Source organism: Stenotrophomonas hibiscicola ATCC 19867, from assembly GCF_000382065.1.
Classification (GTDB): domain Bacteria; phylum Pseudomonadota; class Gammaproteobacteria; order Xanthomonadales; family Xanthomonadaceae; genus Stenotrophomonas; species Stenotrophomonas hibiscicola.
Map to the genome: position 1 here is coordinate 455,107 of NZ_KB907500.1, position 57,671 is coordinate 512,777.

Below are 57,671 nucleotides of genomic sequence, written 5' to 3' on the forward strand. Positions count from 1 at the left end.
GATGACGGCGGCGAACTCGAACGGAAGCAGGTACTCGGTGAACAACGTGCGCGCCAGCCAGGTGATGTTGGACGTGTCGGCGGCGACCGCAGCGGCGTTGTCGGCCGGGAACGGCGTGGCCGAACGCGCCTTGACGCCGATCAGGATCAGCATCTGCACCAGCATCGCGACGGCGACGATGAGGCCGACCGGCAGGTAGCGCACCCAGCCCTCACGCAGCTTGGTGGGATCGATGTCCAGCATCATCACCACGAACAGGAACAGCACCATCACCGCGCCGACGTAGACCAGCACCAGCGCCACACCGAGGAACTCGGCGCCCACCAGCAGCCACACGCAGGCAATGGAGAAGAAGGTCAGCACCAGGCAGAGCACGGCGTGAACCGGGTTGCGCACGCTGATCACCGCACCGGCCGAAACCGTTGCCGCGATGGCGAACACCCAGAAAGCGATATTTACCCAATCCATCTCTCGACCTCAGCGGTAAGCGGCATCGGCGGCACGACGCTCGGCGATCTCGTTTTCGAGACGGTCGCCCAGGGCCAGCAGCTGCGGCTTGGTAACGATGTTTTCGCCACGATTCTCGAAGTGGTACTCGAGGATGTGGGTTTCGACGATCGAGTCCACCGGGCAGCTTTCCTCGCAGAAGCCGCAGAAGATGCACTTGAACAGGTCGATGTCGTAGCGCGTGGTGCGGCGGGTTCCGTCCTCGCGCTTGGCCGAGTCGATGGTGATGGCCAGCGCCGGGCACACCGCTTCGCACAGCTTGCAGGCAATGCAGCGCTCTTCGCCGTTGGGGTAACGGCGCAGCGCGTGCAGGCCACGGAAGCGCGGCGACTGCGGGAACTTCTCCATCGGGTACATCATCGTGTACTTCGGCTTGAAGCTGTACTTCAGCGTCAGCCAGAGGCCCGCCAGCAGTTCGAGCAGCAGCAGGCTCTTGAAGTAATGGGTAATCCTGTTCATCACTTTAGACGCCCTTTTGAATCACGCCGAAGAACACCATGACGGCGGTAACCGCGATCCACAGAATGGCCAGCGGGATGAAGACCTTCCAGCCCAGGCGCATGATCTGGTCGTAGCGGAAGCGCGGGAAGCTGGCACGGAACCAGATGTAGGCACTGGCGAAGAAGAACACCTTGACGAACAGCCACGGCGCGCCGCCCTTCCAGACCCAGTCGACCAGCGGCGAGACATCGCCGAAGTTGACCCAGCCCTGGACCGGGCTCAGCCAGCCGCCGAGGAAGAAGATCGAGATCAGGAAGCTGATCAGGATCATGTTCGCGTATTCGGCCAGGAAGAACAGGGCGAACGCGCCGCCGGAGTACTCGACCATGTGGCCGGCGACGATTTCCGATTCGCCTTCCACCACGTCGAACGGCGCGCGGTTGGTTTCAGCCACGCCCGACACCCAGTAGATGACGAACAGCGGGAACAAAGGCAGCAGGAACCAGTCGAAGAAGCCGGAACTGCCGGCCTGCGCCATCACGATGTTGCTCAGGTTCAGGCTGCCCGAGGCGATCATCACGCCGACCAGGGCAAAGCCCATGGCGATTTCGTAGCTGATCATCTGTGCCGAGGCGCGCATCGCACCCAGGAACGCGTACTTCGAGTTGGACGCCCAGCCGGCCAGGATGATGCCGTAGATGCCCAGCGAGGTCATCGCCAGCAGGTACAGCAGGCCGGCGTTGGCGTTGGACAGCACGATCTGCGAATCGAAGGGGACCACCGACCAGGCCGCGAAGGCCGGGGCCAGGGTGATCAGCGGGGCCAGCAGGTAGATCGCCTTGTTGGCGCTGCTCGGCTGGACCACTTCCTTGAACAGCAGCTTGAAGACGTCGGCGAAGGCCTGGAAGATGCCCATGCCCACATACATCGGGCCGTGGCGGACGTGCATCCAGCCGATCAGCTTGCGTTCCCAGACCACGTAGAAGGCCACCGAGATGATCACCGGAACGGCGATCACCAGGATCTTCAGGATGATCCAGACCAGCGCGCCGATGTCACCGAGGCCCAGCAGCCACTGGTGCAGCGGGTCGACCGCGTTCAACAGCAATTCGTTCATGCAGCCACCACCGATACGCGAGCGGCACCCAGCGGCGCGGTCGCGCCGTGGCCCGATTCAATCCAGACCGAACCCGCTGCGACGCGGGCGTCGACCACCACCGGCAGGGTGGCCTTGCCGGCATCGGTGCCGACCTTGGCCATCTGCCCTTCCTGCAGCTGCAGGCGAGCGGCATCTTCAGCGTTCAGCACGATGCGCGGGGCGTTGCTGAGCGGATGCGACTGCAGCGCCGGCGCGCGACGGACCACCGCATCGGTGCGGTAGATCGCGGCGGTCGAAGCCACTTCCAGGCCTTCACCGGCAACCGCCGGCTGTGCCGAAGCGGCAATACTGACCGACACAGGGGCCAGGCTGGCACGCAGTCCGGCCAGGTCGGTGAAGTCGAAACCGGCCAGCGCCATGTCGCCGCCCAGGGCGCGCAGCACGCGCCAGCCTTCACGGGCCTCGCCCGGCAGCTTGCCGCCGGCACGGGCCGACTGCTCGCGACCATCGAGGTTGGTAAGGGTGGCATCGATTTCCGGCAGCGCACCGATCGGCAGGATCACGTCTGCAACGTCGCGGGTCGAGGCGCAGGCGAAGTGGCTGAACGCCACCACCTGGGCACCCACCAGCGCCTTGCGCGCGGCCGGTGCATCGGCGAAGTCCAGGCCCGGCTCCAGCCCGTACACCACGTAGGCCTGGCGCGGCTGCGCCAGCATCGTGGCGACGTCCTTGCCGGCCGGCAGCACGCCGGCGCGGGTCAGGCCCACGGCGTTGGCGCCCTGCGGGATGCGGCACAGCTTGGCACCGGTCGCTGCGGCGAAGTCACGCGCCGCGGCGCGGATCGCGGCAGCCTGCGGGTGATTCTCGGCGATGCCACCGACGATCAGCACGGTGTTGTTGCCGCCCTGCACTGCCGAACGCAGCTCGCTGCTGGCCAGCGCATCGACGAACTTGGACGGTGCGACGATCTGCTTGCCGGCAATGCTGAAGGCAAAGTCGAAGTCCACCGGATTGATGACGTGGATCTTCGCGCCCTTGGTGGTCTGCGCCTTGCGCAGGCGGGCGTGCAGCAGCGGCAGTTCGTGGCGGATGTTGCTGCCCAGGACGACGATGCGGTCGGCGCCTTCGATCTCGGCCAGCGGCAGGCCGAACACTTCGGCGGTTGCGGCGTCGGAGAAATCGCGGTTGTTGATGCGGTGGTCGATGTTGCCCGAGCCCAGGCCCTTGGCCAGGCGGGCCAGCAGCGCACCCTCCTCGTTCGAGGTCGACGGATGCACCAGCACGCCCAGGTTGTCGCCCTGGTTCGCCTTGAGGATCTCGGCGGCTGCGGCCAGGCCTTCGGCCCAGCTCACTTCCTTCCACTCGCCATTGACCTTGCGCAGCGGCTTGACCGCGCGGTCTTCGCTGTACAGGCCCTGGTGCGAGTAGCGGTCGCGGTCGGACAGCCAGCACTCGTTCACCGCTTCGTTGTCGCGCGGCACGGTGCGCAGCACTTCGCCGCGACGCACGTGCAGGAACAGGTTCGAACCCATCGCGTCGTGGTAGCCCAGCGACTCGCGCGCGGTCAGCTCCCACGGGCGGGCGCGGAACTGGAACACCTTGTTGGTCAGCGCGCCGACCGGGCAGACGTCGACGACGTTGCCCGACAGCTCTGTGGTCAGCGGCTTGCCGTCGAAGGTGCCGATCTGCAGGTTCTCACCGCGGTACATGCCACCCAGTTCGTAGGTACCGGCAACGTCGGCGGTGAAGCGGACGCAGCGGGTGCACTGGATGCAACGGGTCATCTCGGTGGCCACCAGCGGCCCCATGTCCTCGTCCGGCACCACGCGCTTGCGCTCGTTGAAACGGCTGACCGAACGGCCATAGCCCAGCGATACGTCCTGCAGCTCGCACTCGCCGCCCTGATCGCAGATCGGGCAGTCCAGCGGATGGTTGATGAGCAGGAACTCCATCACCGAGCGCTGGAACTTCAGTGCCTTCTCACTGCGGGTGGCGACCTTCATGCCGTCCATCACCGGGGTAGCGCAGGCAGGCGCCGGCTTCGGCGACTTCTCCACGTCCACCAGGCACATGCGGCAGTTGGCGGCGATCGGCAGCTTCTCGTGGTAGCAGAAGCGCGGAATCGGAATGCCGGCCTTGTCGGCCGCCTGGATGATCATCGAACCCTTGGGCACGACCAGCGACTTGCCATCGATCTCGATGGTCACGTGGTCTGGTGGCACGTTCGGGTTTACGGGTTGCGCGCTCATGCGGCGGCTGCCTCCACCTTCTTGCCGTCAACCATCGAATGACCGTTGACGATGTAGTACTCGAATTCGTCCCAGAACTGGCGCAGGAAGCCCTGGATGGGCCATGCAGCCGCTTCACCGAACGCACAGATGGTGTGGCCTTCGATCTGGCCGGCCACCGCCTTCAGCTGGTGCAGGTCTTCCATCGTGGCCTTGCCGGCGACGATGCGCTCCAGCACGCGGTGCATCCAGCCGGTACCTTCACGGCACGGCGTGCACTGGCCGCACGATTCCTTGTGGAAGAACTGGCTGATGCGGCAGGCGAACTTGACGCAGCAGACGCTGTCGTCGAGCACCACGATGGCCCCCGAACCCAGGCCGGAGCCCAGCGCACGGATGGTGTCGTAGTCCATCGGCAGGCCCTTCAGCTCGGCCGCGGTCAGCACCGGCATCGACACGCCGCCCGGAATCGCGCCCTTGAGCTTGCGGCCCGGACGCAGGCCACCGGCCATTTCCAGCAGGTCGTCGAAGGTGGTGCCCAGCGGTACTTCAAAGTTGCCGCCGTTCTGCACGCAGCCGGACACCGAGAAGCACTTCGGGCCGCCGTTGGCGGTCAGGCTCAGGCCCTTGAACCACTCCGGGCCGTTGCGGATGATCGCCGGCACCGAACCGTAGGTTTCGGTGTTGTTGATCGTCGACGGCTTGCCGTAGAGGCCGAAGTTTGCCGGGAACGGCGGCTTGTAGCGCGGCTGGCCCTTCTTGCCTTCCAGCGATTCCATCAGCGCGGTTTCTTCACCGCAGATGTAGGCGCCGGCGCCCAGCGCACCGTAGATGTCGATGTCCACGCCGCTGCCGAGGATGTTCTTGCCCAGCCAGCCGTTCGCATAGGCGTCGGCCAGGGCCTGCTCGAAGTGCTCGAACGGCTCGTGGTGGAATTCACCGCGCAGGTAGTTGTAGCCCACGGTCGAACCGGTGGCGTAGCAGGCGATCGCCATGCCCTCCACCACCGAGTGCGGGTTGTAGCGCAGGATGTCGCGGTCCTTGCAGGTGCCCGGCTCGGATTCGTCCGAGTTGCAGAGGATGTACTTCTGCATGTTGCCCTTGGGCATGAAGGACCACTTCAGGCCGGTCGGGAAGCCGGCGCCACCGCGGCCGCGCAGGCCCGAGGCCTTGACCATCTCGATGACCTGCTCCGGCGGGATCTTCTCTTCGAGGATCTTGCGCAGGGCAGCGTAACCACCGGTCTTCAGGTAGCTTTCGTACGACCACGGGGTGTCGTAATGCAGGGTGGTGTAGACCACCTGGTGCGGCAGCGGCGCGGGGCCGACCGGACCCTTGGATTCGTGGTGATGTGCCATGCCCTTACTCCAGCCCGTCCAGCAGCTCGTCGACCTTTTCCAGGGTCAGACGCTCATGGTAGTGACCGTTGATGACCATCATCGGTGCGCCGCCGCAGCCGGCCAGGCATTCTTCCTCGCGCTTGAGGTAGACGCGGCCGTCCGGGGTCGATTCACCGTGCTTGATGCCCAGCTTCTTCTCGCAGTGGCGCACGATGTCTTCGGCGCCATTGAGCCAGCAGCTGATGTTGGTGCAGATGGCCACGTTGTTGCGGCCCACCTTCTCGGTCTCGAACATCGAGTAGAAGCTGGCGACCTCGTAGGCCCAGACCGGCGGCAGGTCCAGGTACTTGGCCACGGCGGCGATCAGCTCGTCGGTCAGCCAGCCCTGGTTCTGCTCCTGGGCCGCATGCAGGCCCTGCAGCACGGCAGAGCGCTTGCGATCCGGCGGGAACTTGGACAGCCAGTGATCGATGTGAGCGCGGGTCTTGTCGCTCAGCACCACCATCGGGTCGACGTCGCGCGCCGCCTCGAAATTACCTGTCGCCTTCATCGGCCGACCTCAGCGAAATGCATAACGTGAAATTCCAGAAACTGCGGCGCCGGCTTGCGCCGGCTGCCTGCAGCGGGCGTTGGCGTAGCGGACGGCATTACCGGTCAACCTCGCCGAACACCAGGTCGTAGGTACCGATCATCGCCACCACGTCGGCCAGCATGTGGCCGCGCACGACCGAATCGATCGAGGACAGGTGGGCGAAGCCCGGCGCGCGCAGGTGCACGCGGAACGGCTTGTTGGCGCCATCGGAGACCAGGTAGCAGCCGAACTCGCCCTTCGGGGCCTCCACCGCCGAGTAGGTCTCGCCGGCCGGTACGCAGTAGCCTTCGCTGAACAGCTTGAAGTGGTGGATCAGCGCTTCCATGTCGTCCTTCATGTCCTCGCGCCTGGGCGGAGCGACCTTGAAGTTCTTCACCATCACCGGGCCCGGGTTGGCCTTCAGCCACGCCACGCACTGCTTGATGATGCGGTTGGATTCGCGCATTTCGGCAACGCGGACCAGGTAGCGGTCGTAGCAGTCACCTTCCTTGCCCAGCGGGATGTCGAAATCGACGGCATCGTACTTGGCGTACGGACGCTTCTTGCGCAGGTCCCAGGCAATGCCCGAGCCGCGCAGCATCACGCCGGTCATGCCCCACTGATGGGCCAGCTCGGGAGTGACCACGCCGATGCCGACGGTACGCTGCTTCCAGATACGGTTGTCGGTCAGCAGGGTTTCGTATTCGTCGATGCGCTTGGGGAACTCGACGGTGAAGTTCTCCAGGAAGTCCAGCAGCGAGCCTTCGCGCGAAGCATTGAGCTGCTTCAGCGCCTTGCCCTTGTGCCAGCGCGATTCCTTGTACTTCGGCATGTGGTCCGGCAGGTCGCGGTAGACACCGCCCGGACGGTAGTACGCTGCGTGCATGCGCGCGCCGGAAACCGCTTCGTAGCAGTCCATCAGCTCTTCGCGTTCGCGGAAGGCGTACAGCATCACCGCCATCGCGCCCAGGTCGAGCGCGTTGGAGCCCAGCCACATCAGGTGGTTGAGGATGCGGGTGATTTCATCGTACATGGTGCGGATGTACTGGGCACGCTCCGGCGCCTCGATGCCCATCAGGGTCTCGATCGCGCGCACGTAGGCGTGCTCGTTGCACATCATCGACACGTAATCCAGGCGATCCATGTAGCCGATCGACTGGTTGAACGGCTTGGACTCGGCCAGCTTTTCGGTACCACGGTGCAGCAGACCCACGTGCGGGTCGGCGCGCATGATGGTTTCACCGTCCATTTCCAGGATCAGGCGCAGCACACCGTGAGCGGCCGGATGCTGCGGGCCGAAGTTCATGGTGTAGTTGCGGATTTCCTGCCGGCTTTCGGCGGCGTTGCTGGCGAACGCTTCGCCAGCCTGGTGTACGTGGCTCACTTCACTGCCTCCTGCGCGCGCTCACCTTCTGCGGTCTGCAGACGGGCGTCGTCGCGGATCACGCGCGGCACGCCGACACGCGGCTCCACCGAGGTGACCGGTTCGTAGATCACGCGCTTCTTTTCTTCGTCGTAGCGGACTTCGACATTGCCGATCAGCGGGAAATCCTTGCGGAACGGATGGCCGACGAAACCGTAGTCGGTCAGGATCCGGCGCAGGTCCGGGTGGCCTTCGAAGATCACGCCGTACAGATCGAACGCTTCGCGCTCGAACCAGTTCAGGCCCGGCCAGACGCCGGTCAGCGAGGACACCACCGGCAGCGCTTCGTCAGGGGCGAAGCAGCGCAGGTGCATCATCAGGTTGTGCTGGTACGAACGCAGCTGGGCGACCACGGCGAAGCGCTGGGTCGGCATGTGCTGCGGGCGGGCACCGTCGGCACCGTTTTCCTCGGTGGGGAACTCGCCCCACGCGAAGCGGCCCTGGGCCTTGCCTTCGACGCCACGGCTGAAGCCCTGCGAGGACACATCGGCGGTGTCCCACTCGTCGGAGCCGTAGCCGAGGTAGTCGACGCCGCACAGATCCACGGCCTGCTCGAAACCAAACTCGTCACGCAGCGCCAGGGCGGTGGCGTGCCACTCGGCGGCAGGCACTTCCAGCGTCACTTCGCCGCGGGGTTCGACCACGATGACCTTCGCACCAGCGAAACGTGCGGACAGTCGGTCGATGAAGGATGCTTGCTCTGCCATGGGGGCTTGGCGCGCTCTTGTCAGGTGAAGGGGTCAGCGGGCGATGGTCTGTGTACGCCAGATCTTCTTCTGCAGCTGCAGGATCCCGTACACCAGCGCCTCGGCGGTCGGCGGGCAGCCCGGGACGTAGACGTCCACCGGCACCACGCGATCACAGCCGCGCACCACAGAATAGGAGTAGTGGTAGTAGCCGCCACCGTTGGCGCAGCTACCCATCGAGATGACCCACTTCGGGTCCGGCATCTGGTCGTAGACCTTGCGCAGCGCCGGGGCCATCTTGTTGACCAGGGTGCCGGCCACGATCATCACGTCGGACTGACGCGGCGACGGGCGGAACACCACGCCGTAGCGGTCGAGGTCCAGGCGCGCGGCACCGGCGTGCATCATCTCGACGGCGCAGCAGGCCAGGCCGAAGGTCATCGGCCACATCGAGCCGGTGCGCGCCCAGTTCAGCAGTGCATCGACGCTGGTAGTGACGAAGCCCTTCTCCAGCAGCGGGTTGTCGCCTTCCGGCCGCAGGATGTCATCAACCCGGCCTTCCGGCGTGGGGTTGTTCATGAGGCCATCGAGAGTCTGAATCACTCCCATTCCAGCGCTCCCTTCTTCCAGACGTAAATGAAACCGAGGAACAGCATGCCGACGAACAGGCCCATGGTGATGAGCGAGCGGGCGCCCAGTTCCATGAAGACCTGGGTCCACGGCACGATGAAGATGATTTCCAGGTCGAAGACGATGAACTGGATCGCGATCAGGTAGTAGCGCACATCGAACTTCATGCGCGCGTCTTCGAAGGCCTCGAAGCCGCACTCGTACGGCGAGAGCTTTTCCAGATCAGGGCGGCGGGGACCGAGGAATCGACCAACCAGCATCAGCGTAACGCCGATACCGGTGGCAACGATCAGAAACAGCAGAGACGGCAAATATTCGGCCAGCACAGCGATTCTCTCTTGCCTCTGCCGCCGCGCCTGCAGGCGCTTTGGCATGGGGGAGTGGACGGGAATCTGCCTGGCGCCTTGCGCGCCAGACGAACCCGCTTTACTTACAAATGGTGCCCAAGAGGGGACTCGAACCCCTACGACTTGCGTCGCTACCACCTCAAGGTAGTGCGTCTACCAATTCCGCCACCTGGGCAAACGATCACATCAGACTATCTTCCCGATGCGCCGCGTATTGTAACCGGCTTCAGTGTTTCTGGGAGCCTTCCGAAGGCTTTTCTTCACCAGAAACCGAAGATTCCGCCTGAGCCGGCACATTCGCCGCCGGAACCGGGGCGGCCGGGACCGCATCAGCCTTCGGAACGGCCGGCAGTTCGCCCGCCGGAGCCGCCGGCGCGCTGGCCGCCGGGGCGGACATCAGGCCCAGATCCTGGTCGGCCGCCGGGCGGCTGCCGTGACCGGCATACCAGGCCATGAAGAGACTGATGCCGAAGAACACCACGGCCAGCCACTTGGTCGACTTGGACAGGAAGTTCGAGGCGCCGCGCGCACCGAACACCGTGCCCGAGGCACCAGCACCAAAGCCCGAACCTGCCGCCGCACCCGAGCCACGCTGCATCAGGATCAGCGCGATCATGGCCACAGCGACCAGCACGTAGACGACATTGAGGATCAACATCAGCATTGGAAACCGCCCTCGGACAATACTTCTAGGATTAGTTCGCGGCCGCCGCCCGTGCGATGGCCAGGAAGTCCGCGGCCACCAGGGAGGCGCCGCCGACCAGCCCACCATCGACATCCGGCTGCGCGAACAGTTCCCCGGCATTGTCGGGCTTCACGCTACCGCCGTAAACAATGGGCAGTGAATCAGCGATTCTAGCATCGATGCGCGCGACTTCGCCACGGATGAACGCGTGCACCTGCTGTGCCTGTTCCTTGCTGGCGGTACGGCCGGTACCGATGGCCCAGACCGGCTCGTAGGCGACCACAGCATTGGCGAAACCTGCCGCGCCCACCAGCTCCAGCACCGGCGCCAGCTGGCTGGCGATGACCGCTTCGGTCTGCCCGGCCTCGCGCTGTTCCAGGGTCTCGCCCACGCACAGCACCGGCACCAGGCCGGCGTGCTGGGCGGCGGCGAACTTGCGCGCGACCAGCTCGCTGCTCTCATGGTGGTACTGGCGGCGCTCGGAATGGCCGACCAGGCCATAGCGGGCCCCAACCTCGACCAGCATGGCCGCGCAGACCTCGCCGGTGTAGGCGCCCTTCTCGTTGCTGCTGACGTCCTGTGCGCCAAAGGCCAGGCCAGTCGCGCCGAAGTCCTCGACCAGCTCACCCAGGTACGGCAGCGGGGGCAGGATCACCACGTCCACGCCCTCCAGCGGAAGCCCGGCGGCCACCTGCCCCAGCAGTTCATTGGCGAATTGACGGCTGCCATGCAGCTTCCAGTTTCCGGCGACGATCTTGCGGCGCATGAGCGGGTGGCTCCTGTGTGAAGTCAGCCGGTCATGATACCCGTTACGGCAAAAATCCGTTTCCGTGTAAGCGGTTACATGGATTTTCAGCCAACGGCGCAGCCCGTCGTGGCGGGAGTTTGGTTGGGTTGGTCGCGGAAAGCCCGGTTGGATTTGGCGGGCTTGGCCGGGCGGGTGGGGATGGCGGGGGACGCCGTAAACCCGTCCCTGGGGGCTTGGCCGCGGCATCCATGCCGCGGACACCCCCGCCATCCCCACCCGCCCGGCCTCTGACACATTCCAGCGGTTCCGCCCGCCACGGAAAGAAAAAAGAAGAGCAAGAGCAAAAGCGGCATACAACGTGTCCTGCCCCACTTCGATCTGACAGATCTCATCCACGCATGGCGTGGGTCTACTGTGTCGACCAAGGTCGACACCTACCGGGAATCGCGATTTACCCACCGTCACCGGGAAGCTGTCGGGGGCGGGGCGGTGTGGGTTGGCAGGACCGTTGGCGCCATGGATGGCGCCATCGAGCCCCCAGGGACGGGTTCACGGCGTGTCCTGCCAACCCACACCGCCCCGCCCAACACGCAGAAACCCAGAGCCGATTTGGCTTTGGGCCTTGGCTTTGGCTTCGGCCTCTGCGGGTGCAGGGTGCAACCCTGCAAAGAAGAAGGCCGCCTTTCGGCGGCCTCACTTCTCTTTACTTCAGCTTGATCTCGCGCAGGCGTTCTTCGAGGAAGCCGTGGGCGGTGATCGGCTCCGGGTACCGGCTCGGGTTCTCCGGGGTGATGCACGAGGGCAGCACGTCGATCAGGAAGTCCGGGTTCGGGTGCAGGAAGAACGGCACCGAGTAGCGCGGCTGGCGCGCCAGCTCGCCCGGGGGATTGACCACGCGGTGGATGGTCGACGGATACACGTGGTTGGTCAGGCGCTGCAGCATGTCGCCGATGTTGACCACAATGGTGTCCGCGTCTGACGTGAACGGCACCCACTCGCCATCATGAGACTGCACTTCCAGGCCTGCGGCACTGGCACCGACCAGCAGGGTGATGAAGTTGATGTCGCCATGGGCACCAGCACGCACGTTCGGGATGTCGTCGGTGGTGATCGGCGGGTAGTGGATCGGGCGCAGGATCGAGTTGCCGAAGTTGGTCTTGTCGGCGAAGAAGTCTGCCGGCAGGCCGATATGCAGGGCCAGCGCCGACAGGACGCGCGACCCCAGGTTGTCCAGTGCCTGGTACAGGCCGTAGCCGCGCTCACGGAAGCCCTCGACCTCGGTCGGCCACAGGTTCGGCGCCATCACATCGCGGTACTTGGAGTCGTCGGCGATCTCGCGGCCGATGTGCCAGAACTCCTTCAGGTCGAAGTGCTTGGAGCCCTTGGCGGTCTCCACCCCGAACGGGGTGTAGCCGCGGGCGCCGCCGCTGCCGGCCACGTGGTACTTGCGCTTGACCTCTTCGGGCAGGGCGAAGAAGGCCTTGAAGGCATCGTAGGCCGCATCGATGTCGGCCTGCGGAATGCCGTGGTTGCGGATGCCCGCGAATCCCCATTGGCGGTAGGCCGCGCCCAGCTCGGCCACGAAGGCCTCGCGGTCGCTGTCGAAACGGGTGATGTCGAGGGTGGGGATCTGGCTCACAGCGGTTCCTGGCTTGTCATTGGGTCTGGGGGGCCAGCGCATTCATGGCCCACCTGAACATTGTGACAGATCGCCCGGGGGACGCCACCCGATACGAAGAAACAAACAGATACAATGCGCGACCCGCGCGCGGCCCCACGATTCCGTCACCCCGGGGATCCCGCCGCCTGCATCACCCGCCGCCCCAGTCCCTCATGCGCCCTGCTGCTCCCTCTGCCGACACCGCCCTGCCCTCCGGCCCCGCACGCCACTGGCGCCGCCTGGCCTGGTGGTCGCTGTTCGTGGCCGGCAACGCGCTGCTGGCCATGGCGATCACGCTCGGCAACGTACCGCTGGCAGACAACCCGGGGGGCAGCGTGGGCCTGGCCTATCTGGCCGTTGCCCTGCCCGGTCACCTGCTGGCATTCGGCGCCCTCGCCGGCCTGCTGCCGCTGCTGATGGGCCTTTGGCCGCGCAGCGCACGCCCCCTGAGCCTCAGCGCCGTGCTGCTGCAGGGCCTGTGGCTGTGCCTGTTGCTGGTTGATGCAAAGGTTTTCACTCTGTATCGGTTTCACCTCAATGCCATGGTGGTGAACATGGTGTTCGGCGGTGCGCTGCAGGACCAGGTCGCGTTGTCGTGGAAGACCTGGCTGCAGGCCGGACTGCTGGTGGCCGCCATCTTCACGGCTGAAGGACTGTTGGCCTGGGCATGCTGGAAGCTGCTGCCCGCCCGGCCGCGCCGCCGCCGGGTCCTGCAGGGGTGGGCCATCGTTGCGCTGCTGATGGCCGGCGGCCAAGCCGCCACGGCCTATTACGATGCCCGCGGCGACCGTGCCGTCATCGCGCAGTGGAACTACCTGCCCTGGGCACAGCCGATCACCGCCAAGAGCTTCATGCGCAGGCTCGGGGTCATAAGCGAACAGCAGGCGGGCCTGCCCGACCCGCGCCATGCGCAGCTGCTGTATCCGCTCCAGCCCCTGCGTTGCCAGAACCCACACCGCCCCAATGTGCTGATGGTGGTGCTGGAATCGCTGCGCCAGGACGTGCTGACGCCGCAGCTGATGCCCAACACGTCGGCGCTGGCGCAGGACGCGCGCGTGTTCGATCGCCATTTCAGCACCGGCAATGCCACCCGCTACGGCCTGTTCGGCCTGCTCTACGGCCTGCCCGGCGGCTACTGGCAGAGCATGCTGGACGAACAGCGCGGCTCGCAGCTGTTCCAGGTGCTGGGCCAGCAGGGCTACGACCTGCACCTGTACGGCAGCGCGCCGTTGTACAGCCCGGAATTCGATCGCACGGCATTTGCCGATGTGCGCGACCGGCTGCACCAGGGCCCTTCCGCCCTGACCCCCGACAAGCGCGACGCAGCCATCGTCGCCGCGCTGCGGAATGACATCCGCAGCAGCCAGGCGGCGCAGCACCCATGGTTCGGCTTCGTGTTCCTCGACTCCACCCACGCCGGCTACCACCTGCCCGCCAGCTACCCACCGGTAGCCACGCCGATGGCCAAGGAGATCGACTTCCTGTCCTTCGGCCCGGACCACGACCCGACGCCGGAACTCAACCGCTACCGCACTGCCGTGCACTATGCCGACAGCCTGATCGGTTCGCTGCTGGACGACCTGCGCGCGCAGGGCCTGGCCGAGGACACCATCGTGCTGGTCACCGGTGACCATGCCGAAGAGTTCAACGACCTCAAGCTGAACTACTGGGGCCACAACGGCAACTTCTCCGATTACCAGCTGCAGGTCCCGTTCGTGCTGCATTGGCCAGGCAGGGCCGCTGGCCGCGACGTCCGCACCAGCTCGCACGAAGACTGGGTACCGACGCTGATGCGCCATGCGCTGGGCTGCGAGAACGCATTGACGGACTTCAGTACCGGCCAGGACCTGCTGGCCACGCCCGCCGCCAGCGAACGTGCACTGGTGGTGGAGAGCTGGTCGCAACGCGCTGTACGCCATGGCGATGCCATCTACGTATTCGACAAGTTCGGCAACGCCACCGCGCTCGACCGGCACTACCGCCCGCTGCCGCAGCAGGCTCCGGACGCCGCAGCCATCCGCTCTGCATGGGAAGCGCTGACCCGCTTCCGCAACCGCTGATCTTCAAGGACCGATCCTGCATGAACCGTCCTCTGCGCATCCTGCATACCGAAGCCGCCAAGGGAATGGGCGGGCAGGAGATCTACATCTTCCGGCACATGCAGGTGATGCGCGCGCGTGGCCATGAGGTGTCATTGCTGTGCCAGCCCGATGCACGCCTGGCCACACTGGCACGCGAGGACGGATTCACCGTGCATACGCTGCGCATGGGCGGCCTGGCACGCCTGCTGCGCGGCATGTGGTCGGTATCGCGGCTGGTGCACCGCGAACGCTTCGACGTGGTCAATACCACCAGCCGCCGCGATGCGCTGATCGCCGCCGCCGGTGCACGCCTGGGCGGCACGCCGCTGGTGGTGCGCTCGCGCCATCTGATGAGCCCGGTCAACTCGTTGCTGACCTATACCAAGCTTCCACACCGGGTGCTGACCGTCAGCAGCTTCGTCAAGCAACTGCTGGTCGACCGCGGCATTCCAGCCGAGCGCATTGGTATCGTGCCGCCGATCGCGGTGCCTCCGCGCTGGAGTGATATCCGCAAGGCCGATCCTTGGCAGTGCCTGCAGGACGTACGCGCGGAAGTGCGTGCCGAGCTTGGCTTCGGCGAGCAGGACATCGTGGTCGGCTGCGTGGCCGTGCTGCGTGAGCCCAAAGGCCATGCCGACCTGCTGCAGGCGATGGTGCCGCTGTGCAAAGCCAACCCGGACCTGCACCTGGTGATTGTCGGTGATGGCCAGGCCGTGACGGAACGACTGCAGGCGATGTGCGCCGAGCACGGGCTGCAGCGCCAGGTCCACCTGCTCGGCTACCGCGATGGAGCCTGCAGGCTGATGGCCGGCTTCGACATCTTCGCACTGGCTTCGCACAAGGAAGCGGCCGGCACCGTATTCCTGGAAGCGGCCTACGTGGGCGTACCGATCGTCGCCACGCGGGTGGGCGGCGTGCCGGAAATGGTGATCGATGGCAGCAATGCGATTCTCACCCGTTTGGGTGACAATGCCGCCCTGACAGGTGCATTGCGCCTGCTGGTGGACGACCCGGAACGGCGACGGCAGATGGGGCGCGCTGGCTGGGAGTGGATGCACGGCGCACATCGCTTCACGCCGGACGGCCACGGTGAAGCGACCGAACACTACTACCACCAGTGGCTGAAGGAGCTGGGACATGGCTGATGCACGAACCGTTCCGGTGCTGATGCACCACCACGTCAGCCCTTCGCCGGGCATGATCACCGTGTCGCCGGAGAACTTCGAAAGCCAGATTGCGTGGCTGGCAGCCAATGGCTGGACCTCACTGACGCTGGAGCAGTACGCCGGCTTCCTGGCCGGCAAGCCGGTGCCGCGCAAGTCGATCGTCATCACCTTCGACGATGGCTATCTCGACAACTGGGTGTATGCGCACCCGATCCTGCAGAAGTACGGCATGCACGCGGTGGTGTTCGTGGTCACCGGCTGGATGGGCGAAGGCCCGGAACGTCCGCACGCCGGCATTGCCGGCGCGGCACTGCCGTCGACGCCGGACCATCGTGGCTGCGAAGCGGCGATCTACGAGCAGGACCGCAGCGACGACGTGATGATGCGCTGGAGCGAAGCACGCGCAGCCATTGCCGCCGGCACCTTCGAAGTGCATTGCCATACCCACACCCACACCCGCTGGCTGCGCCGCGACGATCTGGACCGTGCGCAGCGCCGTGCGGGCCTCAGCCGGGATCTGGCGATCTCGCGCAACGTCCTGCAGGACAAGCTCGGCGAGGTGTCCGATACGCTGTGCTGGCCCTACGGCGATTTCGACCAGGACCACATCGAGGTGGCACGCGAGCAGGGCTTCCGCTACCTGCACACCACCCACCCGTTCGGCCGCAACGTGGTCGGCGGTGATCCGGAGCGGATCTACCGCTTCGCGATCCGCAACCGCCCGGCCAGCTGGCTGCGCAAGCGCATCGCGCAGAGCTACAACCCGCTGATCGCGCCACTGTTCAATGGCTTCAAAGCGCGCCAGAAGAAGATGGTGCCGGGGCCATAAGCACCACGCTCCTGCCGGTTGAATGAAAAACGCCCCGGCTTTGCGGGGCGTTTTTCGTTGGTGCGAATGTGCACGCGCTTCAGGCAGCGGCTTCACGCACCGCTGCGGACAGGCGGTCCAGCGTGTCCTGCATCAGCGTGGCGTCATCGGCCTCGACCGTGACCCGCACCACCGGCTCGGTACCGGACGGGCGCAGGAACGCGCGGCCACGGCCGGCGACAGCCTGCTGCGCCACAGCCAGCGCGGACTGCACGCTTTCAGACTGCACCGCGGTCTTGGCCGGGACATTGCCCAGGCGCACGTTGACGGTCTTCTGCGGTACCCGCACAAGGCCCTTCAGTGCCTGGCGCAGGGTCTGCCCACTGCTGCGCAGCGCGACCAGCACCTGCAGGGCGCTGACGATGCCGTCCCCCGTGGTGGCGCGGTCCAGGCACAGCAGGTGGCCGGAGGCTTCACCGCCGAGCACACCACCGCCTTCGATCAGCGCCTGGTGCACGTAGCGATCGCCGACATTGCTGCGAACGAATGGAATCTGCAGGTCGGCGAGGGCCTTCTCGATGCCATAGTTGCTCATCAGCGTGCCGACCACCGGGCCGCGCAGGCGGCCTTCGGCCTTCCAGGCACGGGCCAGGATGTACAGCAGGTCATCGCCATCGACCGGGTTGCCCTGGTCGTCGGCCATCAGCACGCGGTCGCCATCACCATCGAAGGCGATACCGAGATCGGCGCCGGTCTCGCGGACCTTGGCCGCAAGGTTGTCGATATGGGTGGAGCCCACGCCGGCGTTGATGTTGATGCCATTGGGCTCGGCGCCGATGCCGATCACCTCGGCACCCAGTTCGCGGAACAGCAGCGGCGCGATCTGGTAGGTGGCACCATGCGCGCAATCCAGCACCAGGCGCAGGCCACGCAGATCGAATGTGCGCGGCACGCTGGCCTTGCAGAATTCGATGTAGCGGCCGACCGCTTCGCGTGCACGGAATGCCTTGCCCAGCTTTTCCGATTCGGCGGTGGTGAACGGAACGTCCAGCGCCGCCTCCAGGGCCAGCTCGGTGGCATCGTCGAGCTTCTCGCCCTGGGCCGAGAAGAACTTGATGCCGTTGTCGTAATGCGGGTTGTGCGAGGCGCTGATGACGATGCCGGCGTCCACGCCCAGCGTGCGGGTCAGGAACGCCACCGCCGGGGTCGGCATCGGACCCAGCAGCTGCACGTCGGCACCGGCGGCGACCAGGCCGGCCTCCAGCGCCGCCTCGAACATGTAGCCGGAAATGCGGGTGTCCTTGCCGATCACCACGATCGGCCGGCGTCCGTCCTGGCCACGCTGGGCGAGCAGGACGCGGCCCAGCGCATTGCCCAGGCGCAGCACGAAGTCGGCCGAGATCACGCCCTGCCCGACCCGGCCACGGATGCCGTCCGTGCCGAAGTACTTGCGGGCACCCATCAGGCTACCTGCGGCGCGGGCTGCCGACCCAGCATGGCGAGCAGATCGGACAGGCGGTCGCGCAGTTCGCGGCGATCGCAGATCTGGTCGATGGCACCGTGCTCCAGCAGGAACTCCGAACGCTGGAAACCTTCCGGCAGCTTCTCGCGCACGGTCTGCTCGATCACGCGCGGGCCGGCGAAGCCGATCAGTGCCTGCGGTTCGGCGATGTTGATGTCGCCCAGCATCGCGAACGACGCCGAAACGCCGCCGGTGGTCGGATGGGTCAGCACCGAGATGTACGGCAGCCCGGCTTCACGCAGCTTGCCCAGCGCAGCGGAGGTCTTGGCCATCTGCATCAGCGAGAACAGGCCTTCCTGCATGCGCGCGCCGCCACTCTGCGAGAAGCAAACGTAAGGCGCACCGATCTCGACCGCGGTTTCTGCGGCCAGCGCGAAACGCTCGCCCACCACCGAGCCCATCGAGCCCCCCATGAAGGCGAAGTCGAACGACGAGGCGACCAGCGCACGGCCCTTGAGCAGGCCGCGCATGGCGATCAGCGCGTCGTATTCGCCGGTGTTCTTCTGCGCGATCTTGATGCGCTCGCTGTACTTCTTCTGATCCTTGAACTTGAGCAGGTCGGTCGGTCCCAGGCGCGCACCGATCTCGGTGGTGCTGTCGGCGTCGAACAGGGCCGCCAGGCGCGCACGCGCGCGGATCGCCATGTGGTGGCCGCACTTCGGGCAGACCTCCAGGTTCTCTTCCAGTTCCGGACGGTACAACGCGCTGCCGCAGTTGCTGCACTTTTCCCACAGGCCCTCGGGGACACTGCGCTTCTTGCTGGGGGTGTTGTCGGTGCGGATGCCGGACGGCATCAACTTGCTGAGCCAACTCATGCGGGAGGACACTTCCGTTCAGGGCGGCCCATGGGCCGCAAAGGCGGACAGTCTAGCTCCGCTTTCCCCGGCCGTGCACCCCCTTGCCAGCTACGGGGCAGCCGGAAAAACCATGCTGGGACGTACGTTTAGGTGCTGCGCGGTGCCGGCCGCTGGCCGGCGGCCCTGCACGCGGGTGGGTACGGACGATGCCGGCCAGCGGCCAGCATTACCGCTACGCGTCCAGCGCCTGCCGCAGCGGGGCGAGGAACGCCCGCGCACGCTGGGCCGCGTCTTCAGCCGAGCCCGCTTCGGCCAGCGCCGCCACCAGCGCACTTCCGACCACCACGCCATCCGCCTGGCGGGCCATGGCTGCGGCACTGCCGGCGTCCTTGATGCCGAAGCCCGCCACCACCGGCACCGAGGCGCGCGCGCGCAACGCCTGCAGGCGGGCGCTGGCGGCGTCGCTGTCCAGGCGCTCGGAGGCGCCGGTCACGCCGGCAAAGCTGACGTAATAAAGGTAGCCACGGGCCAGGGCCAGCAGCTTGTCGGCACGCGCCTGGCTGGTGGTCGGCGACGCCAGCAGGACCAGCGCCAGGCCCGCTGCATCGAAGGCCTGCTGCGCTTCAACGGCTTCTTCCGGCGGAAGGTCGACCAGCAGCACCCCGTCCACGCCGGCCTGCACGGCCGCCCCGGCGAAGGCAGCGTAGCCGTGGATCTCCACCGGGTTCAGGTAGCCCATCAGCACCACCGGGGTGTGCGCATCACGCTCCCGGAACTGCGCCACCGCCTGCAGCACATAGCGGCTGCCGGCTCCCCGCGCCAGCGCGCGTTCGGAACTACGCTGGATGGTCGGGCCATCGGCCATCGGATCGGAGAACGGCACGCCCAGTTCAATCACGTCGGCACCAGCATCGACCAGCGCGTGCATGACCGGCACGGTGGCTTCCAGCGAGGGATCACCTGCGGTGATGAAGGGAATCAGCGCCTTGCGCTGCTGTTCGCGCAGGCGCTGGAAGCAGGCATCGAGTCGGGATACGGACATGTCAGGTACATCCTTCGATCAGGTCAACGGCGCCGTTGGCGCCCCAGTACATTCGGGAGATGGTGCCGTCGACGATCTCCACACGGATCGCCAGGTCGGAACCGGGGTCCTGCCAGAGCAGGCTCTCGCCGGCCTCCGCATCATCACCATAGGGTTGCGTGGAAACGCCCTTGGGCAACTGCTGGAGTGCCTGCGCGCGTGGCATGCCCAGATGAAGGCCGAACGGCCCCGGCTGCAGCACCACCTGGCCGGAATCGTCGATGGGGGCCAGGTCGAAGCGCACCACGTCGCCGTCCTGCACCATCATCGCCACGCCCTCGGGCAGCGTGCCGCGCTCGTAGTACTCGCAACGCCCAGCGGTCGACTCGCCCAGCCCGGCCGAGTGCCACTGCGCCTCGCCCTGCAGTTCGCTGAAGGGCTGGCCGATCAGCACCTCACCGGCATGGTCCAGGGCCACCGACACCACCGCCCGGGCCGCCTGGTCCTCGCCGCCGTCGCCTGCCGTGGACATCGCCGCGCCCTCGATCGGGCGATGTGCGGCCTCATCGTCGTTGCTGGCCGGTTCGCGTGCCAGGGCGATCGCCGCGGGGGCGGCCGGGGCCGGGGCAAGCACCGGTGGATCGGGCGGCGTGCAGCCGCCCATGCCGATCACCAGCACCAGCGCCCCGCCGTGGCGCAGCACGTGATTCACAGCACAAGCCCTTCGCGCGCGGCGATGGTGTGCACGTCCTTGTCGCCGCGGCCGGACAGGTTGCACAGCACGATCTGGTCACGCGGACGCTCACGCGCCAGCTTGATTGCCTGTGCCAGCGCATGGCTGGATTCCAGCGCGGGCAGGATGCCCTCGGTATGCGCCAGCAGATGGAAGGCCTGCAGCGCTTCCTCGTCGGTGATGCCGAGGTAGCGCGCGCGGCCGGTATCGGCCAGGAACGCGTGCTCCGGGCCGACGCCCGGATAGTCCAGGCCGGCCGACACCGAATGGGTCTCGATGATCTGGCCGTCATCGTCGCACAGCACGTACGTGCGGTTGCCGTGCAGCACGCCGGGGCGGCCTGCCGCGATGGAGGCGGCATGGCGACCGGTACTGATGCCATCACCGGCGGCTTCGGCGCCGACGATCTCGACCTGGCGATCGTTGAGGAAGGCGTGGAACAGGCCGATGGCATTGCTGCCGCCGCCGACGCAGGCGGTGATCGCATCGGGCAGGCGGCCGTACTCGGCCAGCATCTGCTCACGCGCTTCGCGGCCGACGATGGCATTGAAGTCGCGCACCATGCGCGGGTACGGGTCCGGTCCAGCCACGGTGCCGATGATGTAGAAGGTGTCCTGCACGTTGGTCACCCAGTCGCGCATCGCTTCGTTGAGCGCGTCCTTCAGGGTGGCCGAGCCGGAGGTGACCGGCACCACCGTCGCACCGAGCAGCTTCATGCGGTAGACGTTGATCTTCTGCCGCTCGATGTCGGTGGCGCCCATGTAGACCACGCATTCCAGGCCCAGACGCGCGGCAACGGTGGCACTGGCCACGCCATGCTGGCCGGCACCGGTCTCAGCGATGATGCGCTTCTTTCCCATGCGTGCGGCCAGCAGTGCCTGGCCGATGGTGTTGTTGATCTTGTGCGCACCGGTGTGGTTCAGGTCCTCGCGCTTGAGCAGGATCTGCGCGCCGCCGACGTGATCGCTCAGGCGCTGGGCGTGATAGATCGGGCTCGGCCGGCCCACGTAGTGCGCCAGGTCGCGGTCATAGGCCGCCTGGAACGCGGGGTCCTGGCGGGCCTGGTCATAGGCCTGGGCCAGTTCCTGCAGCGGGCCGACCAGGGTTTCGGCAACGAAGCTGCCACCGTAGCGGCCGAAGTGGCCCTGGGCATCCGGGAAGGCGTGGTAGTCGGCAATGGGGGAGGCAGACATGGATACGACCGGTGGTTCAGACAGGTGGATACTCTAGCGCACGGGTCAAGACCGGAAAATGGATATTATCTGGCACATATCGTCAGGAAATCTCACGTGAGCCGCTCCCTGCTGCCTCCCCTCAATGCGCTGCGCGCGTTCGAAGCCACTGCCCGCCTTGGCGGCGTCGGGCGCGCCGCACAGGACCTGCACGTCACCCACGGCGCGGTCAGCCGGCAACTGAAGCTGCTGGAGGATCACCTCGGCCTGGCGCTGTTCCAGCGTGCCGGTCGCGGCCTGCGCCTGACCGCTGCGGGTACGCGCCTGCAGGCAGCGTGCAGCGAGGCCTTCGCCGGGATCGAAGGCTGCGTGCGCGAGCTGCGGCGGCCCGCGGCCTCCCCAGCACTGGTACTGGGCTGCAGCGGCAGCGTACTGGCACGCTGGATGATTCCGCGCCTGCCCGTGCTGCAGGCCGCCCTGCCCGGCGTGCGCCTGCAGTGGTCGGCGCTGGACGGCAGTTTCACCGAAGCGCAGGCGGCGCTGGACGCCGTGCTGTTGCTGGCGCAGGGACCGTGGCCACGCGGCTGGCAGGTCCGCGAGCTGGCACCGGAACGGGTCGGTGTGGTGGTGGCCCCGTCACATGCGGCGGCGCAGCGCCTGCGGCAGGCACCGCCCTCGGCACTGCTGCAGGAAACCGTGCTGCACACCACGTCACGTCCACAGGCTTGGCCCGCCTGGGCGCAGGCACACCGCCTGGACCCGTCAAAGCTGCAGCTGGGCACCGCTTTCGAACATCTCTATTACCTGCTGGAAGCAGCCGTGGCCGGGCTGGGCCCGGCAATCGCGCCCGAGCCGCTGGTGGCCGAAGATCTGGCAGCAGGCCGGCTGGTCGCACCGTGGGGGTTTGCGGCCACCGGCGGCTTCTGGGTGCTGGCGCGGCCGGATGGCCCGGCCGATGCACGGGTAGACGCCCTGGCCGACTGGGCAGCAGCGCAACTGCGATGAGACGAGGCCCCGGGCGGCATTCACCTCCCGGAGCCGGCAACGCATGCCTCAGCGACCGCCCATCGCGACCCGCTGCTGCTCCTCATGCACCTGCTGCTGGTGCGACGGATCTGCCAGCAGCTTGGCACTGGTCTGCTCCAGCGACGGCGGCGCCTGGGCCAGATCGACAGCGGTGCGGAAGCCAGGCGTCGTGCCCATCACGAACGGCTTGCCATCCTGCACCTTGATGCTCTGCAGCTTGTCGGCCGCGTCGATACCGTTCTGCTTTGCATGCAGGGTGATATTGGCCGCAGCCTCTTCGGAAAACACGCTGGGAAGCTTGCTGCGGCCAGCGTTGTGCAGTGCGTGGTCCGGATGCGATGCATCGTTGAGCGACGGCCCTTTGGGCACAGCCGCTGCGGGTTCATGACCCTGCACACGCCCCGCCGCAGGGCGGCAGCGGTGTGGCGACCGACGATGCCGTCGGCGGACAGTCCCTGGTTGAGGGTCTGCTGCAAGGCTCACCGTCGACGATGACATCCCGGCGCCCCTCAGGTGACGCGGATCACTCCAGGACGGTGCAATCGGCGCGCCGCACTTCCTCGACGAAGGTGCGCATCTTGTAACCGTCCTTGATGCCCGGCTCCAGTTCGATACCGCTGGAGACGTCCACGCCCCACGGCAGCGTCGCCAGCACGGCGTCGTAGACGTTTTCCGGGTTCAGGCCACCGGCCAGCAGGAACGGCCGATGCAATCCGGTCGGGACGCGGCCCCAGTCGAACGCCACGCCGGTGCCGCCACCGCCACCCGGCGCGTGGCTGTCGAACAGGAAGCCGGCAGCGCTGGGATAACGCAGTTGCAGGGTGCGGGCATTGACCTCTTCGCGCCCCCCCATGGCAATCGCCTTCAGGTACGGCATGTTGAAGCTGCGGCAGAAGCTCTCGTCCTCCTCGCCATGGAACTGCAGCAGCGTCGGTCGTACCGTGCGCAGCACCTCGCGCACTTCTTCCTTGCTGTTGTTGCGGAACAGCGCAACCACGTCGACCATCGGCGCGATTGCCTGGCGCATCGCGCGCGCCTCGGCAGGCGCGACCCGGCGGCTGCTCTCGCGGGCAAAGATGAAACCCACTGCGTCCACGCCCAGCTCACCGGCCAGACGGACATCGCCGGCGCGGGTCATTCCACAGAATTTGATGCGTGTACGGTAGTAGGAACGGCTCATAGCGTGACCTCGGCGGGCAGATGCCAGTTGTCGGGGTACAGGGGCCCAAGGAACACCAGGCCCTGCGGCGGTGCGGTGGGACCAGCTACGGTGCGGTCGCGCCCAGCCAGCAGTTCGGCGATCCATTCCACCGGTTTTTCGCCGCTGCCCACCAGGATCAACGATCCGACGATATTGCGGACCATGTGATGAAGAAATGCATTGCCACGCACTGCGACTTCGATCACTTCGCCCTGGCGGCTGACCTGCAATGACTGCAGCTCACGCCGGGCATGCAGCGCCTGGCACTGCACCGAACGGAACGCGCTGAAATCGTTCTCGCCGAGCAGGGCCTGGCCGGCGGCGTGCATCAGGGTCTCGTCCAGCGCGCGGCGCTCCCAGCTCAGGGTCTGCCGGTCCAGCGCGGGCCGCACCTCGCGGTTGAGCAGCCGATAGCGGTAGCGGCGCGCACGTGCCGAGAAGCGCGCATGAAAATCATCGGCCACCGGCACGCACCAGCGCACCGCGATCGAACGCGGCAGGCGGGTGGTGGTGCCGAGCATCCAGGCGCGCGGGTCACGCACCACGTCAGTGTCGAAATGCACGACCTGGCACTGGCCGTGCACACCGGCATCGGTGCGGCCGGCGCAGACCACCTGCAGCGGCGCATCCGCCACCGACGACAAGGCCTGCTCGAGGCTGGCCTGCACGCTGGGACCACCCTCGCCCAGGTTCTGCCAGCCCCTGAAATCGCTGCCGTCGTACTCGACGCCAAGCGCATAACGCATGTGCTACCTCGATGTTGCGGGTGGGGCGGCGCTCAGGCCGGATCGCGTTCGGACCAGACCGCCAGTTCGTTGCCACCGGGCTCGACGAACTGGAAGCGGCTGCCACCGGGGAAGGAAAACACCGGGCGTACGATCTGGCCGCCGGCGTCGCGCACGGCGGCCTCGACCGGAGCCAGATCGTCGGCATACAGCACCAGCAGCGGTGCACCGCTGTCGCCGGCCCGCTGCGGCTGGCCACGGAAGAAGCCGCCCTGCAGGCGGCCATCGTCGAAAGCCGTGTAGTCGCTGCCGTAGTCGACGAATGACCAGCCGAACGCCGTTTCGAAAAAGGCACGGCTGGCGGCCGGGTCGCTGGAGGCGAATTCAACGTAGTCGATACGGCGCTCGCGGCTCATGGCAGGGTCCTTGTCGGCGGGTTCGGTCACGGCAGGCGGGCGAGCAGTTCGCGGGCCTGCGCCTGGCTGTGCAGGTCACCGCCCTCGGCCACTTCCAGCAACAAGGTGCGCGCCGTCTGCGCGTCACCCAGATCGAGGTAGGCAATGGCCAGTTCCAGGCGCTCCTGGCCGGCACGTGGCGACCAGCCCGCGTCATCGGCAGGCGCGGGTGCGCTCGACGCGGTGTCGTCGGAATGAGCAGCCTCGGTGCTGACACGGTCGATGCCGTCGATGGCTTCGGGACCTGCGGCATCCGCCGGAGACGGGTTCTCATGCGCGTCGGCCGGCAGATCGAACACACCGCGGAACTGCGGCTGCCGTTCGGCATGCAGTGCGTAGTCGGGCACCACCACTTCGGCCGGCACCTGCGGTACAACGCGATCGTCCTGCAGCGGCTCGGCCGGGACCACCTCGTCGCCGGTGGTTGCGGGATCGTCCCAGCGCGGCAGATCGGTCACCGCTTCGGGCAATGCCACCGCGTCCTGGTCGCGCAGCGTGTCGGACTCCTGGTCGGCCCGCACCGCGTGCTCAGCGGTGGGTTCGGCGACCACCACGTCGTGCACTTCGGTTCCGGCCGCCCACGCAGGCATCGCCGGTTCCTGGCGGCCGTTGCCTGCATCAGGCGACGACCACGAGGACTGCTCGGCCAGCGCATCCAGCGCGGCACCTGCCGGCACCGCTGCGGCCAGGCCAGCGGCATCGTCTTCCTCACGCAGCGGCGGCAACGGCGACGGCTTGCGACGACGCAGCAGCCAGGCCGCCCCCGCCACCAGCAGCAGTACCGGCAGCCCCAGCCAGTACCACGGTGTCGCCGCATCACGGGCACCCGGCGCCTGCGCCAGGCGCTGCTGCGCAGCGGCCAGGTCGTTGTCCTTCATCGCGATCAGCGACTGCTGCTGTTCCCTGAGTTTCTCCAGGTCGGCCACGCGCTGCTTCAGCTCGCCGATCTCGGCATCACGGGTGGCGATGTCCTCACGCGCCTGGCGCAGTTGTTCGTTGCCCAGCATGTCACCCTCGCTGCCGGCAGCGGTGCCGGTGGTTGTGCCCGCGTGCGCGGCGTCTGACGCCAGCGCCGGAGCGATCTCAAGCCGTGGCCCGTTGGCCGCAGCCGGGGAAGAAGCGTTCGTGGCTGCCGCCCTGGCAACCGGTGCGAGCATGCCCGCCGGTTGCGGCACGGTACGCGCCTGACGCCATTGCGCGGCGTGCTCGCGCACCAGCGTCGCCGCTTCGGCGGCGTCGACCGCCGCAAGCGCATCGCTGCCCGGCATGCGCAGCACCGCGCCCTGCTTGAGCAGGTTGACGTTGCCACGGATGAAGGCTTCGGGATTGGCACGCAGCAGGGCGATCATCGCGCGGTCGCGACTGACCTGGTTGCCACGCGCCACCACCCTGGCGATCTGCGACAGGGTCTGACCGCGCTGTACGGTGACGCTGCCATCGGCCGCCGGTGCAGCGACCGGCGCGGAGGCCGCACGCGGGCGTGCCGCTGCAGCCGCCACCGCAGGTGGCGGCGCAGCGGGCGCCTCTGCGGCTGGCACCGTTGCCAAAGCCGGTGCAGGTTCGCGCACGATCGTATTGGAGAGCGTGCCTGCCGGCGCGACGATTTCCGGCTCGGCCACGGCCAGCGCACTGGGCGGCGCATCGACCAGCGCCGAGTACTCGCGCACCAGGCGGCCCTGGCCCCAGTCGGCTTCGATCAGGAAGCTCAGCGACGGCGTCTCCACCGGTGCCTGCGAGGTCACCCGCACCACCGCTCTGCCCTGCGTGTCGCGGGTCAGCTCGAACTGCAGTTCGCTGACCAGTCCGGTCGGCCGCTGCAGGCCGACACGCTCGAAAGTGACCGGCGAGGCCAAGGCCACCCGCAGGTTTTCCAGCTCGGACGGATCGGCCGAAACGACCGGGATTTCTGCCAGCAGGGGCTGGCCCGGCCTGGACAGGACGCGGATGTCGCCCAACCCCAGGGCGAGCGCCGAACTGCTGGCCAAGGCGAGCAGCGCTGCGGACAGATAGGTGAGCGGGCGCTTTGCGCCCCTGGCCCGTTTATTCATGGGCGACACTATAAAGCGTGCGGACCGGGGTCCGCACCCATGTAGAGCCGAGCCCACGCTCGGCTGCATGGCCTGAGCCGAGCGTAGGCTCGGCTCTACAGAAAAGGCCGGGCATTGCCCGGCCTCTCCATCAGCGCTGCTCGGCGGCAACCAGCTCGGCCAGCTGTACGGCATTCAGGGCTGCGCCCTTGCGCACGTTGTCCGACACGATCCACAGGTTCAGGCCACGCGGGTGCGAGAGGTCCTCGCGGATGCGGCCGACGTACACCGCGTCGGTGCCTGAGGCGTGGGTGACCGGGGTCGGGTAACCACCGGCCTCGTGGCGATCCACCACTTCGATGCCCGGCGACTGCTCCAGCAGCGCGCGCGCTTCGGCGACCGTGACCTTGTCTCGGGTCTCGATCGCCACCGACTCGGAGTGGCCGTAGAACACCGGCACGCGCACCGCGGTCGGGTTCACCAGGATGCTGTCATCGCCGAGGATCTTGCGGGTCTCCCAGATCAGCTTCATTTCTTCCTTGGTGAAGCCGTTGTCCTGGAAGTCATCGATGTGCGGGATCAGGTTGAAGGCGATCTGCACCGGGAAACGCTGCGGATCGATCTCCTGGAAGCTGAGCAGCTGGCCGGTCTGCTTGCCCAGTTCCTCCATCGCCGAGCGGCCGCCGCCGGACACCGACTGGTAGGTGGACACATTGATGCGCTCGATGCCGTACTTGCGGTGCAGCGGTGCCAGCGCCACCAGCATCTGCATGGTCGAGCAGTTCGGGTTGGCGATGATGCCGCGCGGACGGTTGGCGACCTGTTCCGGGTTGACCTCGGACACCACCAGCGGCACGTCATCGTCGTAACGGAAGGCCGAGGAGTTGTCGATCACCACCGCGCCTGCTGCGGCGAACTTCGGTGCGTATTCCTTGGACACGCTGCCACCGGCCGAGAACAGGGCGATCTCGACGCCGGTGGGATCGAAGGTGGCCAGGTCCTGGACCTTGACCTTCTGGCCGTTGAACTCGATCTCGCCGCCGGCCGAACGCTCGGAGGCGAGAACGCTCAGGGTGCCGACCGGGAAATCACGCTCGGCCAGGATCGACAACATGGTCTCGCCGACGGCGCCGGTGGCACCGACGACGGCGACGTGGAAACTGCGCTGTGCATTGCTCATGGGGGAACTCTCACGAAAACGGGAATGGGGAAGAAACACGCACGACAGCTGGATTCGGGGAACCTCCTCAAGCGGGGCGCGCGGAGGTTCCCTATCGTTTCCCGGTTTTTTTGCCCAGCGTCACGCGCGCGGCCATCGCCGCGTCAGCGTTGATCGCGCTCGGCATCCACGACGGGCCGCCGTCCAGGCCGAGCCCGGCAAGCAGATTATCCACGGCCAGCTGTACCATCGCCGTGCGCGTGGCCAGCGAGGCGCTGCCGATGTGCGGAGTGAGCACGACGTTGCGCAGCGCCAGCAGTTCCGGGCGTACCGTTGGCTCGCCCTCGTACACATCCAGACCCGCCGCAGCCAGGCGACCATTGGCCAGCGCGTCGGCCAGCGCGATCTCATCGACCAGGCCACCGCGGGCGATATTTACCAGCGTCGCCGACGGCTTCATCTTCGCCAGTGCGGCGGCATCGATCAGATGATGCGAGGCCGGCGTGTACGGCAGCACCAGCAGCAGGTGGTCGGACTGTGCCAGCAGCGTATCCAGATCCACATAGGTCGCACCCAATTCCGCCTCGGTCGCCGCCGGCAGCTGCGAACGGTTGTGGTACAGCACCTTCATGCCGAAACCGTGCGCGCCGCGACGGGCGATGCCCTGGCCGATGCGGCCCATGCCAAGGATGCCCAACGTGCTGCCGTGGATATCGGCACCGAGCATGGTCTGGAACGACCACTGCTGCCACTGCCCTTCGCGCAGCCAGCGCTCGGACTCGGTAATGCGGCGCGCGGTGGCCATCAGCAGGGCGAAACCGAGATCGGCGGTGGTTTCGGTCAGGACGTCCGGCGTGTTGCTGGCCAGGATGCCGGCCGCGCTGAGCGCGTCCACATCCAGGTTGTTGTAGCCCACCCCGACATTGGCGATCACCTGCAGCTGCGCGGCGCCGGCCACCTGGGCCGCGCCGATGCGCTCGTTGAGCGTGATGATCGCGCCGTCGGCGCTGGCCAGTTGTTCGGCGATCTGGTCCGGCGCCCAGGCGGTGACGGTGTCGGTGCTGCGCAGCTGCACGCGATCGCGCAGCGGCGCGATGGCCGCGTCGATCAGCGGCTGGCTCACCCACACGGTCGGCCGCGTGTCAGCCATCGATCTGCCCGGGAATGCGCGGGGTGACCGTGCCGACATCGCCGCACTGCGCGCGGTGGCGCAGCGCCTGGTCCATCAGCACCATCGCTACCATCGCCTCGGCGATCGGGGTGGCGCGGATGCCGACGCAGGGGTCGTGGCGGCCGGTGGTGACCACCTCGACCACGTTGCCGGACGTATCCAGCGACGGGCCCGGCAGGCGCAGGCTGGAGGTCGGCTTCAACGCGATCGAGGCGACCACCGGCTGGCCGGTGGAAATGCCACCGAGGATGCCACCCGCGTGATTGCTGGCGAAGCCCTGCGGGGTCAGCAGGTCGCGGTGTTCGGTGCCCTTCTGCGCGGCGCTGGCGAAACCGTCGCCGATCTCCACGCCCTTCACCGCGTTGATGCTCATCAGCGCGGCAGCCAGTTCACCGTCGAGTTTGCCGTAGATCGGCTCACCCCAGCCCGGCGGCACGTTGTCGGCGACCACGTCCACGCGCGCACCGACCGAATCTCCGGACTTGCGCAGCGCGTCCATGTACGCCTCCAGTTCGGGCACCTGTGCAGCGTGCGGCCAGAAGAACGGGTTGTCTTCCACCGCCGACCAGTCGAAACCGGCCGGGGTGATGTCGCCCAGCTGCGACAGGTAGCCGCGCACGGTCACGCCGAAGCGCTCGGCCAGCCACTTCTTGGCGACCACCCCGGCGGCTACGCGCATGGTGGTTTCGCGCGCCGAGGAACGGCCGCCACCGCGCGGGTCACGGATGCCGTACTTGTGCCAGTAGCTGTAGTCGGCATGGCCCGGCCGGAACTGCTGGCCGATGTTGGCGTAGTCCTTGCTGCGCTGGTCGGTGTTGCGGATCAGCAGCGCGATCGGGGTGCCGGTGGTCAGGCCCTCGTACACGCCAGAGAGGATCTCGACCTCGTCGGCCTCGCGCCGCGCGGAAGTGTGCCGGCTCTTGCCGGTGGCACGGCGCTGCAGGTCGTGGGCGAATTCGGCCGCGTCCAGCGCCAGCCCCGGAGGGCAGCCATCGATCACGCAGCCAATGGCCGGCCCGTGCGACTCGCCGAACGTGGTGACGGTGAACAGCTTGCCGAACGAATTGGAGCTCACGGGCGCTGCGCCGCCAGTTCGGTGATGCGTGCGCTGTGGGCGATCAGCTCGCGGCATTCGACCGCGAAGATACCCATCTGGCCGACCTTGAACTCGATCCAGGAAAAATCGACTTCTGGCAGCAGCTTGATCAGGTGCTGCTCGGATTCGCCCACTTCGCAGATCAGCAGGCCGTCCTCGCTCAGGTGCAGCGGCGCGTCACGCAGGATCTTCAGCACCAGGTCCAGGCCGTCGTCGCCGGCACGCAGGCCCATCTCCGGCTCGTAGGAGTATTCCTGCGGCAGGGCGTCGGTCTCGTCGTTGGTGACGTACGGGGGGTTGGTGACGATCAGGTCGTAGTGGCGGCCGGTCAGGCCTTTGAACAAGTCCGACTTGATCAGGGTGACGTTGTGCGCCTGCAGGCGTTCCTTGTTTTCCTCGGCCAGCGACAGTGCTTCGTCACTGAGGTCGACGCCATCCACTTCCCAGTTCGGGTAGTAGTGGCCCATGGCGATGGCGATGCAGCCCGAACCGGTGCACAGGTCCAGCGCACGGCTGACATCGCGGCCGGCGAGCCACGGCTCGAAGCCGCATTCGATCAGTTCGGCGATCGGCGAACGCGGCACCAGCGCGCGCTTGTCGCTCTTGAAGCTCAGGCCGGCGAACCAGGCCTCACCGGTCAGGTAGGCGGCCGGGATGCGTTCATCGATGCGGCGCTGGAACAGTTCCAGCACGCGCAGCTTTTCGGCCTGCAGCAGGCGCGCCTGGCCATAGGCCGGGCCCAGATCGTGCGGCAGGTGCAGGCTGTGCAGCACCAGCTGGGTGGCCTCGTCCAGCGCATTGTCGTAGCTGTGACCGAAGGTCAGCCCGGCTTCGTTGAAACGGCTGGTGCCGTAGCGGATCAGATCGATGATCGTGTGGAGTTCGGCGGCCGTTTCAGCGGTCATGGCGGTACTGCGGGCAAAGTGGGCCCCGATTATAGGGGCTGGCGCCCGCGGCAGCATCCGTTGCGGCGGAAACGATCGGGCCGCAGCCGGTATGATGGAGCCCACTTCGCGCGGGGGCACCCATGTTCAATCGCAATGCCGGCATCATCCTGCTGATCGCCCTGGCGGCGGGCCTGGGCCTGCTGGCCGCCCAGCAGGTGTTTGCGCCGAAGCCGCCGGCCAATGCCCCGGCCACCGAAGCGATCACGCTGTACCCGCAGCCGCGCGAACTGCCCGACTTCAACCTGGCCCAGTCCGACGGCACCCGCCTGATACCGGGCGAGCTGAAGGGCCACTGGACGCTGGTGTTCCTGGGCTTCACCTTCTGCCCGGACGTCTGCCCGACCACCCTGGCCGAGCTGGCTGGCGCGCAGAACCAGTGGGAGGCCCTGCCCGACAGCCTGCGCCCGCGCGTGCTGTTCATCTCGGTCGACCCGGATCGTGACAGCGCCACCCGGCTCGGCGAATACGCGCACGGCTTCCACAAGGACACCCTGGCCGCCACCGCCGATATCCCGTCGCTGGAGCGCTTCTCCACCTCGCTCGGTTTCGTGTTCCAGAAGGTGCCGGGCAAGCACTTCGACGAGAACCCCGAGGATTACACCGTCGAGCATTCGGCCAGCCTGGCCGTGCTCGACCCGCAGGGCCGCCTTGCCGGCCTGGTACGCCCCCCGTTCAACGCGCCGGCGATCGCCCGCGACCTGCAGAAGCTGACCGAGAAAACCGCCCCATGAGCCTCACCACCGCCCTGACGTACGCCCTGCCCCACCGCCTGCTGTCTTCGATGGCGCGTTCGCTGGCGTACTCGGACGATCCGCGCGTGTCGCGCTGGCTGATCGACACGGTCACCCGCAAGTTCAACGTGAACCTGGACGAAGCGGCCAACCCGGACCCGCGCAGCTATGCGACCTTCAACCAGTTCTTCACCCGCGCGCTGAAGCCGGGCGCGCGCGTGGCCGACGCCGATCCGCGCAGCCTGGTGATGCCGGCCGACGGCCGCATCAGCCAGCTCGGCAGGATCGAGGCCGGCCGCATCTTCCAGGCCAAGGGCCAATCGTTCACCGCCGCCGAACTACTGGGCAGTGACGAGGATGCCAAACCGTACAACGACGGCCTGTACGCGACCGTGTACCTGTCGCCGCGCGACTATCACCGCGTGCACATGCCGTGGACCGGCACCCTGCGCGAGACCGTGCACGTGCCGGGCCGCCTGTTCAGCGTCGGCCCGGCCGCAGTGAACGGCGTGCCGCGCCTGTTCGCCCGCAACGAGCGCCTGGTCTGCCACTTCGACACCAGCTTCGGCCCGATGGTCAGCGTGATGGTGGGTGCGTTGCTGGTATCGGGCGTCGAAACCGTGTGGAGCGGCGAGGAAATTCCGCGTTATGGCGACCGCATCACGCGCAAGGACTACCGCGGCCGGGGCATCAGGCTGGAGCGCTTCGCCGAGATGGCGCGCTTCAACTACGGTTCGACCGTGATCGTGCTGCTGCCGCCGGGCGTGGCTGAGTTCGCCCCGCAGCTGGCCGCTGAAAGCCCGGTGCAGCTGGGCCAGGCGCTGGCGAAGCTGCGCTGAGGTACATGTAGAGCCGAGCCCATGCTCGGCTACTGGCTGCAACCGGCCATGCATTTCTGTGGGCAAAGGAAGCCGAGCATGGGCTCGGCTCTACAGCCAGAAGCGCGTTACTGCAGGACCGGGGCCGGACCGACGTCCATGCCGTCGTAGTCTTCCACGCCCTTCTCCGCGGCCAGCGCTGCGAATTCCTGGTTGCGGCGGTCCAGCGAGGCTTCGTCGTGGATCTCCACGCGCTCTACATGCAGCACGTGGAACGGCGCGTCGCCCTCTTCCGGCTCCTGCTCGAACAATTCCACGAAGGTATAGCCCTCCGCCTGCAGGTGCTCTGCCAGCGCCTGCAGCGGCTCAGCGGTGGAGTGCACGAAGAAGTACCCCCACAGCAACGGGCCCTTGATGTCCCAGTCGGTGTTTTCGCGGAGGTTGGCGAACAGGTTGCGGGTGTCTTCGAGGTCCATTGCAGATTCCAGCGGTCGTGGGAATTACTTGTCGCAGCCCTGCAGCTTCAGCGTCTGGCCCTGGCGCAGGCTGTAGGCCGGGGCCTTCAGGCCGTTGGCGCGGGCCAGGGTCGGCACATCGCACTGGAACTTCGCGGCAATGGCGCCCAGGGTTTCACCCCGGCCCACCTTGTGGCTGCGCGGCGGCTTTGGCCGTGCGGCCGGGCGCGGCGCGGCCACCGGAGCGACCGGGGTGGTCGGCACGCTGGTGGAGGCTGCGGCGTCGGCCACCGGCACCACGCCGCCCACGGCCACGCTGCCGGTGTAGCCGGCGGCGGCCGGGCGCTTGATCGCCGCGTTCAGGTCGGCGGTGATCAGGGTACGGGCCAGGTCGGCACGCGGGCCGCTGACGCAGTTGCGCTGGTACAGGCCGGCGATGCGGGTGGTAGCGTTGATCAGCGTGCCGGCCGGAATCCAGCCGTCGGCTTCATAGCGCGGGTTGAGGTTGCGCAGCGCGCGCATGTAGCCATCGCGGGTGCCGTGGCTGCCCAGGCAGATGGTCAGTTCGTAGATGGTGGTGGACTTGGCCAGGCGCAGCGTGGCCGGCTGCGCGCTGATCTTCGGGAATTCCACGCCGTACTGCTGCGGGTGCAGGAAGATCCAGGCCGCCGCGATCACCATCGGCACATAGTCCTTGGTCTCGCCGGGGAACTGGTTGTAGACACTGTCGGTCCAGAAGCTCTGGCCCGCACTCTGCTTGAACACGCGCGCGGCACGGCCTTCACCACCGTTGTAGGCGGCCACCGACATTTCCACGTTGTTGTTCAGTTCGCGCAGGCGCTCGTTGAGATAGCTGGCGCTGGCCTCGGCGGCGCTGCGCGCGTCAAAGCGGGTGTCGAAGCCGGTGCCATCCGGGCCAAGGCCGAAGCGGCGGCCGGTAGCCGGCATGAACTGCATCAGGCCGGCGGCGCCGGCGCGCGAGGAGGCATGCACGCGGCCGTTGGACTCCTTGGCCATGATGCCGAACAGCAGCGCCTCGGGCAGGCCGCGCTTTTCCCACTCCGGCCACATCACCGCACGCAGGTTCTGGTAGTTCTCGTAGCTGGTCAGCAGCGCCGGGCGCATGTCGGTCAGCCAGCGGCGGATGCCCGCCTGCACGGCCGGGTTGTATTCGACCATGCTGTCGAAGGCGTGCCGCTTGTCGTTGAGCAGCGCAGCGGCGCGGGCCGCCTCCGGCACGTCGGCGGTAAGCGGGCCGATATGGTCGGGGTCGGCTTCCAGCCGGTCACCGCCCTCGTCGGCCACCTCATCGCTGCCCGCCGCATCGGCGTCGTGCTTGAGCAGGCGCTTGTAGCTGGCCAGCAGCGTGCCCATCTGGCAGCCCTTCTGCTTCACGCAGTCGTTGAGAACGTCTTCCATGTCCTCCAGCGCGGCGTCGGCCTCGTTGCTGCCCTTGGGGTCGGCATTGGCGACCAGCAGCAGCGCATCGCTGTAGCGCTTCTCGGCGACGGTCATGCGCTGCTGCAGCGCATCCACCTTCGCCTTGTCCCGGGCCGAGACCCGCTGCGCATGGGCGTCGGGCGCCAGGAAAACCAGGCCGGCCAGGGCCAGCAGCGGCCAACCGCGGGAAATCAGGACAGAAACGGGCATTGATGGCACTGTGTGCGAAACAGGCAGGCAGAGTAGCGGCGCCGCCAAGGTCGGGGCAAGCCGACCTTCGGACCGTCACCGCCGGCGGTTAACATTGGGCTATTCACCACAAGGGCTGGACCATGGATCCGATTCTGCTCGGCAAAGGCATCACCGACGATGTGGCCGTCACCCTGCTGCCGAAACTCGGCAACCGCCACGGCCTGGTGGCCGGCGCCACCGGCACCGGCAAGACCGTGACCCTGATGACCCTGGCCGAAGGCTTTTCGCGACTGGGCGTACCCGTATTCCTCGCCGACGTGAAGGGCGACGTGTCCGGCCTGGCTGTGCCGGGCACCGGCGCGGAGAACCTGCTCAAGCGCGCCGCCGAGATCGGCGTGGCCGACTACGCACCGGCCGCCAGCCCGACCATTTTCTGGGACCTGTACGGCAAGCTCGGGCATCCGGTGCGCACCACGGTCAGCGAGATGGGCCCGACCCTGCTGGCGCGCATCCTCGAGTTGAACGACACCCAGTCCGGCGTGCTCGACATCGTGTTCAAGCTGGCCGACGATCGTGGCCTGCTGCTGCTGGACATGGACGATCTGCGCGCCCTGCTTGGCCTGGTGGCCGAGGAGCGCAAGGACATTTCCACCGAATACGGCCTGGTCAGCGCGCAGTCCATCGCTGCGATCCAGCGGTCGGTGCTGCGCCTGGCGCAGGATGGCGGCGAGAACTTCTTCGGTGAGCCGGCCCTGGAACTGGCCGACATCATGCGGGTCAATCACGACGGCCGCGGCATGATCGGCATCCTCGCCGCCGACCAGCTCGTGCTCAAGCCCAAGCTCTATTCCACCTTCCTGCTGTGGCTGCTGTCGGAGCTGTTCGAACAACTGCCGGAGGTGGGCGACCTGGACAAACCGAAGCTGGTCTTCATCTTCGACGAGGCCCACCTGCTGTTCGACGACGCACCGCCGTCGCTGGTGCAGCGCATCGAGCAGGTGGTGCGCCTGATCCGCTCCAAGGGCGTCGGCGTGTACTTCTGCTCGCAGTTCCCCGACGACGTGCCGGGCAACATCCTCGGCCAGCTCGGCAACCGCGTGCAGCACGCGCTGCGGGCGTTCACCCCGCGCGACCAGAAAGCGGTGAAGACCGCGGCCGAGACGTTCGTGCCGAACCCGAAGCTGGACGTGGCCAAGGTACTGAGCCAGCTCGGCACCGGTGAGGCCTTGGTTTCCACGCTGCAGGACAAGGGCGTGCCGATGCCGGTGCAGCAGACGATGATCGCGCCGCCACGCTGCCGGATGGGGCCGATCACCGAAGCCGAGCGCGCCCAGGTGCGTGCCGGCAGCCCGGTCGGCAGTCGCTACGACACCGCGATCAACCGCGAATCGGCTGCCGAACTGCTGGCCCAGCGCGCACAGAAGAGCGTCGAGCAGGCGCAGGCGCCAGCCGCGCGCAGCCGCGAACAGGACGATGCGCAGGAAGGCGGTTTCGGCCAGGCGATCAAGGATGCGATTTTCGGCACCAAGCGCCGCCAGGGCATGATCGAGACCATGGCCAAGCAGACCACGCGCACGGTCGGCACCAAGCTGGGCAACCAGATCGTGCGCGGCCTGCTGGGCGGCATCTTCGGTGGCAAGCGCTGATCTGATCCGCCGCTGCTGGGGTCAGAGCCCTTCCCGCGGAAGCGGAGTCTGACCCCACCCTCCGTTCGTCCTCCGGAAAAGAAGTCGTATTGCATGTCGCGCTGGCGTCCCCCTGCAGAAAAGAGCACCGCCCTGATCACCGCCTCCGGCCACGCTCGGCTGAAGGCCGAACTGGATGACCTGTGGCGGGTACGGCGACCCGAAGTGGTGAAAGCACTGGCCGCAGCCGCCGCAGAAGGCGACCGTTCGGAAAATGCCGAGTACACCTACCGCAAGAAGCAGCTGGGCGAGATCGACCGCCGCGTGCGCTACCTGACCAAGCGGCTGGAATCACTGCGCGTGGTCGACACTACGCCAACCGATCCGCTGGCGGTGTTCTTCGGCGCGTGGGTGGAGCTGGAGAACGTGGACAGTGGCGACACCAGCCGCTACCGCATTGTCGGCCCGGACGAGACCGACGCAGGCCTGGGCTGGATCAGCATCGATTCGCCGCTGGCGCGTGCGCTGCTGAAGAAGCGGCTGGATGACGAGTTTTCGGTGGAGCTGCCCGGCGGGCGGTTCACCTTTGCGGTGATCGGCGTGGAATACGAGACGGTGTAGAGTCGCCTGTCAGTCGACTACCGCGCGAAGCGCGGCACTAAACCTCCACAGCGGGACGGCAAACGCACCGCGATCTTCATCGCGGTTGATGACTCGCCAAAGCCATCTGTCAGGCGCTCACGGCCTCGGAACGAAGAGCAGTCGACTGACAGTTGACTCTACATGGCCCCGTGCAATGGCGGCGGGTACGCGCGGCCGGCACGCAGCGGGCGGAAGTAGTCGGCATTGCGATAGAAGGCGGCATCCTGTCCCTCGTGCCACCCCGGGATTCCAGCCAACGGCAGCGGACGCAGCTGCAAGGGATCGGTCACCGCCCTGCCCTCGGCGATGGCCACGGCCACCGCGTCAACGCAGGCCGCATCGGCATCGCTGTACACCACCACGCACTTGCCCACCAGCAATCGCCCTGGCAGCAGTGCCTGTTCCATCAGCGCATGCCCGAATACCGCGGTGATGGCGATGTCATCGCTCTGCCAGTTCACCGGGTCAAACAACGCGGGCCAGTCGTGTGCATCCCAGGCAGCCCGCAGTGAGTCATCGCGCACGCGCACGATCACACCGGTTTCGTCGAACTGGGTCAACGCGGCCTGCGCGCGGTTGCGCTGGCCAGGCGGCATGGCCTCGATATGCCGGCACTGCTGCACATTGAGCGCACGCTTCAGCTGTGGGCATGAGGCCCAGACCAGCGCATTGAACAGGTCGTGCCAGTTGTCGGCGCGGGTGGCGATGCGCCCCTGCGCGATGCGGGCTTCGTAGTGCAGGCCATCGGCCAGCAGCGCGGCGTCCTGCTCGACCAAGTGCTTGCCGGGCAGCGTGAGGCGTGCATCGAGCGCTGCAATGGACGGCCACTCAGGGCTGGCCAGCAGGTCATGGACGTCGCGCAACCCGGCAAACACCGGGTGCGCGAACACCTGCGGATCGACCGCCGCACGCGGCGGCGGCACGAAGCGGCGGACACCGCTGCCGTCACCGGCGGCGGTCGTCGCTGCGGTCACAGCATCTTGAGATCGAATGCCGGGCGGGTAGCGGCCGGCAGCGCATCACCGTACAGGTCGTGTTCGTCGCTCTCGGTGATTTCCACGTCGACGAACTCACCCACGCGCAGCGGCACCTGGTCGGCATTCTGGATGTGCACCAGGCCGTCGATCTCCGGCGCATCGGCCTTGGAACGGGCCACGGCGATGTCACCTTCGATGGCATCAACCAGGCACTGCTGCACGGTGCCGATCTTGGCTTCCAGGCGCGCGGCGGAAATCTGCGCCTGCTTCTCCATGAAACGGGCCAGGCGCTCCTGCTTCACTTCTTCCGGCACGGCATCGGGCAGGTCGTTGGCGGTGGCACCTTCGACCGGTGAGTAGGCAAACGCACCGACGCGATCCAGCTGTGCCTCGTCCAGGAACGACAGCAGTTCTTCGAACTCGGCCTCGGTCTCGCCCGGGAAGCCGACGATGAAAGTCGAACGCACGGTGATGTCCGGCGCGATGCGGCGCCAGTTCTGCACGCGCTCCAGGGTCTTTTCGACTGCGCCGGGGCGCTTCATCAGGCGCAGGATGCGCGGGCTGGCATGCTGGAACGGGATGTCCAGGTACGGCAGGATGCGGTTCTCGGCCATCAGCGGCACCACCTCGTCCACGTGCGGATACGGGTAGACGTAGTGCATGCGCACCCACGCATCCAGCTCCGACAGGCCTTCGCACAGCGCCTTCAAGCGGGTCTGGTAGGCCTTGTTGCGCCACATCTTTTCGGCGTACCTCACGTCCACGCCGTAGGCCGAGGTGTCCTGCGAAACCACCAGCAGCTCGCGCACGCCGCCACGCACCAGGCGCTCGGCCTCACGCAGCACCTCGTCGACCGGGCGCGAGACCAGCTTGCCGCGCATCGACGGGATGATGCAGAAGCTGCACGTGTGGTTGCAGCCTTCGGAAATCTTCAGGTAAGCGTAGTGGCGCGGGGTCAGCTTGATGCCGTAGTCCGGCACCAGGTCCACGAACGGATCGTGCTTGGGCGGCAGTGCTTCATGCACCGCTTCCATCACGCTCTGGTAGTCCTGCGGGCCGGACACCGCCAGCACGTTCGGGTAGGCCTCGCGGATCTGCTCCGGGCGCTTGCCCAGGCAGCCGGTGACGATGACCTTGCCGTTCTGGTTCATCGCCTCGCCGATCGCGTCCAGCGACTCGGTCACCGCCGAATCGATGAAGCCGCAGGTGTTGACCACCACCACGTCGGCCGAATCGTAGGACGGGACGATGTCGTAGCCTTCCGAGCGGAGCTGGGTGAGGATGCGCTCGGAATCGACAAGGGCCTTCGGGCAGCCAAGGCTGACGAAGCCGACTTTGGGGTTCAGCTGGGACATGGAATCGCGGGACTCTGGGGGCCTGGGCCCCTGCCGGCATGGCAGGGGTTCCTTGGGGGCCGGGGCCTGAAAGGGCGCCAGTATACCGGGGTTGGCGACCTCGCTCTGAACGGCCAGCCGCCCGATCGCGCACAGCCGCTGACACCGCGCTAACCGGCGCAGCACCGACAATGCGCTCCTGTCCCTGCAACGAGAGTAGATGACGATGGCCGAGTGGATCACCCTGGATACGCACCACGGCGCGGTACGGGCCTGGCAGGCACTCCCCGAGGGCACCGCGCGAGGCGGGCTGGTGGTGGTGCAGGAAATTTTTGGTGCCAACCCGCACATCCGCGGCGTGGCCGAGCGCTTCGCCGCCGAGGGCTATGCGGTGCTGGCTCCTTCGTTCTTCGACCTGGTCGATGGACCCGATGCCGACCCGGATGCCCTGCCCTACGACGCCGACGGCGTGAAGCAGGGCCTGGAAAGGGTCAGCGCGCTGGGCATGGAGAAGGCGCTGGAAGTGGTCCGCGCGGCGGCCACCCGGCTGGCCCCCTACGGCAAGGTCGGCACCGTCGGCTACTGCTGGGGCGGCACGGTGGCGATGCTGTCGGCGCTGCGGCTCGGGCTGCCGTCGGTCAGCTACTACGGCGCACGCAACGTCCAGTTCCTCGATGAGACACCCAAGGCGCCGGTGATCTTCCACTTCGGCACCCAGGACAGGAGCATCCCGCCGGAGGCCGTCCAGGCCCACCGCGACAAGCTGCCGCAGATGGCCACTTTCGTCTATCCGGCCGACCACGCCTTCAACCGCGAGGTCGGACATGCGTATGATCCAGACAGCGCCGCCCTGGCGCTGCAACGCACCCTGGACTTCTTCTCGGAGCATCTTGGATGAGCGAATTCGAACTCGATTCACGCCTGGCCACCGATAGCGTGCTGGTGGCGGAAGGACCGTTGTCGCAAGTGCGGCTGATGAACGACGAACGATTCCCCTGGCTGGTGCTGGTACCACGCCTGGCCGGGGTGACCGAGTGGATCGAGCTGGACGGCGAGCAGCAGGACAAGCTGCGCACCGAGCTCAACCGCGCCTGCAAGGCCCTGAAGGGCCACGACGGCGTGGAGAAGATCAATATCGGCGCGCTGGGCAACATCGTGCGCCAGCTGCACTTCCATGTGATCGGCCGCCATGACGGCGATCCGGCCTGGCCCGGCCCGGTCTGGGGCAGCGGCCCGGCGCACCGCTACGAGCCTGCGGCGCTGGACCAGCATGTCGCCTACTGGAAGGAACGGCTAGGATATCCAGCCCGTTCCTGAGCCTTGCCCGACCCGATGCGATTCAACCTCGTTGCCGCCATCCTGCTGATCCTGATCGGCCTGTTCATGCTCGCCAGCAACCTGGGCTGGACGCACCTGAACCTGTCCAAGCTGCTGCTGACCTGGTGGCCGGTGGCACTGGTGGGCGTGGGCATTGCGATGCTGTTCGGTCGCGGCAAATGACGTAGCGCCGGGTCGTGCCCGGCGAACGCACCGCGTGGACCACGCGAAAACGCCGGGCACGGCCCGGCGCTTTCGTCATGCAATGACGCGGGCGATCAGGTCCGCGGCAGGGTCACGCCGGTCTGGCCCTGGTACTTGCCGCCACGATCGCGGTACGACGTCTCGCAGATGTCATCGGCCGCGGCCTGGAAGAACAGCATCTGCGCCACGCCTTCGTTGGCATAGATGCGGGCCGGCAGCGGCGTGGTGTTGCTGAATTCCAGGGTGACGTGGCCTTCCCACTCCGGTTCCAACGGGGTCACGTTGACGATGATGCCGCAGCGCGCGTAGGTGCTCTTGCCCAGGCACACCACCAGGGTGTCGCGCGGGATGCGGAAGTACTCCACGGTACGCGCCAGGGCGAAGCTGTTCGGCGGGATGATGCACTCATCGGCCGTGATGTCGACGAAACTGCCCGAATCGAAATGCTTGGGATCGACAATCGTCGAGTTGATGTTGGTGAACACCTTGAACTCGCGCGAGCAGCGCACGTCGTAGCCGTAGCTGGAGGTGCCATAGCTGACGATGCGCTCGCCGTTGGCCTGCTTGACCTGCCCGGCCTCGAACGGCTCGATCATGCCGTGCTGCTCGGACATGCGGCGGATCCAACGGTCACTCTTGATGCTCATGCTTTGTCCTGGGGTACGAGGGGGCGCGAGGATTCTAGCAGGGGGCCGGGCGTCGCCGGCGGCCCCTGCCCGGGCACTTACAGCAGCGATGACAGGATCGGGATCGAGGCACGCGGACGCTTGCCAACCTCCTCGATCAGGCGCTGCGCGGCATGGCGGTAGGCCTGGGCCGGGACCGAATCCGGCTGGGCCACGGTGATCGGGGTACCGGAATCGCCCTGCTCGCGGATGCCGATCTGCAGCGGCAGCGAACCGAGCAACGGCACGCCGTACTGCGCGGCCATGCGCTCGCCGCCGCCCTCGCCGAACAGGTGCTCGACATGCCCGCAGCTGCTGCAGGTATGCACCGCCATGTTCTCGACGATGCCCAGCACCGGCACCTCGACCTTCTCGAACATCTTCAGCGCCTTCTTCGCGTCCAGCGTGGCGATGTCCTGTGGCGTGGTGACGATCACCGCACCGGCCAGCGGGATCTTCTGGGTCAGGGTCAGCTGGATGTCGCCGGTGCCCGGCGGCAGGTCGATCAGCAGGTAGTCCAGGTCGTCCCACAAGGTGTCGTTGAACAGCTGGGTCATCGCCGAGGTGGCCATCGGCCCACGCCAGATCATCGGCGTGTCCTCTTCGATCAGGTAGCCGATCGACATGGTGTCGACGCCGAACGCACGTAGCGGCTCGATGCTCTTGTTGTCCGGGCTTTCCGGACGGCCGGACAGGCCCAGCATGGCCGGCACGCTGGGGCCATAGATGTCGGCGTCGAGCACGCCCACGCGCGCGCCGAGCTGCTGCAGCGCCACGGCCAGATTGACCGCAGTGGTCGACTTGCCGACGCCGCCCTTGCCCGAACCAACCGCGATCACATTGCGGATGCGGGCATGCGGCGTGAGTCCCTTCTGGACCTGGCTTGCATGGGGACGGCGGGGAGAACTGTTCACAACGAGCACCGGCAGGGTCAGGGGGAATAACCGAGCATCATACAAGCTGGACGTAACCTGACTGAAATTCAGGATTGCTACAGATTCGTGCACAGGTTGTTAAGTTCATGTTACGTTCGCTAAGCACTGGTTTTGGGCTGCGTCGCTGTTTCATTGCACGCACGATGGCGCATGCGCAGTGCCGTATTTGTATTTGCTCTTTGAACGGAACTACATGAAAGACCTTCGCAATTCCGCACGTCGCAACACCCTCGCCGTCGCCTTGATTTCCGCCTTGGTCGCCGCCTCGCCGGCAATGGCCCAGGACAAGGCCACCAACCTGGACAAGATCACCGTCACCGGTTCGCTGATCCCGCAGACCCAGGTTGAGACCCAGACCCCGGTCATGACCATCAGCGCTGAAGCCATCCAGTCGCGCGGCTTCAACAGCGTCGCCGAAGTGCTGCAGCAGTCTTCGCTGACCACCGGCGGCATCCAGGGTGGCCAGACCTCCGCCTCGTTCACCCAGGGCGCTGAAGCCGCTGGCATGTTCGGCCTGAATCCGGGGTACACCAAGTACCTGATCAACGGCCGCCCGATGATGTCCTACCCGGCGCTGTACAACGGCGGCGACGCGTTCAACAACATCAGCGGCATTCCGATCGACATCGTCGAGCGCATCGAAGTCCTGCCGGGCGGCCAGTCCTCCCTGTACGGTTCGGACGCGATCGCCGGCGTGGTCAACATCATCCTGAAGGACCACATGGAAGGCGGCAGCCTGTCCGTGCGTGGCGGCACCTCCACCGAAGGCGGTGGCAGCAGCTTCCGCATCAGTGGCGCGCACGGCTTCTCGGCGCTGGACGACCGCTTCAATGCGCTGGTCAACGTGCAGATCGAAAGCAGCAACCCGATCTGGGGCTACCAGCGTGACCTGACCAAGCAGAACAACACCCACGGCTATACCGCACAGCTGCCGTCGAACGACTTCGCCGTCATCGACGCCAAGACCAATGCGCTGTACATGATGGACCCGGGCAACTGCGCCAATGTCGCCGGCCAGTTTGGCGGCACCACCGTGCTGGCCAACCGCCCGACCGGCCAGTCCTGCGGCTCGGTGTTCGGCGCCGGTTACAAGACCCTGAAGAACGGCAAGGACAGCGGCCAGTTCTATTCGTCGATGACCTTCGACGTGAACGACAACTTCCAGCTGTTCGCCGACGTGCTGTACAGCAAGGAAAAGACCGAGTACACCTCGGGCTCGAACTACCTGTGGTGGGGCACCAAGAGCACCATGGGCGGCTTCTACGACCAGGCGTCAGGCAAGCTGGTCAACCTGCAGCGCGCCTTCGCTCCGGAAGACATCGGCGGCGAAGGCTACAAGAGCATCCTGAACAACGACAAGAGCCGTGCCTATCAGGTCACCCTGGGCGGCAAGGGCGCAGTGGGCAACTGGGACTACAGCCTGAGCTTCACCCGCGGCGAATATCGCCTGGATGAAAGCAAGTTCCAGCGCTTCGGCAATGCCATCAACAGCTACTTCGCCGACAAGGTGCTCGGCCCGCAGCTGGGCACCAAGGATGGCTTCGGCATCTACAACACCAACTGGGGCGCGTTCTACTCGCCGATCTCGCCGGAAGATTTCGCTGGCTTCACCGGTTACACCACCAACCACAGCCGCACCTGGCAGAACCTGGCTCGCGCGCAGGTCACCAACGGTTCGCTGTTCTCGCTGCCGGGTGGCGATGCGGGCCTGGCCGTGGTCGTCGAAGGCGGCAGCGAAGGCTGGGACTACAGCCCCGACCAGCGCCTGCTGGACGGCGACGTGTGGGGCTCGTCGGCTGTTGCCGGCAACGGCCACCGCAGCAACTATGCGGTGACCAGCGAACTGCGCATGCCGCTGCTGGAGTCGCTGACGGTGACCGCTTCCGGTCGCTATGACGCCTTCAAGATCGCCGACAACACCGTCGACAAGGCCACCTACAGCGTGGGCGTGGAGTTCCGTCCGATCGAAAGCCTGCTGTTCCGCGGCAAGTACGGCACCGCCTTCCGCGCGCCGACCCTGCCCGACGCCTTCCAGGGTCGCAGCGGCTACTATGCTGCCAACTCGACCGACTACTACCGTTGCGGCGAGCTGGGCTACACCCCGGGCAACACCGACGCCTGCCGCTACGCCGACAGCGTCTCGGTCTATTCCGAGCGTGCCGGCAACCCGGACCTGGAGCCGATCACCGCCGACGTCTGGAACGCGGGTATCGTCTGGGCACCGATGGCGAACCTGTCGATCTCGGCCGACTACTACAACTGGAAGATCGAGAACGAAGTCGATACGGCCAGCACCGACCAGCTGCTGCTGGCCGAGTACTACTGCCGCAACGGCCTGCCGAATGGCTCCTCGGCCACCTGCCAGAACGTGGCCGACTGGGTCGTGCGCGATTCGGCCGGCAACCTGAGCTCGCTGTACACCCCGAAGATGAACGTGGCCCGCCAGAACCTGCAGGCCGTGACCGTCGGCTTCAAGTACCTGCAGGACATCGGCCGCTTCGGTTCGCTGCAGTTCTCGGGCAACTACACCAACATGCTGAAGCGTGAAGTGCAGGCGCAGCCGGGTGAGGACTTCCAGGACCTGCTGGGCAACCCGAAGTCGATGTGGAACTACGACAGCTACGCCAAGGTCCGTTCCGACGCGTCGGTGGCCTGGTCGCTGGACAAGTGGACCACCACGCTGTACGCGAACTACATCGGCCACACCCCGAACTACCTGGCAGGCCTGAACGGCTACGAGTACACCCACGCCGCATCGGGCTACAAGGCAGGCAAGTGGGGTTCGTACACCACCTACAACCTGAGCGTGAACTACCGTGCGCAGGATGACCTGACCCTGTCGCTGATGGTCAACAACGTGTTCAACAAGATGCCCGAACAGCAGGCCCACAGCTACCAGGGCACCTCCGGCACGCCGTTCAACAACTACCTGTACAACGTCTACGGTCGCACCGTGTACGTGCAGGCCAAGTACGACTTCGGCAAGTAATCCCGTCGTTTTCCGGGTTTGATTCCGGACCAGGCCCCGCTTCGGCGGGGCCTTTTTTTTGGATTGATATTCAGCGCGGAACAGCGACTTCCGCCGCCAGCCAGCATTTATTTACTCATCATTCATTCAGCCAGATTCGGCAAAGTCCACTGATTAATGCAACCAGTTGTTTTTTAAAAGAAAAATATTATTCAAGGCCAGCCCCAGCTCAACACATTACAAAGTCGCGCAAATCAGGTTAAGCGTGTGTTACGTTCGAAAAACGCCGCCATTCTGGTTTTGAAGGCTGCTGAACCATCCATGAGTTCCCAGGAAAGGGAAAACGCGTTTCTCACGACCACACGGAGTACCGCATGTCTCGTAATGGCTTCCCGCGTCACCCGCTCACCCGCGCCGTCCTCAGCGGCCTGATCCTGGCCGGCAGCAGCGCGATCGCGCTCGCCCAGGAAAACACGCCCACCGATCTCGGACGCGTAACCGTCACCGGCTCACTGATCCCGCAGACACAGATCGAGAACCACACGCCGGTCCTGACTGTTACCGCCGAGGACATCCAGACCCGCGGCTTCACCAGCGTGGCCGAAGTACTGCAGCAGAATTCGCTGACCACTGGCGGGCTGCAGGGCGGCCAGACCTCAGCTTCGTTCACCCAGGGCGCCGAAGCCTCAGGCATGTTCGGCCTCAGCCCGAGCTACACCAAGTACCTGATCAACGGGCGGCCGATGCTGTCCTACCCCGCTCTCTACAACGGCAGCGACACCTTCAACAATCTCAGCGGCATCCCCATCGACATCGTCGAGCGCATCGAGATTCTGCCGGGCGGCCAATCGTCGCTGTATGGCTCGGACGCGATCGCCGGCGTGGTCAACATCATCCTCAAGGACCACATGGACGGCGGCGTACTGAACGTGCGCGGCGGCGCCTACACCGAGGGTGGCGGCAACGATTTCCGAGTCAGTGGCGCGCATGGCTTCAACGCCTTCGATGACCGTTTCCATGCGCTGGTCAACGTGCAGTACGAGAAGAGCAGTCCGATCTGGGGTTACCAGCGCGACCTGACCAAGCAGAACAACACCCGTGGCTACACGCCACAGGTTCCGACCAACGACTTCCTGGTCTACCTGCCGGACCAGCAGAACGCCTACGTGATGATGGATCCAAGCCGCTGTGCCAACGTGGCCAGCCAGTTCGGCGGCACCACCGTACTGGGCACGCGCGCGGTCGGTGAATCTTGCGGCTCGCCCTTCAGCGCTGGCTACAAGACGCTGAAGAACGGCAAGGAAAGCAGCCAGATCTATTCGTCGATGTCCTTTGATGTCAACGACAACTTCCAGCTGTTCGCCGATGCGCTGTACAGCCTGGAGGAGGTCCAGTACAACGCCGGTTCGGGCTACGCGTTCTGGGGCAGTGATGTCGGCTTCGGTGCGTTCGTCGACCAGGCCAGCGGCGAATACATGAACCTCCAGCGCGCGTTCGCGCCGGAGGACATCGGTCCCGCCGGCTACCGTGACACGATGAGCACTGATCGCAACAAGGCCTACCAGGTCACGTTGGGAGGGCGTGGCAACTTCGGCAACTGGGATTACAGCGCCAGCTTCAGCCGAGGCGAGTACAAGCTGACCGAGCGCAGCTTTGCGCGCTGGGCGAACGAGATCGACAGCTACTTCGAAGACCGCGTGCTGGGCCCGGTACTGGGCATCACCGACGACGGCTACAACATCTACAGCCCCAATTGGAACGCGTTCTATTCGCCGCTGCCGGCCGGTGATTTCCAGACCTTCACCGGCTTCACCTACAACAAGAGCCGCACCTGGCAGAACCTGGGCCGCGCGCAGATCACCAACGGTTCGCTGTTCAAGCTGCCTGGTGGTGATGCCGGACTGGCCGTGGTGGCCGAAGCCGGCAGCGAAGGCTGGTCGTACACCCCTGACCAGCGCCTGCTGGACGGTAGCGTGTGGGGCACAACCTCGGTGGCCGGTGCCGGCCATCGCAGCAACTACGCGGTGACCAGCGAGCTGCGCATGCCGCTGCTGGAGTCGCTGACCGTGACCGCCTCCGGACGTTACGACGCGTTCAGGATCGCCGAAAAGACCGTCGACAAATCGACCTACAGCATCGGTATCGAGTTCCGCCCGATCGAAAGCCTGCTGTTCCGTGGCAAGTACGGCACCGCCTTCCGCGCGCCCAGCCTGTCCGACGCGTTCCAGGGGCGCAGTGGGTACTACGCCAATGGTTCGATCGACTACTTCCGCTGTGGACAGCTCGGCTTCAACCCCAGCGACACGGTGGGTTGTCCCTATGCCAATGAATCGGTGTTCGGCGAGCAGTCAGGCAACCCGGAGCTGGAAGCGATCACCGCCGACGTCTGGAATGCCGGCATCGTGTGGGCGCCGATCAACAACCTGTCGGTGTCGGTGGACTACTACAACTGGAAGATCAAGAACGAGGTCAATACGCTCAGCTCCGACCAGTTGCTGCTGGCCGAGTACTACTGCCGTAATGGCCAGACCAACAACACCTCGGCCAGTTGCCAGAACGTAAACGACTGGATCACCCGCGATGGCGCCGGCAAGCTGGAACAGATCTACACGCCCAAGATGAACATCGCCAGCCAGAACCTGCAGGCGGTAACGGCCAGCTTCAAGTACGTGCAGGACATCGGCCGCTTCGGCGCGCTGCAGTTCTCCAGCAACTACACCAACATGATCAAGCGCGAGCTGCAGCCGCAACCGGGCGATGAGTATCTGGACCTGCTGCGCGACCCGTACGCGATGTGGAACTACGACCAGTACGCCAAGGTGCGTGCCGACGGTGCGGTGGGCTGGGCGAAGGACAAGTGGACTACCACGCTGTACTTCAACTACATCGGCAAGACGCCAAACCGCATGGCGTACCTGGGCAAGGGCTACGACTACGTGCATCCGTCCGGCTACCAGGCCGGCAAGTGGGGCTCATACACCACCTACAACCTGAGCGTGAACTATCAGGCGATGGACAACCTGACGCTGTCGATGATGGTCAACAACGTGTTCAACAAGATGCCCGACGGTCAGGCACACAGTTACGCCGGCAACGTCGGCGCTCCCTATAACAGCAGCATCTACAACCCTTACGGCCGCGCCGTCTACGTGCAGGCCAGGTACGAGTTCGGCGGGAAGTAAGCAGCACACGTCTGTTGGACCAACGGCCCCGCTTCGGCGGGGCCTTTTTTTAACAAATGTTGCACGAATCCACATCCTCACCATTTGTTAATATTTCATTAGCATGCCGGTCATTACGTAAGCTATTGATTTATATATTGAATGTAAAAGTGAACAACACCGTTCCGCAGCGCAACATTTTGAAACATTCCCAAACAAGCAGCCTTAGCTTTTGATTTAAAAGAACTTTTTCAGAGAAAGCCAGCCTGTTGTTGTGACTGGACTATTTTGTCTACGTGAACGCCGTGTTACGGTCCAGCTGAATGGATTGCAACTGAACAAATCATGAAAGCTGTCAGGGAGGACGTCAGCCAGCCGACAACGCTCATACGGGGATCCATCATGTCTTGCCATCGCTCCACGCCGCTGCGCCACCCACTGACCCTCGCCCTGCTTGGCACCCTGCTCGCCTCCGGTACCGCGCTGGCGCAAAGCGGCAACGCACCGACCCAGCTTGACCGCGTCACCGTCACCGGCTCGCTGATTCCACAGACCGAAATCGAGAACCACACGCCGGTCCTGACCGTCACCGCCGAGGACATCCAGACCCGCGGCTTCACCAGTGTGGCCGACGTACTGCAGCAGTCCTCACTGTCCACGGGCGGCCTCCAGGGCGGCCAGACCTCGGCCTCGTTCACCCAGGGCGCCGAAGCGGCCGGCATGTTCGGCCTCAGCCCGGGCTACACCAAGTACCTCATCAATGGCCGCCCGATGCTTTCGTATCCAGCGCTGTACAACGGCGGCGATACGTTCAACAACATCAGCGGCATTCCCATCGACATCGTGGAGCGCATCGAGATCCTGCCGGGTGGCCAGTCCTCCCTGTATGGCTCGGATGCGATTGCCGGCGTGGTCAACATCATCCTCAAGGAACGCATGGACGGCGGCGTTCTCAACGTCCGTGGCGGCGCCTACAGCGAAGGCGGTGGCAACAGTTTCCGCCTGAGCGGCGCACACGGGTTCAATGGCGTCGATGACCGCTTCCACGCGCTGGTCAACGTGCAGTACGAAAAGACCAGCCCGATCTGGGGTTACCAGCGCGACCTGACCAAGGTCAACAATCCAGACGGCTACAGCCCGCAGTACGTTTCCAACGATTTCCTGGTGCTGCTGCCGGCCGCCAACAACCGCTACGCCATGATGGACCCGAACCTCTGCGCCAACGTGGCGGGCCAGTTCGACGGTACCACCGTACTGGGCACCCGCCCGACCGGCCAGGCATGCGGCTCGGTGTACGGCACCGGCTACAAGACCATCAAGAACGGCAAGGAAAGCGCACAGATCTACAGCTCTGCCACCTTTGACCTCAATGACAACCTGCAGCTGTTCGGCGATGCGCTGTACAGCCTGGAAGAGGTCAAGTATGCGACCGGCTCCAACTACACCTGGTGGGGCACCTCGTCCGGCTGGGGTCGCTTCTACGACCAGGCCAGCGGCCAGTACATGAACCTGCAGCGCGTGTTCGCCCCGGAAGACATCGGCGGCGCCGGCTACCGCGACATCATGAACACCGACCGCAACAAGGCCTACCAGGTGACACTGGGCGGCCGCGGCACGGCCGGCAACTGGGACTACAGCGTCAGCTTCACCCGTGGCGAGTACAAGCTGACCGAGCGCAACTTCGTGCGCTGGAACGATCCGATCAACGACTACTTCGAGCAGCGTGTGCTGGGCCCGGTGCTGGGTACCACCAGCACTGGCTACAACATCTACAGCCCGAACTGGGAAGCGTTCTATGCGCCACTGCCGGCAGGTGATTTCCAGACGTTCACCGGCTACAGCTACAGCCAGAGCCGTACCTGGCAGAACCTGGCCCGGGCCCAGGTCACCAACGGGTCGCTGTTCAAGCTGCCCGGTGGCGACGCCGGCCTGGCGGTGGTGGTCGAGGGTGGCAGCGAAGGTTGGGACTACACTCCCGATCCGGGCCTGATGGATGGCAGCGTCTGGGGCACCACGGCGGTCTCCGGCGCCGGCCACCGCAGCAATTACGCCGTGACAGGCGAACTGCGCCTGCCGCTGCATGACATGCTGACCGTGACCGGATCCGGCCGCTACGACGCCTTCAAGATCGGCAGCAACACCGTCGACAAGTCCACCTACAGCATCGGCATCGAGTTCCGCCCGATCGAGAGCCTGCTGTTCCGTGGCAAGTACGGGACGGCCTTCCGCGCGCCGACCCTGTCCGATGCCTTCCAGGGCCGCAGTGGCTACTATGCCAACGGCTCCACCGACTACTACCGTTGCGGCCAGTTGGGGTATGCCCCGAGCAACACCGCTGGCTGCCCGTATGACAGCGTATCGGTGTTCGGTACGCGTTCGGGCAACCCGGACCTGGAGCCTATCACCGCCGACGTCTGGAACGCGGGCGTGGTGTGGGCTCCGATCAATAACCTCTCGCTGTCGGTTGACTACTACAACTGGAAAATCAAGAACGAGGTCGACACGCTCAGTTCGGACCAGTTGCTGCTGGCCGAGTACTACTGCCGTAACGACCAGGCCAACAACACCTCTGCAAGCTGCCAGAACGTCAACGACTGGATCACCCGTGATGCATCCAGCGTGCTGGACGAGATCTACACCCCGAAGATGAATGTTGCGCGCCAGAACCTGGAAGCTTTGACCGCCAGCTTCAAGTACGTGCACGACATGGGTCGCTTCGGTTCGTTGCAGTTCTCGGGCAACTACACCGACATGCTCAAGCGCGAGCTGCAGCCGCAGCCGGGCGATGAGTTCCTGGACCTGCTGCGTGACCCCTACGCGATGTGGGTGTACGACTCTTACGCAAAGGTGCGCGCGGACGGCTCGATCGGCTGGGCCAAGGACAAGTGGACCACTACCCTGTATGCCAACTACATCGGCAAGACGCCGAACTACATGGCATACCTGGGCAATGGCTACGACTATGTGCACAGCTCCGGCTACAAGGCGGGCAAGTGGGGCTCCTACACCACCTACAACCTGAGCGTGAACTATCGCGCGCTGGACAACCTGACCCTGTCGCTGATGGTCAACAACGTCTTCAACAGGATGCCGGACAACCAGCGCTTCAGCTTCGCCGGCACCAGTGGCCAGCCGTACAACAATTACCTGTACAACGCCTACGGGCGAGCCATCTACGTGCAGGCCAAGTACGAGTTCGGTGGCCGCTGATCCGCTGACGCCACTTGTGTTGCAGAAGGGCCCCGCTCCAGCGGGGCCTTCTGCTTTGGAACGCAACCAGGGCCGGCCAGAGTTGGAGATTTCACGCCAAGTTGACGAACCGGGCGCCCTCGTTCATCTTCAGGTCATCTTCCAGTCAAACTGCCAAGGATGCCCTGTACATGAAAGCCACACGCCTCTTCGCCCATCTGGGCGCTGCTGCTACGCTGCTGGGCCTGGCCGTGGGCCAGGCGCTGGCTACACCGCTGCCGGTCGACGACTTCGCCAAGATTCCCGCCATCCAATCGGTCACCATGAGCCCCGATGGCAAACAGCTGGTTGCGATCATCGCTGCCCCGGGAAGCAACAACGGTGACACCGCTCTCGCCAACTGGAACCTGGACAATCTCGGCGCAGGCCCGGTGGCCATCACGCCCTCCGGCGACCGCATGAAGTTCATCGCCGCCAGCGCATTGAAGGCCGGCCGCAGCCTTGTCATCGGCCGCCAGGAACTTACCGCGCAGCTGGCCGGTTGTGGAGAAGGCAACTCGGTGGGAAACACCAAGACTTTCCTATCGAAGGCTTACCTGACCGACACTTCCCAGACCAAGTTCGACGAAGCATTCGCCGACAATTCACGCAAGCTTGGCATCAGCGAACAGACACAACGCTGCCTGGAACTGGCGGGAACTGCGTCACTGGTTCACTCGCTCCCAATGGACCCTGACAAGGTCATCATTTCACAGATCAATCAGTCAACGTTCTCGGCAGGCTACTACCTGTTCAATCTCAAGACCGGACAGACCGAGCTGCTCTTCCGTGGCGACGCGCGCTCGACGCCCGGGTTGTTCCATCCCCGCAGCGGCGAACTCCTGACAAGGACCCAGATCGAACCGGCCGGGTCGAGCGAGTACGAACAGCAGATCCTGATCAAGGACAAGGCAAGCGGAAAGTTCGAGAAGCACGATGCGCTGACAACCAAGCTCAGCGAACGCTACACGATGGACGTGGCGGGCATCGATGACCAGACCGGCAAGCTCTACATCCTCACCGACAGATTTTCCGAGCAGGTGCAGGCCCGCCTGTACGACCCAGCAACCCAGACCTTCGACAAGGAGCCGCTGGCCGCCCACCCGCAGTATCCGATCAGCGGCCTCATCCTCGGCAGCAAACCCAGCAACTTCAATCAGGTTCTGGGCTTCTATGTGGATGGGCCGCGGCGCGAAGCGATCTATGTCGATCCGCAGATGAAGGCCCTCTTCGACGGCCTCAAACAGGCCTATCCGGGGAAGTACGTCGCCATCACCGGCTACAACGACGATCTCTCCCGCGTGCTCTTTACCACCAACAGTGCCGACACGCCGACGACCTATCACATACTCAGCGACCGCAAACAGGTGACCACCCTGGGCAGTGAGCGACCCTGGATCGATGGCAGGCAGATCGGCCAGCAACGCTGGGTCACCTATACCGCCCGCGACGGACGAAAGATTCCCGCCATCCTTGATCTGCCTGCGGGCTGGAAGGAAGGGGGAGAACCACTTCCAGCGCTCGTGCACCCGCACGGTGGCCCATGGGCTCGTGACTATGCCGGCTGGGATGCATCTGGCTGGGTGCCTTACTTCACCTCGCGTGGCTACGCTGTCATCCGCCCCCAGTATCGAGGCTCAACCGGCTTTGGACGCGACCACTGGCTCGCGGGTGACAGGCAGTGGGGGCTGACCATGCAGGACGACAATGACGATGCGGCTGCGTGGCTGGTGCAGCAGGGCATCGCCGCAAAGGACCGCCTGGCCATCTTCGGGTACTCCTATGGCGGCTTCGCAGCCGCTGCAGCCACGGTCCGCAGCCCCTCGCCTTTCCAGTGTGCCATTGCCGGAGCGCCCGTCACCGATCTCGGCAGAGTCGGCATGTCATGGAGCGAGAACCGCCTGCAGCGCATCCTGCAGGGGCAGACCGTCAAGGGAATGGACCCGATACAGAACACGGCCAAGGCGACCATCCCGGTACTGCTTTACGTCGGAGATCGTGACGTACGTACTCCGGCGTTCCACGCCCGATCGTTCTACAACGCAGTCCAGGGCAAGGTTCCGGCGAAGTTCGAGTTGATCGCCGACATGCCGCACAGCATGCCGTGGTACCCGAGCCACTACCGGGCCACGCTGCCGCTGATGGCCGACTTCCTGGCCAAGGACTGCGGCCCAGGCGGCCTGTAGGCCGCCCAGGGAGGCACCCTGCCGTCGTCCACGCAGCTGGGGAGCTCTCCAGCTCCCCACCGGTACATGAATACGCCATTAGCAAAAGCGCGTTACATACGGGTAATGTTCATGTTGCATTTACTTTACGCCGTACATACACTCCGTTAACCGAAGCATAACAAGTGGGGATCCGACACAATGCGCAAGACCAACCGCCTTATTACGCCCAGCCGCCTGCCGCTCGCTCTGGCAGTGATTGCCTGCCTGCAGGCAGCCCCGGTGCTGGCCCAGGAATCCACCCGCGAGGAAGCAGCGGCGTCAAGTGCTTCGACGTCTGACAAGAAGGCCACTGATCTTGACAAGGTTACGGTCACCGGCTCCCTGATCCGTCGCGCGGACTATGAAACCACCTCGCCGGTGTTCACCATCGACACCGAGCGCAATGCCGCCCAGGGCCAGACCAGCGTCAGTGAATTCCTGCAGAAGTCGGCGATCGGCGCCGCCGAAACGCAGATCACCAATCAGTTCGGCGGCTTCACCACCAATGGTGGTACCGGCGTACAGACGTTCTCGCTACGCGGCCTGGGTGCCAATCGCACGCTTATCCTGCTTGATGGCCAGCGTCCGGGCCCGGCCGGTACCCGCGGCGCGGTCGGCGCGTTCGACCTGAACGTGCTGCCCACCGCCGTCCTGCAGCGTGCCGAGATCGTGAAGGACGGTTCGTCCTCCATCTATGGCTCCGATGCCGTCGCCGGCGTGGTCAATCTGATCACCAAGAAGAACTTCGACCGTCCCGAGCTGACCGTCAGCGGTCGCGTTCCGACCGAAGGCGGCGGTGAAGTATTCTCGGCGTCGCTGGCCAACGGCTGGAACTTCGACAATGGCAGCATCGTCGCCGCCGTGGAATGGTACCGCCAGAACGAACTGACCCGCGGTGACCGCGATTTCTTCAAGTGCGCCGAAGATATCGTCTGGGACGACAAGGGCAACCGCATCGACCGCGTCGACCGCTCCATCCTGGCCGGCACCAACCTGGCCAACTGCCAGAACATGCTGCACAACGTCATCGACGTCGGTTCCGTCCGTTACGTGCCGAGCACCGATGGCAGCACGGTTGGCCCGTTCCCGGGCTATCGTCCGCGCGCCAACCAGACCTATGCCAACGGCAACCCCGTGGCGACGTATCAGGAGCCGTACAACTTCCAGGCTTACGGCCAAGCCCAGATCATCAACCGCCAAGAGCGCAAGACGGTCTACTTTGCCACTGACTTCGGCTTTGATTCGTTCAACTGGAAGACCCAGTTCCTCTACAACAACCGCACCACGGACAACTTCTCGTGGCGCCAGTTCTTCCCGACAGTGCTGATCCCCGGCACCACCACCCGCGCTCAGCCGGTGCTGCCGTTCAAGTCTGCTTCCGAGACCGAAGTTGATTACTACTACTTCGCCAACAAGTTCGATGGCGGCTTCGGCAGCAGCACCTGGGGCTGGGAAGTCAATGCCAACTACAGCCACTCCAGTGGCAAGTACAGCAACCTTGGCATCCGCAACTCGATCAGCGGCGACATCGGCCGTCCGGGTACCGGCACTGCAGCTGCGAACTACTTCGACCCGGGCTATCTGAATGGCTCGAAGGTCGACGAGCTGGTCTCGATCCTCGGCGTCTGGGCCAAGGGCAAGACCACCTACGATCAGACCACGGTCAACGCCGTGTTCAGCGGTGAGCTGTTCGATCTTCCGGCCGGTGCCGTGGCTTCCGCCGTCGGTGTCGAGTACCGCAACTACAAGATCGACGACCAGCCGGGTGCCGATTTTGCCGACATCTGGGGTTCGACCACCGCCGGTCGCACCAAGGGCGACGAGAAGGTGAAGGAAGCGTTCGTCGAACTGGATGTGCCGGTCTTCAAGGGAGTTCCGGGCATCGAGTCGCTGTCGCTGAACGGCTCGGCCCGCGTCTTCAAGTACGACACGGTGTCCGGTTCGGACAAGGTGTGGAAGTTCGGTGTCAACTGGCAGATCATCCCGTCGCTGCGCCTGCGCGGCACCATCGGTACCTCCTACCGTGCACCGGGCCTGTATGAGCTGTACCTTGGCAATCAGACCGGCTTCCAGGCGCAGACCGCGATCGATCCCTGCATCCGCTGGGCTGAAGGCAACAACAGCAACGCTGCTGCCAACTGCGCCGCTGCCGGTATCCCGGGCGACTACACCGCCGCAGGCAACAGCAGCGCCACCGTCTTCACTCGTGGCGGCGCTGGCGGCGACCTGAAGCCGGAAACCTCGCGTGCACGCAGCATCGGCCTGGTGTTCACCCCGGAATTTGCTGACCTGAGCGTTGCGATCGACTACTTCGACTACGAAGTCAGCGACCAGATCACCGCGCTGAGTGCAGCGTCCATCCTGGAAGGCTGCTACGAGTCGACCACCTATCCGAACCGCTACTGCGACCTGATGCGTCGTAATCCGAATTCGGGTACCAACGCGAACATGATCACCGAGGTGTATGCGCAGTACCTGAACATCAACCGCCAGCGCACCCGCGGCTGGGATCTGACCCTGAACTGGGAACACGAGTTCAGCTTCGGCAAGTTCTCGCTGGACTCGCAGGTCACCTACACGGTTGAAGACACCGCCGAGCTGTTCGACAGCGCAGCGGCCAGCGGCCTGTCCTCGTCGGACCAGCTGGGTGATTTCGGTCGCCCGGACCTGGTCGGCAACCTGGGCCTGAGCCTGGAGCGTGGCGACTGGACCTACAACTGGATGACCCAGTACATCGCGTCGACCAAGGACCCGGACCTGCTGGAGACGTTCACCTATCAGGGCCGTCCGAATTCCTACCGCGACATCACCGCTGGCAGCCGCTGGTATCACACCGCCTCGGTGAGCTACGAGCAGGCCGATTGGCAGATTCTGGTGGGCGTCTCCAACGTGTTCGATGCCAAGCCGCCGCTGATCTCCAGCAGCGTCTACTCTTCGCGCTACGGCAACACCCACCCGTTCGCCACCCAGTACGACTACTACGGTCGCACCCCGTTCGTGCGCCTGAAGTACAAGTTCTGATCCACCGCTGACCGCAACACCCGACAGACCCGGCTTTTGCCGGGTCTGTCTTTTCCGGGCCACCAAGCGGCCCCCTTGCACCCGGCCATGACCTTCGACACCCTTGCAGGTCTGGCCGGCGGCGTATCGTTCGGCCCACGGCCGTCCCACGGCCTTTCCCTGACTCACTCGGCCTGGAGGCCATCAAAGTGACCCGTACTCCCAAGATCGTGCTGCTGACCCTGGCCGTTTCGGCCGCGCTGGTCGGCTGCGGCAAGACTGAAACCCCGGCCAAGGACG

At 65.7% G+C, this 57,671-nt stretch carries 49 protein-coding genes, 1 tRNA gene and 1 pseudogene (2 of these 51 only partly in view); 17 read left to right on the forward strand and 34 right to left on the reverse strand.

Translation table 11 applies throughout. From position 1 onward, the window contains the following. From G370_RS0110630 to G370_RS0110695, 14 genes are all read right to left on the reverse strand, one after another. Positions 1-468: the 5' portion of an NADH-quinone oxidoreductase subunit J gene (locus G370_RS0110630; protein WP_019660582.1), read on the reverse strand. It extends 189 nt beyond the left edge of the window; only the first 468 of its 657 coding nucleotides appear in the window; it begins with the start codon at positions 466-468; the stop codon falls past the left edge of the window. Positions 469-477: 9 nt separating this feature from the next. Beyond that, positions 478-966: an NADH-quinone oxidoreductase subunit NuoI gene (nuoI, locus tag G370_RS0110635; protein WP_005410456.1), complete on the reverse strand. Its 489-nt coding sequence runs from the start codon at positions 964-966 to the stop codon at positions 478-480. 4 nt (positions 967-970) lie between these two features. After that, positions 971-2,065 carry an NADH-quinone oxidoreductase subunit NuoH gene (gene nuoH, locus G370_RS0110640; RefSeq protein WP_019660583.1) on the reverse strand — a complete coding sequence of 365 codons (1,095 nt, stop codon included), beginning with the start codon at positions 2,063-2,065 and terminating at the stop codon, positions 971-973. Continuing rightward, positions 2,062-4,296 carry an NADH-quinone oxidoreductase subunit NuoG gene (gene nuoG, locus G370_RS0110645; RefSeq protein ID WP_019660584.1) on the reverse strand — a complete coding sequence of 745 codons (2,235 nt, stop codon included), beginning with the start codon at positions 4,294-4,296 and terminating at the stop codon, positions 2,062-2,064. The genes nuoH and nuoG overlap by 4 nt, the downstream gene beginning before the upstream one ends. Continuing rightward, positions 4,293-5,633: an NADH-quinone oxidoreductase subunit NuoF gene (gene nuoF / locus G370_RS0110650; protein WP_005417934.1), complete on the reverse strand. Its 1,341-nt coding sequence runs from the start codon at positions 5,631-5,633 to the stop codon at positions 4,293-4,295. The genes nuoG and nuoF overlap by 4 nt, the downstream gene beginning before the upstream one ends. Before the next feature lie 4 nt (positions 5,634-5,637). Further along, complete coding sequence (nuoE, locus tag G370_RS0110655) at positions 5,638-6,165, reverse strand: NADH-quinone oxidoreductase subunit NuoE (protein ID WP_014647867.1); 528 nt, start codon at positions 6,163-6,165, stop codon at positions 5,638-5,640. A 97-nt stretch (positions 6,166-6,262) separates the two neighbouring features. After that, entirely contained in the window at positions 6,263-7,570 is a 1,308-nt protein-coding gene (locus tag G370_RS0110660) for an NADH-quinone oxidoreductase subunit D (protein ID WP_005417935.1), read from the reverse strand. Further along, positions 7,567-8,316 (reverse strand): NADH-quinone oxidoreductase subunit C, encoded by a 750-nt coding sequence (locus tag G370_RS0110665; protein WP_019660585.1) that lies wholly within the window; start codon positions 8,314-8,316, stop codon positions 7,567-7,569. Before G370_RS0110665 ends, G370_RS0110660 begins: the two co-directional genes overlap by 4 nt. A 33-nt stretch (positions 8,317-8,349) precedes the next feature. Further along, a complete protein-coding gene (locus G370_RS0110670; RefSeq protein WP_005410463.1) occupies positions 8,350-8,904 on the reverse strand; it encodes a NuoB/complex I 20 kDa subunit family protein in 555 nt (184 codons plus the stop codon). Then, a complete protein-coding gene (locus G370_RS0110675) occupies positions 8,895-9,251 on the reverse strand; it encodes an NADH-quinone oxidoreductase subunit A (protein WP_010486426.1) in 357 nt (118 codons plus the stop codon). The genes G370_RS0110670 and G370_RS0110675 overlap by 10 nt, the downstream gene beginning before the upstream one ends. A 111-nt stretch (positions 9,252-9,362) precedes the next feature. Then, positions 9,363-9,447: transfer RNA gene (locus G370_RS0110680), tRNA-Leu, on the reverse strand. A 51-nt stretch (positions 9,448-9,498) separates the two neighbouring features. Then, positions 9,499-9,936 carry a preprotein translocase subunit SecG gene (gene secG / locus G370_RS0110685; RefSeq protein ID WP_019660586.1) on the reverse strand — a complete coding sequence of 146 codons (438 nt, stop codon included), beginning with the start codon at positions 9,934-9,936 and terminating at the stop codon, positions 9,499-9,501. 31 nt (positions 9,937-9,967) lie between these two features. Continuing rightward, positions 9,968-10,723 (reverse strand): triose-phosphate isomerase, encoded by a 756-nt coding sequence (gene tpiA / locus G370_RS0110690; protein ID WP_019660587.1) that lies wholly within the window; start codon positions 10,721-10,723, stop codon positions 9,968-9,970. A gap of 685 nt (positions 10,724-11,408) precedes the next feature. Beyond that, entirely contained in the window at positions 11,409-12,386 is a 978-nt protein-coding gene (locus G370_RS0110695; RefSeq protein ID WP_050563262.1) for an isopenicillin N synthase family dioxygenase, read from the reverse strand. Positions 12,387-12,538: 152 nt separating this feature from the next. Between G370_RS0110695 and G370_RS0110700 the strand changes: the two genes are divergently transcribed. Genes G370_RS0110700 through G370_RS0110710 form a run of 3 tightly spaced genes read left to right on the forward strand, consistent with a single transcriptional unit; the run spans position 12,539 to position 16,441 of the window. Continuing rightward, positions 12,539-14,425, forward strand: a complete 1,887-nt coding sequence (locus G370_RS0110700) for a DUF3413 domain-containing protein (protein WP_019660589.1) — start codon at positions 12,539-12,541, stop codon at positions 14,423-14,425. A 20-nt stretch (positions 14,426-14,445) separates the two neighbouring features. Further along, positions 14,446-15,591, forward strand: a complete 1,146-nt coding sequence (locus tag G370_RS0110705) for a glycosyltransferase family 4 protein (RefSeq protein ID WP_019660590.1) — start codon at positions 14,446-14,448, stop codon at positions 15,589-15,591. Then, positions 15,584-16,441, forward strand: coding sequence for a polysaccharide deacetylase family protein (locus tag G370_RS0110710; protein ID WP_019660591.1), 858 nt, complete (start codon positions 15,584-15,586; stop codon positions 16,439-16,441). The genes G370_RS0110705 and G370_RS0110710 overlap by 8 nt, the downstream gene beginning before the upstream one ends. A gap of 79 nt (positions 16,442-16,520) precedes the next feature. Here the strand turns inward: G370_RS0110710 and glmM are convergent, their stop codons facing one another. The 5 genes from glmM to trpB all read right to left on the reverse strand — a co-directional run bounded on the left by glmM (position 16,521) and on the right by trpB (position 21,686). Further along, on the reverse strand, positions 16,521-17,882 hold the full coding sequence (glmM, locus tag G370_RS0110715) for a phosphoglucosamine mutase (protein WP_019660592.1): 1,362 nt from the start codon (positions 17,880-17,882) through the stop codon (positions 16,521-16,523). After that, on the reverse strand, positions 17,882-18,757 hold the full coding sequence (gene accD, locus G370_RS0110720) for an acetyl-CoA carboxylase, carboxyltransferase subunit beta (RefSeq protein WP_019660593.1): 876 nt from the start codon (positions 18,755-18,757) through the stop codon (positions 17,882-17,884). The genes glmM and accD overlap by 1 nt, the downstream gene beginning before the upstream one ends. A 214-nt stretch (positions 18,758-18,971) precedes the next feature. After that, positions 18,972-19,781, reverse strand: a complete 810-nt coding sequence (trpA, locus tag G370_RS0110725) for a tryptophan synthase subunit alpha (protein ID WP_019660594.1) — start codon at positions 19,779-19,781, stop codon at positions 18,972-18,974. 1 nt (position 19,782) lies between these two features. Next, on the reverse strand, positions 19,783-20,472 hold the full coding sequence (locus G370_RS0110730; protein WP_019660595.1) for a hypothetical protein: 690 nt from the start codon (positions 20,470-20,472) through the stop codon (positions 19,783-19,785). After that, positions 20,469-21,686, reverse strand: a complete 1,218-nt coding sequence (gene trpB, locus G370_RS0110735; protein WP_014647880.1) for a tryptophan synthase subunit beta — start codon at positions 21,684-21,686, stop codon at positions 20,469-20,471. Before trpB ends, G370_RS0110730 begins: the two co-directional genes overlap by 4 nt. Before the next feature lie 96 nt (positions 21,687-21,782). On the opposite strand from trpB, the gene G370_RS0110740 reads away from it, so the two are divergent. Then, positions 21,783-22,670, forward strand: coding sequence for a LysR family transcriptional regulator (locus G370_RS0110740; RefSeq protein WP_019660596.1), 888 nt, complete (start codon positions 21,783-21,785; stop codon positions 22,668-22,670). Between the two features lie 48 nt (positions 22,671-22,718). On the opposite strand, the pseudogene G370_RS0110745 reads toward G370_RS0110740, so the two are convergent. From G370_RS0110745 to prmB, 9 genes and pseudogenes are all read right to left on the reverse strand, one after another. Continuing rightward, positions 22,719-23,146: pseudogene (locus tag G370_RS0110745) on the reverse strand (peptidoglycan-binding protein); the annotation flags it as partial. Between the two features lie 68 nt (positions 23,147-23,214). Further along, positions 23,215-23,871 carry a phosphoribosylanthranilate isomerase gene (locus G370_RS0110750; protein ID WP_019660598.1) on the reverse strand — a complete coding sequence of 219 codons (657 nt, stop codon included), beginning with the start codon at positions 23,869-23,871 and terminating at the stop codon, positions 23,215-23,217. After that, positions 23,868-24,638, reverse strand: coding sequence for a tRNA pseudouridine(38-40) synthase TruA (gene truA / locus G370_RS0110755; protein ID WP_019660599.1), 771 nt, complete (start codon positions 24,636-24,638; stop codon positions 23,868-23,870). Before truA ends, G370_RS0110750 begins: the two co-directional genes overlap by 4 nt. Positions 24,639-24,670: 32 nt before the next feature. Then, positions 24,671-25,033, reverse strand: coding sequence for a VOC family protein (locus G370_RS0110760; RefSeq protein ID WP_019660600.1), 363 nt, complete (start codon positions 25,031-25,033; stop codon positions 24,671-24,673). 26 nt (positions 25,034-25,059) lie between these two features. Next, entirely contained in the window at positions 25,060-27,120 is a 2,061-nt protein-coding gene (locus G370_RS0110765) for a FimV/HubP family polar landmark protein (protein ID WP_026347082.1), read from the reverse strand. 130 nt (positions 27,121-27,250) lie between these two features. Beyond that, positions 27,251-28,279: an aspartate-semialdehyde dehydrogenase gene (locus tag G370_RS0110770; protein WP_019660602.1), complete on the reverse strand. Its 1,029-nt coding sequence runs from the start codon at positions 28,277-28,279 to the stop codon at positions 27,251-27,253. 91 nt (positions 28,280-28,370) lie between these two features. Next, positions 28,371-29,408 (reverse strand): 2-hydroxyacid dehydrogenase, encoded by a 1,038-nt coding sequence (locus G370_RS0110775; RefSeq protein WP_019660603.1) that lies wholly within the window; start codon positions 29,406-29,408, stop codon positions 28,371-28,373. Beyond that, complete coding sequence (gene aroC / locus G370_RS0110780; RefSeq protein ID WP_019660604.1) at positions 29,401-30,504, reverse strand: chorismate synthase; 1,104 nt, start codon at positions 30,502-30,504, stop codon at positions 29,401-29,403. Before aroC ends, G370_RS0110775 begins: the two co-directional genes overlap by 8 nt. Beyond that, positions 30,501-31,430, reverse strand: coding sequence for a 50S ribosomal protein L3 N(5)-glutamine methyltransferase (gene prmB / locus G370_RS0110785; protein ID WP_019660605.1), 930 nt, complete (start codon positions 31,428-31,430; stop codon positions 30,501-30,503). Before prmB ends, aroC begins: the two co-directional genes overlap by 4 nt. Before the next feature lie 122 nt (positions 31,431-31,552). Between prmB and G370_RS0110790 the strand changes: the two genes are divergently transcribed. Together G370_RS0110790 and asd are read left to right on the forward strand one after the other, a co-directional pair. Further along, a complete protein-coding gene (locus G370_RS0110790) occupies positions 31,553-32,203 on the forward strand; it encodes an SCO family protein (RefSeq protein WP_019660606.1) in 651 nt (216 codons plus the stop codon). Next, entirely contained in the window at positions 32,200-33,042 is an 843-nt protein-coding gene (asd, locus tag G370_RS0110795; RefSeq protein WP_019660607.1) for an archaetidylserine decarboxylase, read from the forward strand. Before G370_RS0110790 ends, asd begins: the two co-directional genes overlap by 4 nt. Before the next feature lie 107 nt (positions 33,043-33,149). On the opposite strand, the gene G370_RS0110800 is transcribed toward asd, so the two are convergent. Both G370_RS0110800 and G370_RS0110805 read right to left on the reverse strand, forming a co-directional pair. After that, the gene (locus G370_RS0110800; protein ID WP_019660608.1) at positions 33,150-33,497 is read right to left on the reverse strand and encodes a ribonuclease E inhibitor RraB; all 348 of its coding nucleotides are present in this window, start codon (positions 33,495-33,497) and stop codon (positions 33,150-33,152) included. A gap of 24 nt (positions 33,498-33,521) precedes the next feature. Further along, positions 33,522-35,126, reverse strand: a complete 1,605-nt coding sequence (locus G370_RS0110805) for a transglycosylase SLT domain-containing protein (RefSeq protein ID WP_019660609.1) — start codon at positions 35,124-35,126, stop codon at positions 33,522-33,524. Positions 35,127-35,248: 122 nt separating this feature from the next. Here G370_RS0110805 and G370_RS0110810 point away from each other — a divergent pair, with 122 nt between their 5' ends. Both G370_RS0110810 and greB read left to right on the forward strand, forming a co-directional pair. Beyond that, a complete protein-coding gene (locus G370_RS0110810; RefSeq protein ID WP_019660610.1) occupies positions 35,249-36,754 on the forward strand; it encodes a helicase HerA-like domain-containing protein in 1,506 nt (501 codons plus the stop codon). A gap of 93 nt (positions 36,755-36,847) precedes the next feature. Next, a complete protein-coding gene (gene greB, locus G370_RS0110815) occupies positions 36,848-37,354 on the forward strand; it encodes a transcription elongation factor GreB (protein ID WP_019660611.1) in 507 nt (168 codons plus the stop codon). Positions 37,355-37,512: 158 nt separating this feature from the next. Here the strand turns inward: greB and G370_RS0110820 are convergent, their stop codons facing one another. Beyond that, complete coding sequence (locus G370_RS0110820) at positions 37,513-38,349, reverse strand: DUF3025 domain-containing protein (RefSeq protein WP_019660612.1); 837 nt, start codon at positions 38,347-38,349, stop codon at positions 37,513-37,515. Then, complete coding sequence (gene rimO, locus G370_RS0110825; RefSeq protein ID WP_019660613.1) at positions 38,346-39,707, reverse strand: 30S ribosomal protein S12 methylthiotransferase RimO; 1,362 nt, start codon at positions 39,705-39,707, stop codon at positions 38,346-38,348. The genes G370_RS0110820 and rimO overlap by 4 nt, the downstream gene beginning before the upstream one ends. 205 nt (positions 39,708-39,912) lie before the next feature. Between rimO and G370_RS0110830 the strand changes: the two genes are divergently transcribed. The 3 genes from G370_RS0110830 to G370_RS1000000121750 are packed head-to-tail and all read left to right on the forward strand — an operon-like array spanning position 39,913 to position 41,186. After that, complete coding sequence (locus G370_RS0110830; RefSeq protein ID WP_026347083.1) at positions 39,913-40,584, forward strand: dienelactone hydrolase family protein; 672 nt, start codon at positions 39,913-39,915, stop codon at positions 40,582-40,584. Continuing rightward, positions 40,581-41,003 (forward strand): HIT domain-containing protein, encoded by a 423-nt coding sequence (locus G370_RS0110835; RefSeq protein ID WP_019660615.1) that lies wholly within the window; start codon positions 40,581-40,583, stop codon positions 41,001-41,003. The genes G370_RS0110830 and G370_RS0110835 overlap by 4 nt, the downstream gene beginning before the upstream one ends. A gap of 15 nt (positions 41,004-41,018) precedes the next feature. After that, positions 41,019-41,186, forward strand: a complete 168-nt coding sequence (locus G370_RS1000000121750) for a LiaI-LiaF-like domain-containing protein (RefSeq protein WP_005410498.1) — start codon at positions 41,019-41,021, stop codon at positions 41,184-41,186. Positions 41,187-41,281: 95 nt separating this feature from the next. Here the strand turns inward: G370_RS1000000121750 and dcd are convergent, their stop codons facing one another. Both dcd and apbC read right to left on the reverse strand, forming a co-directional pair. After that, positions 41,282-41,854, reverse strand: coding sequence for a dCTP deaminase (dcd, locus tag G370_RS0110845; protein WP_005410499.1), 573 nt, complete (start codon positions 41,852-41,854; stop codon positions 41,282-41,284). 77 nt (positions 41,855-41,931) lie between these two features. Next, positions 41,932-42,786, reverse strand: coding sequence for an iron-sulfur cluster carrier protein ApbC (apbC, locus tag G370_RS0110850; protein ID WP_026347084.1), 855 nt, complete (start codon positions 42,784-42,786; stop codon positions 41,932-41,934). A gap of 214 nt (positions 42,787-43,000) precedes the next feature. Here apbC and G370_RS0110855 point away from each other — a divergent pair, with 214 nt between their 5' ends. The 6 genes from G370_RS0110855 to G370_RS0110880 all read left to right on the forward strand — a co-directional run. After that, a complete protein-coding gene (locus G370_RS0110855; protein WP_019660618.1) occupies positions 43,001-45,796 on the forward strand; it encodes a TonB-dependent receptor domain-containing protein in 2,796 nt (931 codons plus the stop codon). A 353-nt stretch (positions 45,797-46,149) separates the two neighbouring features. Next, a complete protein-coding gene (locus G370_RS0110860; RefSeq protein ID WP_019660619.1) occupies positions 46,150-48,957 on the forward strand; it encodes a TonB-dependent receptor domain-containing protein in 2,808 nt (935 codons plus the stop codon). 381 nt (positions 48,958-49,338) lie between these two features. Beyond that, complete coding sequence (locus G370_RS0110865; protein WP_019660620.1) at positions 49,339-52,146, forward strand: TonB-dependent receptor domain-containing protein; 2,808 nt, start codon at positions 49,339-49,341, stop codon at positions 52,144-52,146. 170 nt (positions 52,147-52,316) lie between these two features. Continuing rightward, positions 52,317-54,350, forward strand: coding sequence for an alpha/beta hydrolase family protein (locus G370_RS0110870; RefSeq protein WP_019660621.1), 2,034 nt, complete (start codon positions 52,317-52,319; stop codon positions 54,348-54,350). Positions 54,351-54,530: 180 nt separating this feature from the next. Continuing rightward, the gene (locus G370_RS0110875) at positions 54,531-57,392 is read left to right on the forward strand and encodes a TonB-dependent receptor domain-containing protein (RefSeq protein ID WP_019660622.1); all 2,862 of its coding nucleotides are present in this window, start codon (positions 54,531-54,533) and stop codon (positions 57,390-57,392) included. 188 nt (positions 57,393-57,580) lie between these two features. After that, positions 57,581-57,671, forward strand: partial view of a M13 family metallopeptidase gene (locus G370_RS0110880; RefSeq protein WP_019660623.1) — the beginning only. Its footprint extends 2,012 nt past the window's final position; only the first 91 of its 2,103 coding nucleotides appear in the window; it begins with the start codon at positions 57,581-57,583; the stop codon falls past the right edge of the window.

Bases quoted from the DNA above. Each gene is read 5' to 3' on its own strand.
- nuoE (WP_014647867.1), bottom strand. From the start codon at position 6,165: ATGAAGGCGACAGGTAATTTCGAGGCGGCGCGCGACGTCGACCCGATG.
- G370_RS0110800 (WP_019660608.1), bottom strand. From the start codon at position 33,497: ATGGACCTCGAAGACACCCGCAACCTGTTCGCCAACCTCCGCGAAAAC.
- trpA (WP_019660594.1), bottom strand. From the start codon at position 19,781: ATGTCCGTATCCCGACTCGATGCCTGCTTCCAGCGCCTGCGCGAACAG.
- accD (WP_019660593.1), bottom strand. From the start codon at position 18,757: ATGAGTTGGCTCAGCAAGTTGATGCCGTCCGGCATCCGCACCGACAAC.
- G370_RS0110695 (WP_050563262.1), bottom strand. From the start codon at position 12,386: ATGCGCTGGCCCCCCAGACCCAATGACAAGCCAGGAACCGCTGTGAGC.
- G370_RS0110750 (WP_019660598.1), bottom strand. From the start codon at position 23,871: ATGAGCCGTTCCTACTACCGTACACGCATCAAATTCTGTGGAATGACC.
- asd (WP_019660607.1), top strand. From the start codon at position 32,200: ATGAGCCTCACCACCGCCCTGACGTACGCCCTGCCCCACCGCCTGCTG.
- G370_RS0110855 (WP_019660618.1), top strand. From the start codon at position 43,001: ATGAAAGACCTTCGCAATTCCGCACGTCGCAACACCCTCGCCGTCGCC.
- G370_RS0110875 (WP_019660622.1), top strand. From the start codon at position 54,531: ATGCGCAAGACCAACCGCCTTATTACGCCCAGCCGCCTGCCGCTCGCT.
- G370_RS0110865 (WP_019660620.1), top strand. From the start codon at position 49,339: ATGTCTTGCCATCGCTCCACGCCGCTGCGCCACCCACTGACCCTCGCC.
- glmM (WP_019660592.1), bottom strand. From the start codon at position 17,882: ATGGGTGCCCGCAAGTACTTCGGCACGGACGGCATCCGTGGCCGGGTC.
- G370_RS0110835 (WP_019660615.1), top strand. From the start codon at position 40,581: ATGAGCGAATTCGAACTCGATTCACGCCTGGCCACCGATAGCGTGCTG.
- G370_RS1000000121750 (WP_005410498.1), top strand. From the start codon at position 41,019: ATGCGATTCAACCTCGTTGCCGCCATCCTGCTGATCCTGATCGGCCTG.
- G370_RS0110775 (WP_019660603.1), bottom strand. From the start codon at position 29,408: ATGGCTGACACGCGGCCGACCGTGTGGGTGAGCCAGCCGCTGATCGAC.
- G370_RS0110670 (WP_005410463.1), bottom strand. From the start codon at position 8,904: ATGGGAGTGATTCAGACTCTCGATGGCCTCATGAACAACCCCACGCCG.
- G370_RS0110700 (WP_019660589.1), top strand. From the start codon at position 12,539: ATGCGCCCTGCTGCTCCCTCTGCCGACACCGCCCTGCCCTCCGGCCCC.
- greB (WP_019660611.1), top strand. From the start codon at position 36,848: ATGTCGCGCTGGCGTCCCCCTGCAGAAAAGAGCACCGCCCTGATCACC.
- G370_RS0110705 (WP_019660590.1), top strand. From the start codon at position 14,446: ATGAACCGTCCTCTGCGCATCCTGCATACCGAAGCCGCCAAGGGAATG.
- G370_RS0110770 (WP_019660602.1), bottom strand. From the start codon at position 28,279: ATGAGCAATGCACAGCGCAGTTTCCACGTCGCCGTCGTCGGTGCCACC.
- G370_RS0110810 (WP_019660610.1), top strand. From the start codon at position 35,249: ATGGATCCGATTCTGCTCGGCAAAGGCATCACCGACGATGTGGCCGTC.
- nuoI (WP_005410456.1), bottom strand. From the start codon at position 966: ATGAACAGGATTACCCATTACTTCAAGAGCCTGCTGCTGCTCGAACTG.
- secG (WP_019660586.1), bottom strand. From the start codon at position 9,936: ATGCTGATGTTGATCCTCAATGTCGTCTACGTGCTGGTCGCTGTGGCC.
- G370_RS0110665 (WP_019660585.1), bottom strand. From the start codon at position 8,316: ATGGCAGAGCAAGCATCCTTCATCGACCGACTGTCCGCACGTTTCGCT.
- truA (WP_019660599.1), bottom strand. From the start codon at position 24,638: ATGCGTTATGCGCTTGGCGTCGAGTACGACGGCAGCGATTTCAGGGGC.
- G370_RS0110860 (WP_019660619.1), top strand. From the start codon at position 46,150: ATGTCTCGTAATGGCTTCCCGCGTCACCCGCTCACCCGCGCCGTCCTC.
- tpiA (WP_019660587.1), bottom strand. From the start codon at position 10,723: ATGCGCCGCAAGATCGTCGCCGGAAACTGGAAGCTGCATGGCAGCCGT.
- rimO (WP_019660613.1), bottom strand. From the start codon at position 39,707: ATGTCCCAGCTGAACCCCAAAGTCGGCTTCGTCAGCCTTGGCTGCCCG.
- G370_RS0110870 (WP_019660621.1), top strand. From the start codon at position 52,317: ATGAAAGCCACACGCCTCTTCGCCCATCTGGGCGCTGCTGCTACGCTG.
- G370_RS0110805 (WP_019660609.1), bottom strand. From the start codon at position 35,126: ATGCCCGTTTCTGTCCTGATTTCCCGCGGTTGGCCGCTGCTGGCCCTG.
- nuoH (WP_019660583.1), bottom strand. From the start codon at position 2,065: ATGAACGAATTGCTGTTGAACGCGGTCGACCCGCTGCACCAGTGGCTG.
- prmB (WP_019660605.1), bottom strand. From the start codon at position 31,430: ATGACCGCTGAAACGGCCGCCGAACTCCACACGATCATCGATCTGATC.
- G370_RS0110760 (WP_019660600.1), bottom strand. From the start codon at position 25,033: ATGAGCCGCGAGCGCCGTATCGACTACGTTGAATTCGCCTCCAGCGAC.
- G370_RS0110710 (WP_019660591.1), top strand. From the start codon at position 15,584: ATGGCTGATGCACGAACCGTTCCGGTGCTGATGCACCACCACGTCAGC.
- G370_RS0110830 (WP_026347083.1), top strand. From the start codon at position 39,913: ATGGCCGAGTGGATCACCCTGGATACGCACCACGGCGCGGTACGGGCC.
- trpB (WP_014647880.1), bottom strand. From the start codon at position 21,686: ATGTCTGCCTCCCCCATTGCCGACTACCACGCCTTCCCGGATGCCCAG.
- G370_RS0110765 (WP_026347082.1), bottom strand. From the start codon at position 27,120: ATGAATAAACGGGCCAGGGGCGCAAAGCGCCCGCTCACCTATCTGTCC.
- G370_RS0110790 (WP_019660606.1), top strand. From the start codon at position 31,553: ATGTTCAATCGCAATGCCGGCATCATCCTGCTGATCGCCCTGGCGGCG.
- nuoF (WP_005417934.1), bottom strand. From the start codon at position 5,633: ATGGCACATCACCACGAATCCAAGGGTCCGGTCGGCCCCGCGCCGCTG.
- nuoG (WP_019660584.1), bottom strand. From the start codon at position 4,296: ATGAGCGCGCAACCCGTAAACCCGAACGTGCCACCAGACCACGTGACC.
- dcd (WP_005410499.1), bottom strand. From the start codon at position 41,854: ATGAGCATCAAGAGTGACCGTTGGATCCGCCGCATGTCCGAGCAGCAC.